We start from the raw sequence: 57426 nt of genomic DNA, 5'->3' as shown, positions 1-57426 counted from the left end.
AATATTGCCGCAGTTCTGGCCGTAGTCCACCACGGCTCTGTCCACGTTAACCTGCGCAAACAGGTAATCGACATCGGCGTCAGAGCGGTCAGAGGGGCGGATAATAGCCACTTTGCTGGTCAGCGGATCGGCGCCGCCAAGACCATCTATCTGGCGCGGATCGGGAGAACCCATCACCGCCAGCAGCACGCGGTCGCGCAGCTTTTCATTTTGCGGCAAATCATCCGCCAGAAAAAACGCGCCTTTCGAGGTTCCGCCGCGCATCAGCAGGCAGGGAATTCGGGTCTGCGGCATATCGGCTCCTCAGCGTTTTTCGGCTTGTTCTAATTCTTCAGTGGAATCGAAATATTTCAGCCCTTTTTCAGCCAGACGCGGACGCATATTGTAGATATCCAGCCCGAGTTCGCCGTCGGCCATTCTTGCGCGTTTACTCTCTTCCAGCGCTTCGCGCTCCCGGCTGGCCTGCACGACATGGGCGACTTCTTCACGGCGGACGACTGCCACGCCGTCATCATCGGCGACGACAGCATCGCCCGGATACACCAGCTGTCCGGCGCAGACCACTGGCACGTTCACCGAACCCAGCGTTTCCTTGATGGTGCCCTGTGCATGAACTGCCCGCGACCAGACGCGAAATCCCATATCACGCAGCGTTTTGGTGTCACGCACACCGAGATCTGCCACCAGCCCGACCACGCCACGCGCTTTCAGCGACGTGGCCAGCAGATCGCCAAAGAACCCGTCAGAGCAGGGCGATGTCGGCGCAACCACCAGAATGTCGCCCGGCTGACATTGTTCGACAGCCACATGGAACATCCAGTTATCGCCCGGTGCGGTGAGCACGGTGACAGCGCTGCCGGAAATCGCACAATCCTGCTGAATAGGGCGGATGCCCGCATCCAGCAGCCCCTTGCGGCCCTGCGCTTCATGCACGGTTGCGACACCGAAAGCCGCAAGTGCCGAAACGTCGCCTTTATTTGCCCGTGGAATATGGCGAACCACGACGCCTTTTTTACCGACCAGACTCATGCTAAATCCTCCGTCACGCGCGGGAAAATGCTCTGATAACCCTCGCCGTAAACGATGTTTTTGGTGCTGGTGATACCGACGTTGCGCTTGGCCTGCACGCCGCGCTGCTGGGCGACGCGGGTGTAGTATTCCCACAAGTGTTCCTGACCGGCCATGCACTGAATCGCCTGATATTTTTTGTCCCAGACGTCGGTGATATCGAGCAGTACGTCAGGTTTCCATTCACACTGTTCCGGCTGATGCGGCTCGAAACAGTAAACCGGCGGTGCGCCGACGATGGTTTCGCCGGGCTTATAACCTTCGGCCTGGGCGATAATTCGGGCTTCCTGCGCCAGATGTGTCGCCATCGGATGATCGTAGTTGTACGGGTCTTTCAGGGAATGGGTCAGGACGAAATGCGGCTGCACGCGGCGGTAAACATCGGCCAGACGGAACAGCGATTCTTTGTCAGCGCGCAGCGGGTAATCGCCCATATCAAAAAACTCGACGGTGGCGCCGAGGATTTCAGCCGCGGCCATCGCTTCTTCGCGTCGCGACGCTTTCACAATCTCTTCGTTCATATTGCCTTTGCGCCACAGTTTGGCGGATTCGCCTCGCTCGCCGAAAGACAGGCAAACGATGTGAACGGCGTAACCGGCCTGCGTATGTTTCGCGATGGCACCGCCTGCGCGCCAGACGAAATCGGCGGAGTGGGCGCTGACGACTAATGCACTTTTGCTTTCATCTTTTTTTGGCTGAGTCATGACTATGTCCTGGGTTTAGGGTGAGCTGATTGCCTGAGTTCCATGCTGTCAGTCCGTGCCTGCGGCGGGTAATTCATTTGATTGCAGGGGGTATGCGTTTTATTTATATTGCTGAGGGATGTCACGAAAAAAAGCCTGACGGGAGAAGGGGATGGCACAAGACGAGATGCTGAGTAACCTGATGCAAATACGCGCTTTTTGTCAGGTGGTCGATCAGGGAAGTGTATCGCGTGCAGCCGATGAGCTTTACCGCACGCAGTCGGCGGTGACGAGGGCGATCCGCGATCTGGAACAGGCTCTCGACGTGCCTTTGTTTGAACGTCATGCCAACGGAATGCTGCTCACCGATTTTGGTAAATGCGTGCTGCCGCGTGCGCGCCGGGCGATTGCCGAATTGCGGCTGATCCCGTCGCAGCTGGCGAAATTACACGGCAAAGCCGGGCAAACGCGCAGTGAAACCGAACCGCTGTATTTGTTTAATGTCCGGCGCCTGCAAATTTTCATTTCACTGTGTAAAACGCGGCATATGCAGACGGTCGCCACGCTGCTCGGGCTGAGCCAGCCTGCGGTCAGCGCGGCGTTGAAGGTGCTGGAAAACGGTGCAGGTCAGGCGCTTCTGGAACGCACGCCGCACGGTATGATGCCGTCGCTGGCCGGGCAGGATATCGTGCCGAATTTGCGCCGTGCGCTCAACGAACTGCGGCATATTCCCGCCGATATCGCCGCCCGTCGTGGCGTGCTGGAAGGCACGGTGCAGGTCGGCGCACTGCCGCTCGGGCGCACACGTTTGCTGCCACAAGCGATCATCGGGCTGACACAGCGTTACGGTGGCGTCAAGGTGATCACCAATGAAAGCGCGTTCAGCGCGCTGGCGTCCGAGCTGCGTTCGGGCGAAGTGGATTTTATCTTCGGCGCGCTGCGTTCGAGCGATTATGCAGCGGATATGGTGACGGAAACGCTGTTCACCGAAAGCATGGTCATTCTGGCGCGAAAAGGGCATCCGCTGCTCAGCGAACCGGTAACGCAGGAACATCTGCGTACCGCGCGCTGGGTCTTGCCGCGGGCAGAAACCCCGGCGCGGCGGTTACTGGATAACAGCTTTACCGCGATGGAAATCCCGCCGCCCGATCCGGTGGTGGAAAGCGGCGATCTGGGCATTGTGCGCGGCTTGCTGCTCGGTTCAGATATGCTGGCCGCCGTTTCCGCCCGCCAGCTGGAACACGAACTGGAAAGCGGCGAGCTGATAAAACTGCCGCTGGATCTGGCCGACACGCATCGCGCCATCGGCCTGACTTTCCGCGCAGGAAGCCTGCTTTCCCCCGCCGCACAAGCGCTGGTGAAGGAAATACGGCAGGTTTGCAGCTCATCACTCACCCAATAAACAGGCCATACTGTTGATCAAACGGGTAGAAAAGGATCCTTCAACGTTAGAAAGGCTCGCCAATCTGAACTGATTAAAAGTGCATGCAAGGGGAAGAGAACGTTTTCAAAGGATTGCAGATTTGCATAGCTTACGGCCGCTTTCAGAAAGCTTGCTGAATGAGTATTTCGAGACCGAAAGGCCCGAACACCGAAATGAAGGCACCGCGCAGTAAAAAGACGCGGAGAGTCAAAAGAGGCCCCGTCCTGGGTCTCTTTTGTCGATTTAGGCGCAAGGAGTTATGTGATCACAGTTACTGAAAACCGAAACTTTCCCGATCATCTGCCCGCCCTCACGGCGAGTGAAAAACCGTGCCCGTTCCGGTCTAAACGGAAATCTTCCTGACGGTTTGCCCGGATACAGTTTCCTGCCCGTTCGGTCCGTAGAATTTTTGTGTCTGGCTGGCGTTGAGAATAGCCAAAGCCTCGGTGTTGTAAGCAATTTGTTTGCCCAGCAACATGCCGTTGTGACGATTGATCTGACTCAGCTTGGTGGTCAGTTGCACCACCTCTTTCCACATCGCGGCGATTTCCGGCTGACGGGAGTAGGGGGCACTTTGTTTCAGACGTTCGTCATGCTGACGACGCTGTTTATCAAGATAGTCTACCGTAGCGAGCAATGAGCTCTTTTGCTCGGTGATATGCTGCAGGGCCGCTCCGTTCACGCGGCCTGAGCACAGTATCGTTTGTTCGTGATTAATCACTTGATCCAGCGCTTGCAACGTTTCAACCAAGGTAGTCATGGACTTGATAAAATTCTTCATCGGGCCTTATTACCTTCCAACTTTTTCGTCTCCGAGCCGGGTCTGCGGCTTAAAAACCTTTGAGATAATCCTGCGTGTCCTTCAACAGAGCATCAGCAATTTTGCCGGTATCCATGGTCAGTTTGCCATCACGGATAGCTTGTTTCAGTTCGTCGACACGTGCCGTATTGATGTCCTGTGCACTTGACTGAGTCAGAGACGTTTGCGCTGAGCTCAGGGTCACCGCCGTACCGCTGGTGGTGGTACCAGAAACAGTGTCTTCTTTGCGCGTATTCTGAACAGAAGCTTCAGAAGGATCACGCTGCTGGATCGAAGTTAAAGGTGAAACACCTTGAGTACGATCGATAGCCATATAAATATTCTCCGGTAAGGGTATTCAGGGCCTTTAATGTGACGCAAACCCTAAAAATGCCGTCGTGGGACGACTCTGATACGTTTGTTATCGACATGTGGCGAAATAACTTTAGCCTTAATTGCAGCTTTTTCTACAAATACGGTTGCAATTCAACCTAAATTGTCACTGTCACAGACCCATCTGAGCCCACTGTCCCGTTCACAATTACGCCTGACGGCATTCTTATCCGCACGGATTCATTTGCTGCTGCGTTGTTCATTGCCTTACCGGCGCTGGATACGTTAAAACCACTGCCTGTCGCCTGTACCTGCACTTCCTGACCCGCATGCACCATCCACGGACGGCGAAGCATCGACAACGTTAACGGCTGACCGATGTTGATATTGCGCAGCGTAACGCCGTTAATCGCCTGATTACTGTCAAGAATCGCTTTCGGCGGCAGGAGATCCAGACGCCCGTTCCTGGCTTCCAGATCCGTTTGCGCCAGATGCGCTCCCGCAGGCACATTTTTCGCCGCAACCCAGTAAGTTCCGCTCACCTGAACCTTGGTCTGCACATAAATTTTCTGCCCGTTACAGTTCACCGCCACCGAGACATTTCCCCAGGTGCGGCTGTTAGACGAAAGCATAAATTGTGGCGATAAACACTGCGGCTGACGCGCGGCGGGTGTCATCACCACCACTTTCACCTGCATTCCGCTGTCGGCATATTGCTGACGGAAGAACTGCTGGAGCTGCGAGGTCAGTAGTGTATCGCTATTGGCCGACGCAGGCACGCTTTTGGCCGGCGCATTTTGTGCAAAGCTGGTCCCGCCGGATGTCAGACCCAGAAGAATGCAGCCCAGCGTGATGCTTAAACGTCGGAGTTCCAGCCTGTTCATACGCGATTTACCTTTGTGCCCGATGTGTCGGCGAAAAGTCTACTGGGGACAAGTCTACCCTCAGTTTGCAATTCCTAAAGGGACAAATAGCGGACGATTTTGCGCTTATTCAGACGATAGGTTGTTGACACCCGCATTTATGCTGTCGACTCCAAAATCTCACTTTGCGGAGGGCGCATGCTCGACAAATTGAACGCCGCACTACAGTTCCAACAGGAAGCGCTCAACCTGCGCGCCCAGCGGCAAGAAATACTTTCAGCCAATATCGCCAACGCCGATACCCCGGGGTATCAGGCGCGCGATATCGATTTCGCCAGTCAGTTGCAGAAAGTGATGGAGCAGGGCCGCGCGAGTGAAAGCGGCATGTCTTTGTCACTGACGTCTGACCGCCACATCGCGGCGTCAAACGTTTCGCCCGCTGACATGGATTTGATGTACCGGATCCCTGATCAACCGTCGGCAGACGGTAACACGGTCGATATGGACCGTGAACGTACCAACTTTGCGGATAACAGCGTGCGCTATCAGACCGATTTGACCGTCCTTGGCGGCCAAATTAAAGGGATGATGTCGGTGCTGCAAGGATAAAACCTATGTCGATGCTCGGTATTTTTGATATCGCCGGTTCTGCGCTTGCCGCGCAGTCTCAGCGTCTGAACGTCAGCGCCAGTAACATGGCTAACGCCGACAGTGTGACCGGCCCGGATGGTCAGCCTTACAAGGCTAAACAGGTCGTGTTTCAGGTGAACGCGGCGCCGGGGCAGGAAACCGGCGGCGTGAAAGTGGCGCAGATCGTTGATGATCCGGCGCCGGTGCGCATGGTGTACGAGCCCGGTAATCCGATGGCGGATGCGAAAGGGTATGTGCAGATGCCAAACGTAGATGTGGTCAGCGAAATGGTCAACACCATCTCCGCTTCCCGCAGTTATCAGGCCAACGTCGAGGTGCTCAACACCACTAAGTCGTTGATGATGAAAACTCTCACTCTGGGGCAATAGCGGAGCGAAATATGTCTATAACGACGTCGATTAATGACACCACTGATAACACAACGATCACCAGTACCGGCTCCAGCACGTCCACAACCGGAACCAGCTCGGCCGATGATCTCTCCAGTAGTTTCCTGACCTTGCTGGTCGCTCAGCTGAAAAACCAGGATCCCACCAATCCGATGGATAACAGCCAGCTCACCAGCCAGCTGGCACAAATCAGCACCGTGAGCGGGATTGAAAAACTCAACACCACGCTGGGCGGCATCTCCGGGCAAATCTCCAGCGGCACTTCCGTTCAGGCCAGTTCCCTGATTGGCCACGGCGTGATGGTCTCCGGCAGCGCGATCCTGGTGGGCAAAGACACCGACGGCACGGTCAGTACCACACCCTTCGGCTTCGAGCTGGAAACCGCGGCAAGCAGCGTCACCGCCACCGTCAGCGATTCCACCGGCAAAGTGGTGAAAACCCTCAGCCTGGGGTCTCAGACAGCGGGCGTTCACAGCTACACCTGGGACGGCACGCAGGACGATGGCACTGCTGCACCGGATGGCAGCTACACCTTCAGCATCAATGCCCTGAACAACAGTCAGCAAATGGTGGCAACACCGCTGAACTATGCGCTGGTCAATGGTGTAACCAAAGATTCATCCGGGAATACCGCGTTGGATCTGGGCGTGCGCGGAACCGCAACTGTCGATTCTGTACGCCAGATTTTGTAAGAGAGTCACTCAGACCGCTCCCTCCCCTGCGAAGGGGAGGGTTGGGGTGGGGTCCGAATGGCAACGCAGTCGCTGCCTGCAAAGTCCCCTCCCAACCTCCCCCTTCTCAGGGGGAGGAGCTACAAACACTACACACAGTAAAATGGAGCTAACATGAGCTTTTCCCAAGCAGTCAGCGGCCTGAGCGCGGCATCGACCAACCTCGACGTGATTGGTAACAACATCGCCAACTCCGCCACCGTTGGTTTTAAGACAGCCACCGCCTCTTTTGCCGATATGTTTGCCGGTTCTCAGACCGGTATGGGCGTAAAAGTCGCCGCTGTCACACAGAACTTTAACGACGGTACCACCACCAACACCTCCCGCGGGCTGGATGTGGCACTGAGCGGTAACGGTTTCTTCCGTCTGACCGACAGCAGCGGTGCGGTTTACTACTCCCGCAATGGCCAGTTCTCCCTCGATGCGAACCGTAATCTGGTGAACATGCAGGGGCTGAGCGTGACCGGTTACCCGGCGACTGGTACACCGCCAACTATCGCCGCGGGCGCACAGCCTGTTGCACTGAGCGTCCCGACCACCATGATGAGCGCGAAAGCCACCACCGCAGCCACCATGGTGGCCAACCTGAACTCAACCGACACCGTGCCAACCACGGCAACGTTTAGCAGCAGCGATGACACCAGCTACAACTACGTCAACAGCATCACCACCTATGACTCACAGGGTAACGCGCACGATAACAACCTGTACTTCGTGAAAACCTCTGCGAACAACTGGGATGTGTACGCTCAGGACGGCAGCGTTTCAGGTTCAACGGCGGCCAAAATTGGTTCTCTTCAATACGACACCAGTGGCGCACTGGTCAGCACCACCGACGCAACAGGCGCTGCCAACGCGGGTCTGGCACTGACATTGCCGATGAACACCGCCACCAACGGTACGGTGACGCCGCAAACCGTGTCTCTGGATTTCACCGGCAGTATTCAGCAGAGCACCGGCAGCGACAGCATCGGTTCCCAGAATCAGGATGGTTATGCAGCAGGCCAGATGACCGGCTACACCATCAATGACGACGGCACCATTTCCGGGACTTACTCCAACAATAAAACCCAGTTACTGGGACAAATTGTGCTGAGTAACTTCTCCAACCCTGAAGGTCTGAAATCTGAAGGCGATAACGTGTGGACGGCGACCTCTTCTTCAGGTCAGGCCGTGACCGGTATCGCGGGTCAGGGCGGTTTGGCGTCCATGACCAGTGGCGCACTGGAATCTTCCAACGTCGATCTGAGTGCGGAGCTGGTCAACATGATCGTGGCTCAGCGTAACTATCAGTCGAATGCGCAGACCATCAAAACTCAGGACTCCATCCTGAACACGTTGGTTAACCTGCGCTAACGCGCGACTTAAAAACAGGGCAGCACTATGGATCGCGCTATCTACACCGCGAGCGGCGCAGCCAGCCAGACGCTGGTTCAGCAGTCGGTCACGTCAAGTAACCTGGCTAACGCTTCAACACCGGGCTTTCGCGCACAGCTTTTAGCCATGCGCGCCGTACCGGTGGATGGCGAAAGCCTGCAAACGCGTACGCTGGTCACGGCGTCCACACCGGGCGCAGACATGACTCAGGGGAAACTTAACTACACCGGTCGTCCGCTGGATGTGGCTTTACAGCAGGATGGTTTCCTGGCGGTGCAGATGCCTGATGGCACTGAAGCGTACACACGCAACGGTGACATGCAGGTCTCACCTACCAACCAGCTGACCATTCAGGGTCATCCGGTGATGGGGGATAACGGGCCAATCGAAGTTCCGCCGCAGTCTCAGCTCACGATTTCTGCGGACGGGACCATTGCTGTCCTGGAAGCCGGCGCTGATCCCAACACCATGGGGCAGCTCGGCAAACTGAAACTGGTGAAGGCGGCTGGCAATGAAGTGACCCGCGGAGACGACGGCATGTTCCGTCCGACCGCCGCGACGGCGCAAGCCCGGGGCGCGACATTGCAGGCCGATCCGACCATTCACGTGATGCCCGGAACACTCGAAGGCAGTAACGCGGATCCGGTTTCGACCATGGTTGACATGATAGCCAACGCACGCCGCTTTGAGATGCAGATGAAAGTCATCCACAGCGTCGATGAAAATGAACAGAGTGCCAACAATCTGCTGTCAATGAGCTGATGATGGCAGAGGAGTAATGACATGATCCCATCGCTATATATTGCGAAGACCGGGCTGGATGCCCAGCAGACCAACATGGATGTTATCGCCAACAACCTGGCGAACGTCAGCACCAACGGCTTCAAACGCCAGCGTGCGGTTTTCGAAGATTTGCTGTACCAGACAGTCCGTCAGCCAGGTGCACAGTCTTCTGAACAGACGAACCTGCCTTCCGGTTTGCAAATCGGTACCGGTGTTCGTCCGGTTTCGACCGAGCGCCTGTTTTCACAGGGCAACCTGTCGCAGACCAGCAACAGTAAAGACATCGCGATCAAAGGCGAAGGTTTCTTCCAGGTGCAGCTGCCCGATGGCACCACCGCCTATACCCGCGACGGTTCTTTCCAGGTTGATCAGAACGGCCAGCTGGTCACTTCCAGCGGCTACCAGATCATCCCTGCGATCACCATTCCGGCGAATGCCCTGAGCATGACCGTGGGTCGTGACGGTATCGTCAGCGTGACTGTGCAAGGGCAGACCGCCGCACAACAGGTCGGCCAGCTGACGCTGAGCACCTTCATCAACAACAGCGGCCTGGAATCTATGGGTGAAAACCTGTACCAGGAAACCCAAAGTTCTGGCGCACCAACAGACAGCACGCCGGGTCTGAACGGTGCGGGCCTGTTGTATCAGGGTTATGTCGAAACCTCTAACGTCAACGTGGCGGAAGAGCTGGTCAACATGATCCAGACGCAGCGTGCTTACGAAATCAACAGTAAAGCGGTGTCCACGTCGGACGAAATGCTGCAAAAACTTTCTCAGCTGTAAGTTTTTGTGGTGGTAAGAAAAATAAGAGGGCAGGGGCAAATTTGCTTCTGCCCTGAACCGGTTCAGATCCCTACCAGGTCGATTTTTTTAAGGCGATAACTGTGGTGACCAAAAAAATAACGTCGGTAATGACTTCTTATACAGACCGACCAGGCAAGCTGGTGCTGCCGCTGTTAGTCACGTTACTGGCGAATGGCTGTGCGTATATGCCCCATACTCCGCTGGTACCCGGCGCAACGTCCGCCGCGCCTGCACCTGCCGCACCGCCGGTTCCCAACGGTTCGATTTTCCAGTCCGTTCAGCCGATGAACTATGGTTATCAGCCTCTGTTTGAAGACCGCCGTCCACGTAACGTCGGTGACACTCTGACTATCGTCTTGCAGGAAAACGTGAGTGCGAGCAAAAGCTCCTCAGCGAACGCCAGCCGCAACGGGTCAACCACCTTTGGTGCCGCCACTGCGCCCCGCTATCTTGAAGGCCTGTTCGGCAATGCGCGCGCCGATGTCGATATGAGCGGTGCCAACACCTTCGCCGGGAAAGGCGGTGCGGCGGCCAACAACACCTTCAGCGGCACACTGACCGTGACGGTTGCGGAAGTGCTGGCTAACGGCAACCTGAAAGTTGTCGGTGAAAAACAAATCGAGATTAATCAGGGAACCGAATTTATCCGGTTCTCCGGTGTGGTCAACCCACGCACCATCAGCGGTGCCAACGCCGTTATCTCCACGCAGGTGGCTGATGCGCGCATCGAATACGTGGGCAACGGCTACATCAATGAAGCGCAGAACATGGGCTGGTTGCAGCGGTTCTTCCTAAACTTATCGCCGTTATAACGAGGCAATCATGCGAAAATTCCTTTCCGGTGTTATCTGTCTGGCGATGTCCGCCCTGGTGGTACTGCCCGCATCCGCCGACCGTATTCGTGATTTGACGACGGTACAAGGTGTGCGTGATAACGCCCTGATCGGCTACGGCTTAGTCGTTGGTCTCGACGGAACCGGTGACCAGACCACGCAGACGCCATTTACCACCCAGACGCTGACCAACATGTTGTCTCAGTTAGGGATCACCGTCCCGGCGGGCACCAACATGCAGTTGAAAAACGTGGCAGCCGTGATGGTTACCGCCAAAATGCCGCCATTCTCACGCGCCGGTCAGGCGATTGATGTCGTGGTTTCCTCAATGGGTAATGCCAAAAGCATCCGCGGCGGAACTTTGCTGATGACGCCAATGAAAGGGGTCGATAATCAGGTATACGCGCTGGCGCAGGGTAACGTGCTGGTCGGCGGTGCCGGGGCTTCTGCCGGCGGCAGCAGCGTAACGGTTAACCAGGTTTCCGGTGGCCGTATTACCGGCGGGGCGACCATTGAACGCGAACTGCCAAGCACCTTCGGCACCGAAGGCGTGATTAACCTTCAGCTTAATGATGAAGACTTCAATCTCGCGCAGCAGGTCAGCGACGCCATTAACCGTCAGGGAATGGGTTCTGCCTCGGCGCTGGATTCCCGCAATATTCAGGTCATCGTGCCGCGCGGCAATACCTCGCAGGTGCGCATTCTGGCGCAGATTCAGAACATCGAAGTCAACGTCGGGCCAATGGATGCGAAAGTGATCATCAACTCCCGTACCGGCTCGGTGGTGATGAACCGCGACGTGACGCTCGACAATTGCGCCGTGGCGCAGGGCAATCTGTCTGTGGTGGTCGATCGCCAGAACGACGTCAGCCAGCCGAATACGCCATTTGGCGGCGGCCAGACCGTCGTGACGCCAAATACCAATATTTCCGTCCGTCAGTCCGGGGGTTCTATTCAGCAGGTGCGGTCGAGCGCCAGTCTGAACAACGTGGTCCGCACACTTAACGCGTTAGGCGCGACGCCTATCGATCTGATGTCCATCCTGCAGGCGATGAAAACAGCCGGCTGCCTGCGTGCTGATTTGGAAATTATCTGATGAGCGATCTGATGTCGATGTCAGGGGCGTTTGACCCGCAGGGTGCGGCGTACGACACGAATTCCCTGAACAAACTGAAGCGGGACGTTTCGCAGGATCCGCAGGCCCACATCAAAGAAGTCGCTAAACAGTTCGAAGGCGTCTTCGTGCAGATGATGTTGAAAAGCATGCGTCAGGCGCTGCCGCAGGGCGGGATCCTCGATAACCAGTCCACCAAGCTTTATACATCGATGTACGATCAGCAAATTGCGCAGGACATGTCCGACAAAGGGTTGGGCATGGCCGACATGATGGTGGAACAGCTGACCGGCGGCTCAAAACAGCCGTCTGAACTGGCGGGCACAACGCCAATGGCGCTCGACGGCGAAGTGCTGAAAACCATGCCCATTCAGGCGATGGAACAGTATCTGCGCAAAGTCATTCCGACCGCGCCGGATCGCACCACCGGCGGCGCGCCACTGCCAACCGACAGCGGCCAGTTCGTCTCCAGCCTGAGTATTCCGGCGCAGGTGGCGAGTAAAGACAGCGGCATCTCCCATCAGCTGATTGTGGCGCAGGCCGCACTGGAATCCGGCTGGGGTCAGCGCGAAATTCCAACCGCCGACGGTAAGCGCAGCTACAACCTGTTCGGCATCAAAGCCGGCAGCAGCTGGGACGGCCCGACGACCAATATCACTACCACGGAATATGCCAACGGCGTGGCGAAAAAAGTTCAGGCCAGTTTCCGTGTTTACGGCTCTTACGTGGAAGCGATCAGCGACTACATCAAACTGCTCACCAACAACCCGCGCTACGCCCAGGTGGCGTCCGCGAATACGCCTGAACAGGCCGCGCATGCACTGCAACGCGCGGGCTATGCGACGGATCCGAATTATGCCGAAAAACTGGTGAGTGTGATCCAGAAAATCAAAGGTGCGGGCGAGCAGGCTGTGAAAGCTTACAGCCATGATTTAAAAGATATTTTTTAGTGCCGCAAAAGCGTGTTTTTTTTCTCAAGTTTTAGCCGTACAGGCCGATAACACGTTAAGAATGGGAAAAGGGGAAAGCCCCGTTTCAGTTCCCTTAATTACACGGTGGTAAAAAAGTCACCGGCAGCCAAAAGGTCACTCATGTCCAGTAGCTTAATTAATACCGCAATGAGCGGACTGAACGCAGCGCAGGCCGCGCTCAGTACCACCGGCAACAACATCGCGAACGTCAGCGTAGCCGGTTATAATCGCCAGACTGCCATCATCACTCAGAGCAACGGGACGTCGACGTCTGCCGGGTATATTGGCAATGGTGTGACGGTGACGGGCGTGAACCGTGAGTACAACTCTTTTGTCGTGAAGCAACTGCTGGGCGCGAGCGCGACAGGCAGTGCGCTGTCAACGCAGCTTGATCAGGCCAGCTCCATCGATGATTTGCTGGGTGACAGCTCGACCGGTATCGATGCCACCATGGCAACGTTCTTTACCGGCCTGCAAACGCTGACCAGCAACGCCAGCGACAGCTCGGCGCGTCAGGCCGTTTTGGGTGAAGCGCAGGGTTTAACCGCGCAGTTCAACAGTTCGGCGAAATACCTGAGCGACATGAATACCGCCGTTAACCAGCAAATTACGCAGAACGTTGATCAGATCAACACCTATGCGGCGCAGATTGCCAAGCTGAATAACCAGATTACCGCGACGCGCGGCAGCAGCGGGCAGGAACCTAACGCCTTGCTCGATCAGCGTGATCAACTGGTCAGTCAGCTTAATGACATTACCGGTGTGACCGTCACGCAGCAGGACGGTGATACGTACAACGTTTCCTTTGCTAACGGTACGCCGCTGGTGAGTGGCGGAACGTCGAAAACGGTTGTGGCAATACCGTCCAGCGCGGATCCGTCAAAACTGACGGTCGGCATGACCCAGCCTGATGGCACGGTTTCACAAATTCAGGAAAGCCGTCTGACTACCGGTTCACTCGGTGGCACACTGGCATTCCGCAAAGACAACCTGGAACCGGCGATCAACCAGCTGGGTCAGCTTGCGCTGTCCATGGCAGATGCCTTCAACAGCACCAACAAAGCCGGTTTTGATCTCAACGGTGACGCCGGTACAGATTTCTTCTCGTTCACCGGCGCAACTACGGTGGCGAATACCAAAAACACCGGCACTGCGGACGTGAGTGTGGCTTATAAAGACACCACCGCTGTGAAAGCCAGCGATTACACCATGGCTTACGACGGTACATCGTGGAACGTCACCCGCGTTTCCGATGGCGCAAAAATCACGCCAACGGCAGGCACCGACAGCAGCGGTAATCCGACGATGGACTTTGACGGCCTATCCGTTTCCGTCACCGGAACGCCAGCCACTAACGACAGCATCACCATCAAAACGGTGAGCAACGTTGCCGGCAGCATTAATGTCGCTATCAATGATTCTTCCCTGATTGCCGCCGCAGGCGCAGCAGACAGCGGCGTCAGCGATAACACCAACGCCCAAAAATTGCTGAACCTGCAAACCGCAAAACTGGTGGAAGGTAAATCTACCCTGACCGGCGCGTATGCCAGCCTGGTGAGTAATGTCGGTAACCAGGTTGCCACGCTGACCACCACCAGCACGGCGCAGGCCAATATCGTGACGCAACTGACCACGCAACAGCAGTCTATCTCCGGGGTTAACCTCGATGAAGAATACGGCGATCTGCAACGTTACCAGCAATATTATCTGGCGAACGCGCAGGTTGTGCAGACGGCTTCGACCATCTTTGACGCGATCATCAACATTCGCTGATCTTTGAACTGATAAGGAACTGATGCCATGCGCCTTAGTACCAACATGATTTACGACCAGAACATGAACGCGGTGTTAGAGGGTCAGAACCGTTTCCAGGCGACCGGTTTACAGCTGTCCACCGGCTCGAAAGTCAGCAAGCCTTCTGATGATCCGCTGGCCGCTTCGCAGGCCGTTCTGGTTCGTCAGGCACAGGCTGAAAACAGCCAGTTTTCCGTGGCGCGTACCTTTGCCAACCAGAGTATGAGTCAGGAAGAATCGACGTTAAGCAGCGTGACATCCACCATTCAGGATGCGCAGACGCTGATTGTCCAGGCCGGTGACGGTTCCCTGAGCGACGACGACCGTTCCTCTCTGGCGACCAAACTGGAAAGCCTGAAGTCACAGTTACTGAACCTGGCAAACAGCACCGACGGCAATGGCCGTTACATTTTTGCCGGTTACAAAAGTGATACGCCGCCGTACACGCAGGACGCGACAACGGGCGCTGTAACCTATTCCGGTGGCACAACGGCGCTGACCCAGCAGGTTGATGCCAGCCGTACCATGACCATCAGCCATACCGGTAATCAGGTTTTCGATACCCTGACTGGCGATGCGAAAGCGGAACCCGATGGCTCCGCCAGCGAATCCGATATTTTCAAAACCATCGACGGTGCGCTGACTGCGCTGAAAACACCTTCTGCGGATTACACTTCTGATACTGAATATTCAGATGCGATCGACAAAGCCAACCGCGGGCTGAGCAACTCACTCAACAACGTGCTGTCTGTGCGTTCAGAGTTGGGTACCCAGATGAGCGAACTGGATAACCTGGATACGCTCGGAGATAACCGCGAAGTGGCAAACTCGACCAAACTCAGTAATCTGGTCGATACCGAATGGACATCCGCAATTTCGACGTACACGCTGCAACAGGTCGCGCTTCAGGCCTCTTACAAAACCTACAGCGCCATGCAGGGGATGTCCCTGTTCCAGATGAATTCTTAATTCTTCCGGCGCGTCTTCTGACGCGCCCGCTTACTCTCTTCGTTATCGACTGCCGTCTGTGGCTAAAGCAGACACGCAGGCCCTTTTCTGATTGTACTTAAACCGGGTACCTTCAGCTTTGTATGTCACTTTTTCTAAGGTTGAAGTGACATACGCTTTTTCCTCTTCCTATTCCGAACTGGCTCAGCGCTGGAGCCTTCGCTCACCCGGGTCACATACTTATTGTATGCTCCCGGGGATTCGTTCAGTTGCCGCCTCGATCCAATCCGGACTATTTCGGAGAAAAGGTGATCAATGAAACGGCCTAATGACCCAATAAGGCGAGCAGGACGGGGAACAGGAACGGGGCGAGGAGGGAGGTGATAATCCCGCAAATGACCAGCGCCAGCGAACTGAACGCGCCTTCCTGATAATCCATTTCTGCGCAACGTGCGGTGCCGAGTGCGTGAGAGGCGGTGCCCATCGCCAGACCGCGTGAGGCTTTGGTGGTGATCTTCAGCACATTCAGAATGCTGTGACCAAAGACTGCGCCCAGGATCCCGACAAAAATAACGCACACGGCGCTGATGGCCGGAATTCCGTGAATGGATTGCGCGGTGGCCATCGCAATCGGCGTGGTGACGGATTTAGGCATGACAGACGCGGCAATTTCCGGCGTCGCCCCCATCCATAACGCAATTGCAGTACCGGTGGTCATCGCCACGATGCTGCCGATAAAACAGATGCTGATGATGGATTTCCACCGCGCGCGGATCTGGTGCAGTTGCTCATAAAGCGGAAACGCCAGCGCGACGACGGCGGGTTGCAGCAAATCGTTGAGAATTTTACTGCCGGCAAAATAGCGCGTGTAAGGGATATTCATGACCAGCAGCAGAGGGATGATAATCACCATCGACATCAGCAGCGGATTGAGTAACGGCATTTTGAGTTTGATTGCCAGCTTGCGTGCAGCGAAAAACACCAGCAGCGTCAGCGGAAGTGACCACAGAATATCAATCATTTTTCTTCTCCGCCTTGTCAGTCACCGCACCGCGATCGCCATGAATATAGTGGGAACAATAGGCGACGACCAGCAACACAATAATCGTACTCACCAGACAAGACACCACCAGCGGACCGAACTGTGTCCGCAGCTGTTCGTAGTAATTCATCACCCCGACGCCGATGGGCACGAACAGCAACGCCATATAACGGATGAGAACATTGCAGCCCGGTTTGACCCATTTAAACGGCAGAATTTGCGTGGAAAGCAGCCCGAAGAGGATCAGCATCCCGATGATGCTGCCGGGAATAGTGATCGGTAAAAGAGATGAAATCGCGTTCCCGGCGAACAGACAGAGGTATATCAGGATAAATGCCCGGATATAGTGAAAAGCCAGAGATAATGCGTTGTTCATAGTGATTTGCCCGCTTGAATGATGTATTCATCATACAATTAAGATGTGATCTGCGCCACATAACCAAGTATGAAATTTAGGAATGAAGTGTATTCGATTGCGGAGATCGCCGCATTGCGATTTTCAATTGCGGGCTGGTGCAAGTTTCGGTTTCTCAGTAGCAGTGATCACCGCACCAGGCGGTTTTAAAAGCAGTACGGCGCAAGTTTCGGTTTCTCAATAGCAGTGATCACTTAACGTGCTGCGCCGAAACCGACCAAAGAGCCCAGGACGGGGCCTCTTTGGAATCTCCACGTCTTTTACAACACGCGCAGCCGCTCGCAGTTAAAAAGCGCGGGTGTCCGGAGGGCGCGCGCGTTAACGCGCCCTTTGGGCCAGTTTGGGCGGCGAGAGCCAAGGTCTTGAAGTTTTTTTTAAACCATCCACCTTTAGCATCACAACCCGGGTGCTTTCCACATCGACGTCGTCAGTTGCCTGTCCACCAGCCTCAGCTGATCCGCGTACACTTCCTGCCAGTTGGCTTTCTGCACCCGATACTTCGCGTGATTCGCCACGTCCGGCTGATATTCCCGTTCCCAGCGCACCAGTGCTTCTCCGGTATCGGCCAGCGAGGCATAAACGCCTGCCGCGACACCGGCCGCAATCGCGCAGCCCAACGCGGTGGCTTCTTTCACGACCGGCACGCTGACCGGAACGCCGGTGACATCACTCAGAATCTGACACCACAGCTTTCCTTTCGAACCGCCGCCGGAGAACACCAGCGATTTTGCGCGCACGCCGGAAAAGCGGGCGATCATATCCAGATTACAGGCCGAGACGATGGCGGCATTTTCCTCGAGCGCGCGGAACAGCGTCGGTTTGTTGCACTTTTCCGGGTCGATGGACAGATTGATAAACGACGGCGCGGCGTGATACCAGTTTTTAAAATGCATTGCATCGGAGAAGACCGGCGTCACGCCCCACGAACCCACCGGCACGCGCGCGGCCATGTCTTCCAGCAGGCTGTAAGCATCTACGCCCAGCCGTCCGGCGAGGGTTTTCTCTTCGGTGCAGAATGCGTCGCGGAACCAACGCATCGTCAGGCCGGTAAAGAAACTGATGGATTCGGCCTGCGCCATGCCGGGAATGACGTGCGGATTGACGCGGATGTTCATCTCCGGATCGGTGACCGGCTCCGGTAAATTCACAATCTGCTGCCAGAAAGTACCGCCTAAAACGGCGGTCTGACCGGGGCGCACCAGCCCTAAACCGAGGGTGCCGAGCTGGGCATCGCCGCCGCCCATGCCGACGGGCGTGCCGGCTTTCAGGCCGCTGAGTTCCGCCGCGCTGGCGGTGACATAGCCCAGACGCGTGCCGGTTTCGGCGACGGGGGAAAGCATATCGGCGCGCAGCCCGGCCATGTCTAACAGCTCAGGCCGCCAGTTGCGGGTCGCCAGATCCAGCATGCCGGTGGTGCCGGCGTTAGACGGGTCAACTGCCAGCTCGCCGCTGAGCATACAGGCCAGCCAGTCGCTGATCATGGTGACGGTCGCGGCCTGACGGTAAATGTCTGGCCGATGGTGCGCCAGCCACAGCAGGCGTGGCATAGCGCTGAGCGCCAGCGTCTGGCCGGAGCATTCATACACTTCGCGTTCAAATTCGAAATCGTGGATTTCTTTCAGCTCGGAAACTTCACGGCTGGCGCGGGCATCAACGTTAGCGCAGGCCCAGATCGGTTCACCGGATTTATCGTAAAGCACAATCCCTTCGCGCATTGAACAGGCGGCGACGGCGCGGATGGCTGAGGCGGGGAGATGCGCTTCGTGCAGCGCCTGGCGGATACACTGGCAGGCGAGCTGCCAGTTTTTATGCAGATCAAACTCCATCGAACCGGGCACATCCGGCAGTGCCAGATGGATCCACTCGGCCTGTCCGGCGGCAATCTGTTCGCCTTCGAGATTGAAAATCACCGCACGGATACTGCCGGTACCGGCATCCAGCGCCATTAAATAGCTACGATCGTCGTCAGAGTTCAGGGTAGAGGTCATCGCTACGTTCTCTCGTGCCAGTTTATCGGGCACCGTTTACCTGACCGCCACACCCCTCACTCCCTGCGGGTCAGTCGAGCAACGCCAGCATGGCTCTTGCTGTGCTCTCTTCAGTAACCAGTGCGTTAATTCGTTTGCCTTTCAGCGCCGCGACGATGGCTTCGGCTTTCTCGACGCCGCCTGCCACCCCTAAAACAGTCGGAATACTTGCAAGATCCGCGGGCGCGACGGCGATCAGTTCATCGTGGATCGCCATGTTTTCCGCCAGCTCGCCGCTTCGCTGCATAAAGAAGCCGAGGATGTCGCCGACCGCGCCTTTGCGACCAAACAGCAACTGTTCGCCTTCGCTGATATAACCGGAGCGCAAGATCGTCGCTTCCTGTTTCTGGTTCAGCGAACCGATGCCGACCACCGCAATATCCGCCGCGCAGGCCGCCAGCATCACGTCATGAACATTGCGTTCCTGCCGGAAAATCGCCGCCACGCTGGCCGATGAGGCACGCAGTGGCGCGGGAATAATGCTGACACCGCAGGCCGCGTCGAGCTGCCCGATGCCGGTCATATACGGGCCGACACCGCCGGAAAGCGTGACCATCCTGATCTGCTGTGAGGCGATAAAGCCGCTCAGATGTTGCAGCGTACTCATGGCCGTTTCGCCAAATCCGACCGCCAGCAGTTGTTCAGGTTTCAGCAAAGTCATCAGCATATGCGCCGCGCCGACACCCAGACGGGCACTCAGCGAACCGTCGGCAAGCTGCGGCAGGACGCGGATCTGCTGTAAACCAAAACGTTCGAGCAGGGTGTTTTCCAGCGCCAGACACCCCTCAAAACGCGAGTTGATTTGCACGCGGATCACCCCGGATTGCCGGCCTTTTTCCAGCAGACGCGACACTTTCAGCCGCGTCAGGCCAAGTCGTTCACCAATCTCATTCTGGGTCAGACCGTCGTGGTAATAGAACCAGGCGGTGCGCGCCAGCAGTTCTTCTTCGCCCATGCTGAATTCCGGAAGGTTAGTCAGATCAGAAAGCGTTGTCTTATCATTCATAGTGAACACTTATCAAAATGTAGATCAATTGTTCGTCAACGAAATGTTGTTAACTGTGATGTGTTTGGCAAATTCCAAATGAATTCTGGTTGAATCATATCGCAGACTCTATGAGTTGAACAAACTGTGATCAGCGCAAAAGTTTTCCTCAGCGCGTCAGACTAGGTTTATGAACAATGTTAAATTATAAATACATTTGTTCATTAAATGTATCCGGCCTGAGGTTGATGTATGCAACACAGCGAGCATTCAGCACATTCCCCGATATCTGCCGCGCCACTGCTGGAAGTGAGCGGTGTCAGTAAAAGCTTTTCCGGCGTGGCGGTGCTGAAAGATATCGATTTCAGCCTGCAACGTGGAGAAGTGCATGCGCTGCTCGGCGGCAATGGCGCGGGGAAATCCACGCTGATGAAAATCATTGCCGGTGTTGAAACCGCAGACTGCGGCAGGATGCTGTTAAACGGTGAACCGCTGCTGGCACGCTCGCCTGCGAAAGCACATCAGGCCGGAATCTATCTGGTGCCGCAGGAACCGATGCTATTTCCCAGCCTGACCGTGCGCGAAAACATCCTCTTCCGTTTACCGGCGCATCAGAACAGCGAGATAAAGCTGCAACAAACCCTGACGGAACTGGGCTGCAATCTGCCGCTCGGCGCGCTGGCGGGCACATTAGAAGTCGCCGATCAGCAACTGGTGGAAATCCTGCGCGGGCTGATGCGCGACGCCCGTCTGCTGATCCTCGATGAACCGACCGCCTCGCTGACACCGGCGGAATCCGCCCGCTTATTCACTCAGGTTCGTCATCTGACGGCGGGCGGCGTGGGTGTGGTGTTTATCTCGCACAAACTGCCTGAGATCCGCGCCATCAGTGACCGTGTCAGCGTCATGCGCGACGGCAAAATTGCCCTGAGCGGTACGCTCACCGAATTGGATAACGACGCCTTAATTCGTGCCATTACACCCCACACGCAGGATGCCGCCTTACCGGCAGAACAAAAACTGTGGCTGGATTTACCCGGCACGCGTCGCCAGGCGTCAGCAGGAAACAGGGGGGTGAGCGAGCCGGTTTTAGAGGTGCTCAATCTCACCGGTGAAGGGTTTATCAATATTTCCTTTAGCGTCCGCGCCGGGGAAATCGTCGGGCTGGCAGGCGTTGTGGGGGCAGGGCGCACCGAACTGGCGGAAACGCTTTACGGCCTGCGTGATGCCCAAAGTGGTCAGGTTCTTCTGATGCAGCAAGACATCAGCGGGCTGAATACCGTACAACGCCTGAAAAAGGGGCTGGTTTATCTGCCGGAAGACCGGCAGGCGTCCGGCTTATACCTTGATGCGCCGCTGAGCTGGAACACCACGTCGCTGACGTTTAACCGGCAAAGCTGGTGGCTGAATATCAAACGTGAAGCGGCGGTACTGGAGCGTTATCACCGCGCGCTGGGCATCAGATATCGCGACGGCGCACAAACGGCGCGCACGCTCTCCGGCGGGAATCAGCAAAAACTGCTCATTGCCAAATGTCTGGAAGCGCAACCGGCGGTGCTGATTGTCGATGAACCGACGCGCGGCGTTGACGTTGCCGCCCGCGCCGACATCTATCAGCTGTTGCGAAACGTCGTGGAACAGAACGTCGCGGTCATTCTGATTTCATCGGATCTGGACGAAATAGAAGGGCTGGCCGACCGCGTTTTCGTCATGCATCAGGGCGAAATGAGTGGCGAATTGCAGGGCAGTGAAATCAACGTTAACAACATCATGCACATTGCCTTTGGTAATCATCCCCAGACGGCAGACACCGGAGGAACCTCATGCTGAAGCGGATCCAAAACAACCGTGAACTGACCGCGCTGATGGCGATTATTGCGCTGTTTGCGCTGCTCGGGGTGATGGACAACCAGTCGTTCAGCTTCCAGACGCTGAGCATGATTTTCGGCAGCGCGCAGATCCTGATGCTGCTGGCGATGGGCGCAACGCTGGTCATGCTGACGCGCAACATAGACGTCTCGGTAGGGTCAATCACCGGCCTTTGCGCGGTGACGCTCGGCGTTTTGCTTAACAGCGGCGTTGACCTGACGCTGGCTTGCCTGCTGACGCTCGGCACCGGTTTGCTGTCGGGATTGTTCAACGGCGTACTGGTCGCCTGGCTGCGCATCCCGGCGATTGTTGCCACGCTGGGGACGCTCGGTTTATACCGCGGCCTGATGTTGCTCATGACCGGCGGTAAATGGATTGAAGGCTTACCCGCCGGGCTGAAATCCCTGTCGGCCCCGGTGTTTCTTAACGTCTCCGCGCTCGGCTGGCTGGTGATTGTTCTGCTGGTGGCGATGTTCTGTGTACTCAGCCGGACGGCGTTTGGCCGCAGCTTTTACGCGGTGGGCGATAACTTACAGGGCGCACGACAGCTCGGCGTGGCGGTTAACCGGGTGCGCATTCTCGCGTTTGGCATCAACGGCGTGATGGCCGCCATCGCGGGGATTGTTTTCGCCTCGCAAATCGGTTTCGTGCCTAACCAGACCGGCAGCGGGCTGGAAATGAAAGCCATCGCGGCCTGCGTACTGGGCGGGATCAGCCTGCTCGGCGGTACCGGCTCTATTCTCGGTGCAGTGCTGGGCGCGTATTTCCTGACGCAAATCGACAGCGTTCTGGTGTTGCTGCGCCTGCCTGCCTGGTGGAACGATTTTATCGCCGGACTGGTATTGCTCGGCGTTCTGGTGCTCGACGGTCGGTTGCGGCAGGCCTTGCAGAAAAATCTGCGCCGCCAGAAATATGCCCGTTTTCTGGCAGCCAGCCCGCCGGTTCAAAAGAAATCTGCCGGATATAAAAGCCAGCAGCCGAAACATCTCACACGCCGGTTAAGCACCGGTAAAAAAGCGGGGTGATGTGATGAATTCCTTACGCAACTACGGCTGGGAAGCAGCATTACTGGTGCTGCTGATCCTTGAAATTGCGCTATTCGGCATCGCAAACCCGCGCATGCTGGATGCCAATACGCTGCTGTTCAGCACCAGCGACTTCATCACTATAGGCATTGTGGCGCTGCCGTTAACGCTGGTGATTGTCAGCGGTGGCATTGATATTTCGTTCGGTTCGACCATCGGATTGTGTGCCATCGCGCTGGGCGTGTTGTGTCAGGCGGGGATTCCGCTGGTGGTCGCTATCATTCTGACGCTCGCGCTCGGTCTGGCCTGCGGCCTGCTCAATGCGGCACTCATTCTTTATACCGGCGTCAATCCGCTGGTGATCACCCTCGGCACGCTATACCTGTTTGGCGGCAGCGCCTTACTGCTTTCCGGGCTGGCGGGCGCGACCGGTTTTGAAGGAATCGGTAACTTCCCCGATGCGTTTACAAATATTGCGAATCAGGTGATTTTCGGTCTGCCGATGCCACTGCTGATTTTCCTGCTCGCCACGCTGTTTTTCTGGCTGCTGATGCACCGCAGCCGCACCGGCCGCAACGTCTTTCTTATCGGCCAGAATGCCCGCGTGGCACGCTACGGCGCGCTGCCGGTCAGCCGCACGGCGTTTGCGTTATACGGCATGACCGGGCTGGCGTCGGCGGTGGCGGCGATCGTCATGACCTCCTATTTCGGTTCCGCGCGTTCTGATCTCGGCGTCTCCTTGCTGATGCCCGCGATCACCGCCGTGGTGTTAGGCGGAGCCAATATTTACGGCGGCTCAGGTTCCATTCTCGGCACGGCGCTGGCGACGCTGCTGATCGGGTACTTACAGCAGGGTTTGCAGATGATCGGCGTATCCAGCCAGGTGTCCAGCGCGCTTTCGGGTGCGCTGCTGATTCTGGTGGTGATTGGCCGTTCTGCCAGCCTCAACCGTGGTCTTATCCGCAGTGTTTTCCAGCGTTATCGCCAGCGCGGGTCTGCGTCTTCTCCTTCTTTATTCACCAAATGAACCGGGGTGCAAGATGAATACAAAAATGCTGAAAACCATGCTAATCGCCAGCGCCGTGAGCCTTGCGTGCCTGAGTGCGCAGGCCGCTGAACGTATCGCGTTTATCCCGAAACTGGTGGGTGTCGGCTATTTCACCAGCGGTGGCAACGGCGCAACGGCGGCGGGCAAAGCGCTGGGCGTGGATGTCACTTACGATGGCCCGACCGAACCGAGCGTGTCCGGTCAGGTGCAGATGATCAATAACTTCGTCAATCAGGGCTACAACGCCATTGTGGTGGCGGCGGTTTCTCCGGACGGCCTGTGCCCGGCGCTCAAACGCGCCATGCAGCGCGGCGTGAAAGTGCTGACTTGGGATTCCGACACCAAACCGGAGTGCCGCTCAATTTACATCAATCAGGGCACACCGCAGCAGCTCGGTTCCATGCTGGTCGATATGACCTCCAGCCAGGTCACCAAAGAAAAAGCCAAAGTGGCATTCTTCTACTCCAGCCCGACGGTCACCGACCAGAACCAGTGGGTGAAAGAGGCGAAAGCCAAAATCGCCAAAGAGCATCCGGGCTGGGAGGTGGTGACCACGCAGTATGGCTATAACGACGCCACCAAATCACTGCAAACCGCCGAAGGGATCCTCAAATCTTACAGCGATCTGGATGCCATTATCGCGCCGGATGCCAACGCATTACCGGCGGCCGCGCAGGCGGCAGAAAACCTTAAACGCACTAATGTGACCATTGTCGGCTTCAGCACACCAAACGTTATGCGCCCGTACGTTGAGCGCGGCACGGTGAAACAGTTCGGCCTGTGGGACGTGGTCAGTCAGGGCAAAATTTCGGTTTACGTCGCCGATCAGTTACTGAAAAAAGGCGAGCTTAACGTGGGTGACAAGCTGGATGTGCCGGGCGTCGGAGCGGTGGAAGTGGTGCCGAACAGCGTGCAGGGCTACCAGTATGAGGCCAAAGGCAACGGCATCGTGTTATTGCCTGAGCGCGTGGTCTTCACCAAAGACAACATTGCGAAATACGATTTCTGACGATAACGGTTTGCAGCTAAGGAGATACTGAAATGGCAGATTTGGACGATATCAGAGACGGTAAAAACTTCGGCATCGGTACGCCGCAGGATAACCATGCGTTTTTCCTCAAGGGCAGCGGACAGCTCGACTGGGGAATGCAGTCCCGGCTGGCGCGGATTTTTAATCCGGATTCCGGCCGGACCGTCATGCTGGCGTTTGATCACGGATATTTTCAGGGGCCGACCACCGGCCTCGAACGCATCGACATCAATATTGCGCCGCTGTTTCCGCATACCGATGTGCTGATGTGTACCCGCGGCGTGCTGCGCAGCGTGGTGCCCGCCGCCATCAATAAACCGATCGTGATGCGCGCCTCCGGCGGCAATTCGATCCTGACTGAGCTTTCCAACGAAACGGTGGCGGTCGCCATTGAAGACGCGCTGCGCCTGAACGTTGCCGCGATGGCCGCACAGGTTTACATCGGTAGCGAACACGAACATCAGTCGATCAAAAACATCATTCAGCTGGTGGATCAGGGGATGCGTTACGGCATGCCGACGATGGCGGTCACCGGCGTCGGTAAAGACATGGCGCGCGACCAGCGATATTTCTCTCTGGCAACGCGCATTGCGGCAGAAATGGGCGCGAACATCATCAAAACTTACTACGTGGACAGCGGTTTCGAGCGCATCGCCGCCGGTTGTCCGGTACCGATTGTAATTGCCGGAGGTAAGAAACTGCCGGAACGCGAGGCCCTGGAAATGTGTTATCAGGCCATCGATCAGGGCGCATCGGGTGTGGATATGGGCCGCAACATCTTCCAGTCTGAATCGCCGGTCGCCATGCTGCACGCGGTCAAAGCGGTGGTGCATGAAAACGCCAGCGTTGCGCATGCCTACGAACTGTTCCTGAGTGAAAAGGGGTAAATCATGGAAGTGACGCTGGTTGAGATTAATGTGAAACCGGACAAAATTGACGAATTCCTGGAAGTGTTTCACGCCAATCATCTGGGCGCGGTAAAAGAAGAGGGCAACCTGCGGTTTGACGTGTTGCAGGATGAACACGAACCGACAAAGTTCTTCATCTACGAAGCCTACCGGGATAATGAAGCGGTGCTGGCGCACAAGAAAACGCCACATTATCTGAAATGCGTGGAGGCGCTGGAGGGGATCATGTCGGAGCCGAGGAAGAAAACGGTGTTTAAAGGGATATATCCGTAAGTGCCGGTCAACACCTTGGGCTCGCCGGCCAAACTGGCCCAGAGGGCGCGTAAGCGCGCACCCTCTGGACTCCCGCGCTTTTTCACTGCGCGCTTCCGCTCGCTGGCTATTTTCCAGCGGCTCCGGCTATTGCCGCAAAATCCCGCCGCTGCGCGGTTCCTTCCAGTTGGATTACAAACCGCGCGAAAAAATACGCGGTTTTCCACCTCTGGTCGGTTTCGGCGCGAACCGCTGAGCGATCACAGCAATTGAAAAACAGAAATATTCTCGGTCAGCTACGAATTGCCACGATGGTCAATCTACCATCACATCAGCCCCTCAAGCCTCACATACAACTCCCTGAAGACTTCGCGTCGCGCGAGATAATCTGTGTGCTTAGCCATGTCCGGCTCATGAACCTGCTCCAGCGGCAGCGGTGGTAAAAACTCTGCCATCGGTTTACGGGCATTCACGGCGATCTGCGCCAGTCTCGCTGCCCCTAGTGCCGGGCCGACATCCCCGCCGGTGCGGTACTCCAGCGTTTCACCGCTGATGTCTGCCAGCATCTGCCGCCAGTAAGGGCTGCGCGCGCCGCCGCCAATCAGGATGATGCTGTGCGGTTTCAGGCCGGTGGCGTGAAGCACATCCATGCCGTCGGCCAGTGCAAAACCGACGCCTTCCAGTACGGCGCGGGCGATATCCGACTGGCCGTGCTCATGCGTCAGGCCAAACAGCGTGCCTTTGGCATTCGGGTTGTTGTGCGGTGTGCGTTCACCGGAAAGATACGGCAGGAACCAGACCGGGGAAGCTGCAGGGGGCGTTTTTTCGGCGAGGCTGATGAGTTCACCCACGGAGGCGGTGCCGGTGAGTTTTGCTGCCCAATCCAGGCAGGACGCGGCGCTGAGCATCACGGACATCAGGTGCCAGGTATCGGGCAGGGCATGGCAGAAACTGTGGACGGCCTGCTGCGGATTACTGAGAAAACCGTCGCTGACCGCGAAGTAAACGCCGGATGTGCCCAGCGATAACATGGCTTGCCCGGTTTTATAGAGGCCGACGCCCACCGCGCCCGCCGCATTATCGCCACCGCCCGCAATCACCGGTACGGAATCCATTTTCCAGCGTGACGCGAGTTCCGGTAACAAGTGGCCGGTGATCTGATTGCCTTCAAACAGCGCGGGCATATGATCACGTGTGAGGCCGGTGGCGGCCAGCAACGTTTCGCTCCAGTCGCGTTTTGCGACGTCCAGCCACATTGTGCCCGCCGCGTCTGACATATCGCTGGCGAAAACGCCGGTCATCAGCCAGCGCAGATAATCTTTGGGTAATAAAACCTTATCGATTTTCGCAAATAATTCAGGTTCATTCTCACGCAGCCAAAGCAGCTTCGGCGCGGTAAAACCCGGCATCATCAGGTTGCCGGTGATCTGGCGCGAATCGGGGACGTTTTTTTCCAGTGTTTCGCACTGGCTGGAGCTGCGGCCATCGTTCCATAAAATCGCCGGGCGTAAAACCTGCTGATGAGCATCAAGCACAGTGGCACCGTGCATCTGGCCGGTCAGCCCGAGGGCTTTGACGTCTTTGAGCGCGTGTGTTTTGGCAAGCGCAGTCACCGCTTTATCCGTTGCGGCCCACCAGTCGGCAGGATTTTGTTCAGACCATAACGGGTGCGGACGGGAAAGGGTTAACGCCTCACTGTGGCTGGCAACAACCTGACCTTCTTCGCTGAGTAAAATGGCTTTCACGCCAGAGGTGCCCAGATCCAGACCAAGATACATACATTTTCCTTTTTCCTGCTCCACGCAGGGCGGTGATGACAACATGGGCGCGCGGGAGAAGGTTGATGGGTTAACCCGTTTCCTGAACGTTCCACGCCCTGCAAACCTCGGGCAGCAGGGCGTTTTCCATCCTGGTAAATTAACCAAACAGATAACGGTTAACCAGATTTTCGAGACGTTCCTGCTGGCCGCTCTGATGCTGAGGCGCTAACGCATGTTGCTGCGCGTAGTGGCTCAGGGACTCCAGCGACATTTTACCTTGCAGGATCTGCTGACCGAACTCGGTGTTCCAGCCCGCGTAACGCTGTGCGACGTGTTTATCCAGCTCGCGGCTTTCAATCATGCGCGCGGCGACTTTAAGCGCCAGCGCCATGGTGTCCATGCCGCCGATATGACCGTAGAACAGGTCATATTTGTCGGTGCTCTGACGACGTACTTTGGAATCGAAGTTCAGGCCGCCGGTGGTGAAGCCGCCCGCTTTAATGATTTCATACATTACCAGCGCGTTTTCTTCGACGCTGTTCGGGAACTGGTCGGTATCCCAGCCGCACTGCGGGTCGCCGCGGTTGGCATCCACGGAACCGAAGATCCCCAGTGCAATCGCATTGGCAATTTCATGGTGGAAAGAGTGACCCGCCAGCGTGGCGTGGTTAGCTTCGATGTTCACTTTGATCTCTTTTTCCAGCCCAAATTGCTTCAGGAAACCGTATACAGAAGCCACGTCATAATCGTACTGATGTTTGGTCGGTTCCTGCGGTTTTGGTTCGATAAGCAACGTGCCCTGAAAACCGATTTTGTGCTTGTGTTCAACGACCATTTGCATGAAGCGGCCAAGCTGTTCGCGTTCCTGGCGCAGGTCAGTATTGAGCAGGGTTTCGTAACCTTCACGGCCACCCCACAACACGTAATTTTCGCCGCCCAGTTGTTGGGTGGCGTTCATCGCGTGAACCACCTGTGTGGCTGCCCAGCTGTAGATTTCCGGATTGGGATTGGTGGCCGCACCCGCGCCGTAGCGGGGATTGGTGAAGCAGTTAGCCGTGCCCCACAAAAGTTTTATGCCGCTGGATTCCTGTTTTTGCGCCAGAACGTCGGTCATGATAGCGAAGTTATTAATGTATTCTTTGACCGTTGCGCCTTCCGGCGAGACATCGACATCGTGGAAGCAGTAGTAAGGGACGTTCAGTTTTTTGAAGAATTCGAAAGCCACGTCGGCTTTGCGTTTTGCCAGTTCCAGCGCATCACCGGGTTGCTGCCACGGGCGGTCAAAAGCGCCCACGCCGAACATATCGTTACCATTCCAGCAGAATGTGTGCCAGTAACACGCCGCAAAACGCAGATGCTCAGCCATGGTTTTGCCGAGGATCACTTCTTCAGGGTTGTAATGACGGAATGCCAGCGGGTTAGTGCTGTTAGCACCTTCGTAGCGAACGGCGTCGAGCTTGTCGAAATATGCGTGCATTGAATAACTCCTTGAAAACGGGCCCAGCGGGACTGGGAGGCTGAGCTTCTATCTTCGGAGTTGACGGGGCTTCTCACAATTACGTTATTTCACACTCAAATTAATAGAATTATTAAGTGTGCGTCAGATCGCATAAATAAGCCGTTCTGTTTAGCGTTTTTATTCGTTCTCCATGATGCCTCGAGAATAATTGCACTTATGTTGTGTTTATTACAATCAAACCATGATCCCCATCATAATTCCGAGAATAAACAAAAAAACATAACGCAGTGATTAAAATCTGCAATTGCCGATTAATAACCCAGCGTCAACAATCTTTGGGTCATTTCTGTACGAGTTTCTCTGTATCTGCCGCTTCTTATTCTTATAAAAGGTCTGACATGATGAAAATGAATAAAATAATTCTTTCTGCCTGTGCCGCTTTAGTATTGTTCAGCCAGTCAGGGCTCGCGAAAGAAATTAAAATTGGTATGGCAATTGATGACTTACGTTTAGAGCGCTGGCAAAAAGACCGCGATATTTTCGTGGCTAAAGCCAAAACGCTGGGCGCGGATGTTTTTGTTCAGTCTGCCAATGGCAATGAAGAAACACAGATGGCGCAGATCGAGAATATGATTAACCGGGGCGTCGATGTGCTGGTCATCATTCCTTATAACGGTGAAGTGCTGAGCAACGTGATAGCCGAAGCCAGGCGTGAAGGCATCAAAGTGCTGGCCTATGACCGTATGATCAACAACGCCGATATCGATTTTTATATCTCGTTTGATAACGAAAAAGTGGGCGAGCTTCAGGCGCAAAGCCTGGTAGACCGCGTGCCGCAGGGTAATTACTTCCTGATGGGCGGCTCGCCAGTGGATAACAACGCCAAGCTGTTCCGCGCAGGGCAAATGAAAGTGCTGAATCCGTTAATCAAAGACGGAAAGATCAAAGTGGTCGGCGATCAGTGGGCCGACGGCTGGCTACCGGAGAATGCGCTGAAGATCATGGAAAACGCGCTGACGGCCAATAACAACAAGATTGATGCGGTTGTGGCGTCCAACGATGCCACGGCGGGCGGTGCGGTTCAGGCCTTATCCGCACAGGGTCTGGCGGGCAAAGTTGCCATTTCCGGGCAGGACGCGGATCTGGCCGCTATCAAACGTATCGAAGCTGGCACACAGACCATGACGGTGTATAAACCCATCACAAAACTGGCCAACGATGCGGCGGAAATTGCTGTTCAGTTAGGCAAGGGGGAAACACCAAAATCTAACGCCACGTTAAATAACGGGAAAAAAGAAGTCCCTTCTTATTTATTAACACCGATTCAGGTCGATAAAAATAATATCGAAAGTACCGTGGTGGCTGACGGATTCCATAAAAAATCCGACCTTTAATTTTTCAATATTTTCTATGAAAACAACACGTCTTTGCGGCGTGTTGTTTTTATCAGGATAAAATACTATGCCAGAGAAATATGAAAAATCAGCCCTGCTGGATATGCGCAATATCACCAAGAAATTTGGCGCGGTCAAAGCCGTAGATAATATCAGCCTGACGTTATCGGCCGGGGAAGTGTTATCACTGTGCGGAGAGAATGGATCCGGTAAATCCACATTAATGAAAGTGTTATGCGGTATTTATCCCGGCGGCACGTATGAAGGGGAAATTTATTTCGCAGGGGAACGTCTGACCGCAAAAGGGATACGCGATACCGAACAAAAAGGGATTGCGATTATTCATCAGGAGTTGGCGCTGGTGAAACAACTCAGCGTGCTGGAAAACATGTTTCTGGGTAACGAGTGGGGCCGTTACGGAATGCTTGATACTGACAATATGTATTTGCGCTGCCAGCGCATGCTGGCGCAGGTGAAGCTGGATATCGACCCGCATACGCCGGTGGGTGAACTCGGCCTGGGTCAGCGTCAACTGGTGGAAATCGCCAAAGCGCTGAACAAACAGGTGCGTTTGCTGGTGCTGGATGAACCGACCGCGTCGCTTACCGAAAGCGAAACGGCCGTGCTTCTCGATATTATCCGCGACCTGAGGCATCACGATATCGCCTGTATTTATATTTCGCACAAGCTCAATGAGGTCAAAGCCATTTCGGACAAGCTGTGTGTGATCCGCGACGGTCGGCACATTGCGACCTGTGAGGCTGCCAGCACGTCGGAAAAAGACATTATTTCGATGATGGTAGGGCGTGAGCTGACCGAGCTGTTTCCTCCCCGTGAACGCCAGATTGGCGAGGAAGTGCTCCGCATCGAAAATCTCACGGCCTGGCATCCGGTAAACCGCCACATCAAACGCGTCGATAACGCCGGATTTACCCTGCATAAAGGCGAGGTGCTGGGCGTGGCCGGGCTGGTCGGGGCCGGGAGAACAGAAACGATGGAGTGTTTATTCGGAGTGTATCCGGGACGCTGGAACGGGGATATCTGGCTTGGCGGAGAGAAGGTGGAAATCAGCGGTTGCCGTGACGCCATGCGCCGTGGCCTGGCGATGGTGCCGGAAGATCGCAAACGCGACGGCATTGTGCCGGTAATGGCGGTGGGCAGCAATATCACGCTGGCGGCATTAGACCAGTTCAGCGGCGGTGGTGTGCTGCGCGAAGCGCAGGAGCAGCACACCATCAGCGAATCGGTCAGACAGCTCAAGATTAAAACGTCCTCGCCTGAGCTGGCGATTGGTCGTCTCAGCGGCGGTAATCAGCAAAAAGCCATTCTTGCCCGTTGCCTGTTACTCAAACCCAAAATCTTAATTCTCGACGAGCCGACGCGCGGCATCGACGTCGGGGCGAAACATGAAATCTACAAACTGATCGCCCAGCTGGCGGCACAGGGGATGGCGATTATTGTCATTTCCTCCGAATTACCCGAAGTGCTGGGGCTCAGCGACCGCATAGTGGTTATGCATCTCGGGCAGGTAAAGGCCTGTCTGGATAACAATAATTTAAGTCAGGAACAGGTTATGGAAGCTGCCCTGAGGAGTGAAGCTCATGTCTAAATTTCCCCAACCGGGAAACCCATCCGCTGCGGCGGGCGAGGGTGAAAACGGCCGTGCATTGTCTGTACCGAAGCTGAAGAACATCAACCTTCAGGTTTTTGTCATGCTGGCGGCCATTGCAGTGATCATCGTTTTTTTCAGCCTGACAACTGATGGCGCGTATATCAGTGCGCGTAACATTTCCAACCTGCTGCGCCAGACCGCCATCACCGGCATTTTGGCTGTGGGCATGGTCTTTGTGATTATCTCTGCCGAAATCGATTTGTCCGTCGGTTCGATGATGGGCCTGCTCGGTGGCGCAGCGGCCATTTTTGACGTCTGGTTAGGCTGGCCGTTACCGGTGACTATTATCGTCACGCTGGCGCTGGGACTGCTACTGGGTGCATGGAACGGCTGGTGGGTGGCTTACCGCAAAGTGCCTTCGTTTATCGTAACCCTCGCCGGAATGCTGGCGTTTCGTGGCATTCTGATTGGGATCACCAGCGGGACGACGGTTGCACCGACCACGCCGGCGATGTCCTTAATCGGCCAGAGTTATCTGCCCGATTCCTTCGGCTTTGGCATCGGCGCAGTTGCTCTGGCGTTGTTTATCGGCTGGCAATGGCGCCGTCGTAACCAGCGTGCTGCGCTCGGCCTGCCGGTCACGGCGGCGAAAAGCCACGTCACCCGTCAGGCGCTGACTGCAATTATTGCGCTGGGCGCGATTTATCTGCTCAACGATTATCGCGGCGTACCGACGCCGGTGCTGATTCTGGTGGCGCTGATGCTCGGCGGAATGTTCATGGCATCGCGCACGTCCTTTGGCCGCCGTATTTATGCTATTGGCGGCAACATCGAAGCCGCCAGACTGTCGGGTGTTAACGTCGAGCGCAGTAAGCTGGCGGTATTTGCCATCAACGGCCTGATGGTGGCGATTGCCGGGTTAATTCTGAGCTCACGTCTGGGCGCAGGTTCGCCATCAGCAGGTAACATTGCTGAGCTTGATGCGATTGCGGCCTGTGTCATTGGCGGCACCAGCCTGGCCGGGGGTGTCGGCAGCGTAGCCGGTGCGGTGATGGGCGCGTTTATCATGGCGTCGCTCGATAACGGCATGAGCATGCTCGATGTCCCGACGTTCTGGCAGTACATCGTCAAAGGCGCGATTTTACTGCTGGCGGTGTGGATGGATTCTGCGACTAAGCGCCGCGCATAACACCGCCGGTAAATCGTACGTTTACGGACAGTCACTCACAAAACTCCGAGGAGCTTCACATATTATGATTGCCAACGCCACGCAGAACCGGCGTTGTGCTATTGACCACCAGACCCATGTAACCCGCCCTGTTCATGCGCGCATTTGAACAGGGCTTCAGCCTATTTGATCATCGGTGAGAAACAGGCATGTTTGAGAAACGCTATCGGATCACGCTGTTATTTAACGCGAACAAAGTTTACGACCGTCAGGTTGTGGAAGGCGTTGGCGAATATTTGCAGGCCTCGCAAAGCGACTGGGATATCTTCATTGAAGAGGATTTTCGCTGCCGTATCGACAACATTAAAGACTGGCTGGGCGACGGTGTCATCGCAGACTTTGATGACCGCGAAATTGAAACCCTGCTCGAAGATCTTAATGTGCCGATTGTCGGTGTCGGCGGGTCTTATCATCGGGAAGAAGATTACCCGCCGGTTCACTACATCGCGACCGATAACCACGCGCTGGTCGAAGCCGCGTTTATGCACCTGAAAGAGAAGGGCATCAACCGTTTTGCCTTTTACGGCTTGCCCGATGCGGGCGGAAAACGCTGGGCGCAGGAGCGCGAATTTGCTTTCAGGAAACTGGTGTCAGCCGAGCAGTATCAGGGCGTGGTGTATCAGGGAATGGAAACCGCACCGGAGAACTGGCAGCACGCGCAAAACCGGCTGGCGGACTGGATACAAACGCTGCCGCAGCAAACCGGCATTATCGCCGTCACCGACGCCCGCGCCCGGCATTTATTGCAGGTCTGTGAACATCTGAATATTCCCGTGCCTGAAAAGCTCAGCGTCATTGGAATCGATAACGAGGAATTAACCCGCTATCTTTCCCGCGTGGCGTTGTCTTCCGTGGTGCAGGGCACGCGGCAGATGGGCTATCGCGCGGCAAAACTTCTGCATCAGTTGCTGGATCAGCGCGACCTGCCGTTGCAGCGCATTCTGGTTCCTCCGGTCAAAGTCGTCGAACGTCGTTCAACGGATTTCCGCTCTTTGCGGGATCCGGCGGTGATTCAGGCGATGCATTACATCCGTTATCACGCTTGTAAAGGCATCAAAGTCGAGCAGGTTCTGGACGCTATCGGCATGTCACGATCTAACCTGGAGAAGCGTTTTAAAGATGAAACCGGGCAAACCATTCACGGCGTGATCCACGAAGAAAAGCTCGACCGCGCCCGTAACCTTCTGGCCGCCACGTCGATTTCCATCAATGAGATATCGCAAATGTGCGGGTATCCGTCACTGCAATATTTCTATTCAGTATTCAGGAAAGGCTATGAAATGACACCGAAAGAGTACCGCAGTATTCACGGCGAAAGCGTCTATCAGGACGTATAAATCAGAGTGCTAAAGCCAGAAAAAAGCCCCGCGCTGAACTTGCGACGGGGCTGTGTATTAAAGCTGATACGACGGTTTTTATAACGTCATTTATAAAACAATAACAAACTGATGACTGCCGTGTTCCGGCGTCACGCGTATTCCTTGCGCTGTCGCCGAAGTGGTCGCCAGACTGCATTTCGAGACGCTGTGAATATTGCGCAGGCACAACGTCCAGCCGGTGGCCTGGCCTTCCGTGGTCAGCGTCAGCGTATTACCGCTGCGGTGTGCGTTCAGCGTAAAGACCACATTCCCATGCAGGTCGGTCAGACGGCTCTCAGCAATTGCGCCATCTTCCAGCTCGAACAGATGGAATTCCGGACGCTCGCTGTAGTCGTAATCCGGTTTTTCACTGTTGCTGCCTGTCGCCAGTAACGTGTTCGGGCGGACGTACAGTGGCAGGCTGTCGAAGCCATGCTGCTGACGGTGCCAGCGTGAACCTTGTGCCACCTCGTTGCTGAGCAGGTGCGTCCAGCGGCCCTGAGGCAGATAAAAATCCACGTCGCCTTGTTCACTGAAGACTGGCGCGACCAGCAGGTTATCGCCGAGCATGTATTGCCGGTCGAGATAATCGCAGGCCGGATCTTCCGGGAATTCCAGCATCATGGCGCGCATGACCGGCGTTCCGCTTTTAGCGGCCTGCGCGGAGGCCGGATAAAGATACGGCATCAGGCGGCACTTCAGTTGCGTGAACTGGCGCACCACATCGCAGGCTTCGTCGTCATAAACCCAGGGTACACGATAGGATTTACTGCCATGCAGGCGGCTGTGGCTCGACAGCAGGCCGAAGGCGCACCAGCGTTTGTAGATATGCGCCGGTGCGGTGTTTTCGAAACCGCCGATGTCGTGGCTCCAGAACCCGAACCCGGACAACCCGATGGACAGGCCACCGCGCAGGCTTTCCGCCATGGATTCGTAAGTGGCGTAACAGTCGCCGCCCCAGTGAACCGGGAATTGCTGCGCGCCCACGGAGGCCGAACGGGCAAACAACACAGCTTCGGATGCGCCGAGTTTATCCTGCAACGTTTCGTACACCAGCTTGTTGTACACAAACGCGTAATGGTTGTGCATTTTCTGCGGGTCGCAGCCGTCGTGCCAGACCACATCTGTAGGAATGCGCTCGCCGAAGTCTGTCTTGAAGCAATCCACGCCCATATCCACCAGCCGTTTCAGGTGTCCGGCGTACCATTCGCAGGCCTGCGGATTGGTGAAATCGACAATGCCCATCCCGGCCTGCCATTTATCCCACTGCCATACGCGGCCGTCCGGACGTTTGAGCAGATACCCTTTCTCTTTGCCTTCATGGAACAGCGGAGATTTCTGCCCGATGTACGGGTTTATCCACACGCAGATTTTCAGACCGCGTGCTTTCAGGCGCTGCAACATGCCCTGCGGATCCGGGAAAGTTTGCGGATCCCATTCAAAATCGCACCACTGGAAAGCTTTCATCCAGAAGCAGTCGAAATGGAAAACGTGCAGCGGCAGATTGCGTTCGGCCATGCCGTCGATAAAGCTGTTGACCGTTGCTTCGTCGTAATTGGTGGTGAAGGATGTGGTCAGCCACAGGCCAAATGACCAGGCGGGCGGCAGCGCAGGGCGGCCGGTCAGGCGCGTATAACGGTCGAGTACTTTTTTCGGCGTCGGACCGTCGATGACGAAATATTCGAGGTATTCGCCTTCCACGCTGAACTGCACTTTCGACACTTTCTCGGAACCGACTTCAAACGACACGCATTCCGGATGGTTCACCAGCACACCGTAGCCGCGGTTTGTCAAATAGAACGGAATGTTTTTGTAGGATTGCTCGGTGCTGGTGCCGCCGTCGCGGTTCCAGGTTTCGACGGTTTGCCCGTTTTTAACCAGCGCGGTGAAGCGTTCTCCCAGCCCGTAAACCGTTTCGCCGACACCCAGATCCAACCGCTCCATCATGTAGGTTTTGTGCGATTTGTTGTCCTGCACGTAACCGTTGGATTTCGCTACGCTGCCGGTAATTCGGCGGCCATCGCGCAGGAAATCGAGCGTCCAGTTATCGCCTTTGGTCACGCGGACGCTCAGCGAACCGCTGTGCAATGCAGCGAATTCCGCATTGTCTTCAAAGCGCAGCTCCGGTGTGTCGGATTGGATTAGCGGATAATGCGGGCCCTTGTCCGTTTCGCCGTCAAAATGGGTAATGCGTACGCCAATCACACCGGTTTGCGGCGAGAAAAAACGCAGCGTAAACAGCGGGGAATCGAGCTGGCTGGCGCGCTCAGAGGCGTCTTTCGGCGCCGCGTAAATCACCATTTCGTTTCCGGCGCGCTGAACTTCGAATACCTGTAAAGGGTGCGTTAAAACTAAACCCTCTTGTATCAACCAGTTGCCGTCACTTATCTTCATTATGTCCTCCTTTTGCCCTTCATCCTTCGCACTGACTGTGCGTTGGCAGCTGTCGCCTTGATTCAGCACGAATGATTTGGGGCATATTCCGTTAAGTCCAAAAATGTCATTTCATAAATTCTTGCTGATTGCGGCGGATGCCTTGCGCAACTTCGTCAAGTATGCGGCGCAGCAGCGGCGTGCGCAGGATGTAATAACGCTTGCAGATGATCGCGCTCAGCAGGTAACAGGCGGCGGGCACCAGCGTGAACAGCGCGACGATGCAGGCCAGCGTGGTCGCGTTCTGCGTGGCAGCACCGGACTGATAACCGGCACCGGCCAGCATCCAGCCGATCATCGCGCCCGCCAATGCCAGACCGAGTTTGAGTACAAATAAGGTCCCCGCAAAGCTGATACCGGTCAGGCGTTTGCCGTCGTTCCATTCACCGTAATCCACGGTGTCGGACATCATGACCCACTGAATTGGCGTCACCAGCTGATGCAGTACGCCGATCACAAAGATGAACGCAAACATCGCGAGGCTGCCATGAACCGGCAGGAAGAACATAGCGACGCTGAGTACGGCAAGAATAGCGTTGGTCCACCAAAACACGCTCACTTTGCATTTCCAGTCGGTGAGCGGTTTGGCGAGTGCGCTGCCGAACAGATTGCCGACGGAATAGACGCCGAGGAACCAGACGAACAGCAGCGGATTGCCGAGAATATAGGTGACGTAATACATCATGGCGCCGCCGCGTACCGCCACGGCGATGATGTTAAGGATGGTCAGCAGCCCCACAATACGCCATTGATCGTTATGCCAGATGTCGCGCAAATCCTCGCGCATGGTGCCGGTCGGTTTGCCCGGATCGATACGCTCTTTGGTCGTGGCAAAACAGATTGCCAGCATGATGGCCGCGACAATCGCCAGTACGGCAATGCCGCCCTGATAACCCAGCGCCTGATTTTCGCCGCCAATGAGTTTTACCAGCGGCATCATCAGCACGGTGCTCAGCATGCCGCCCGCCGTCGCCAGCACGAAGCGGTAGGATTGCAGCGAAATACGCTGTGTCGGGTTCGAGGTAATCACACCGCCGAGTGCGCAATACGGAATGTTGACCACGGTATACATCAGCGTGAGCAGCGTGTAAGTGATGGCGGCGTAGATCATTTTGCCGGTCATGCTCAGTTCCGGCGTGGTGTAGGTGAAGACGCAGACGATGCCGAAAGGGATCGCGCCGAACAGGACGTAAGGGCGGAATTTGCCCCAACGCGTGCGGGTGCGGTCAGCCAGCAATCCCATGCAGGGGTCAGAGATAGCATCGAGTGCGCGGGCCAACAGGAACATGGTGCCGACGTATCCGGCGGGAATGCCGAAAATGTCGGTGTAGAAAAACATCATGTACAGCATGACATTATCAAAAATGATATGACTGGCGGCGTCGCCTAATCCATATCCAATCTTTTCCTTGACCGAAAGGATTTCTGTACTCATTGCTTCAATGTCCATATGAAAAGGGAGAGTACAGGTTTTAACGGTTGTAAGCGGTTGCGGCTATTGAGATTTTTAATTCTGAAATTATGTTTCTTTATTTCTGTGATCGCAGCGGGGAAACGGTAACGCAAAGAGTGGATAAGTGATGAAATAACCTCCCGTTTCCGGGAGGTCTGAGGCAATTACTTTTTGTATTTTGCTTCCAGCGTGGCAAACCATGGCGCGGTGAAATCTTCTGATTTCCCCCAGCCCGGAATGATTTTGCTCAGGCCGCTGACGTTCAGGCCATCCGGCTGGCTGACCAGCAGGGATTGCGGAATCGTCTGCGCCGGGAATTCATAAGTCTGCGGCGTTTTTTCACCAGCAATTTTCAGCGCCACAATACGCAGGTTTACTGCGCCGATCAGCTGCGTATCCACCGCCGCCGTGAACAACCAAGGGCTGCCTTTCTCGCGCATCAGTTGCAGATCCTGATTCGAGGCATCAATGCTGTAGAGTTTGATTTCAGTCCGGCCATTTTCTTTCAGCGCTTTGTAAGCCCCCTGGCTGAAGGCATCCCAGGAACCCCAGATGGCATCAATCTGGCCTTTCGGATACTTCGCCAGAATCGCCCCGACTTTGTTGGCGGTGTCGCCCTGAACGTCTGAAGAAACCGCGCCGATAGACTCAAGCTGGTGAATGCCCGGGTTCTCTTTCAGGATGGCTTCGTAAGTTTTCTGGCGGCGTTCCATTGGCGGGAACCCGGCCACCCACAGTTTGATGATGTTGGCTTTGCCGTTGAAATCTTTCACCAACTGGCCGACGGAGGCTTTCGCCAGAGACGCGTCGTCCTGACGGGTGACGGTGACGCCCGCAATAGTATCCGGGACTTCGGTATCAAACGCTGAAACCGCAATGCCCGCGGCGGCAATGCGTTTTGCCAGCGCTTCGGAATACGGTCCACGGCCCTGCGACAGGATTATTCCGTCGTATTTCTGGCTGATGGCCTGATTCACGAAATCCTGAAACTTGGCGTCGTCGCCGTTACTCAGGAATGTATCGACTTTAAAGCCCAGCGCATGGCCTTGCTTGATGGCTCCCGCGAGAAATTGCGTGGTGTTGTCATCGGAGCCGAGGTTACGGATAACGGCAATGCGCACCGGGCCGTTGTGTTGTGCAATCGCAGCCGGAACCGGTGCCAGCTGGGCATCAGCGGCAAACGCGGGCAGGGCGGAGAACAGGCTAAGCGCCAGCAGGGATGCGGATATTTTTTTCATTATTTAACAACTCCGTCGTCGGGTGCGATGTGTGTTTCACAGGTGTTTTTTGGCATAAAAATTCGGAACAAAAAGAACGGACCAAATTGAGGATGTTTGGAAGTCCGTCTGTCTGGACGTCCATTGTGACAACGCAGTCTACCGGTATGTTAAGAAGGAGGGAATGCTTTGTTGATAGTATATTTCCGGCTGGCGTTATTCCTGTTGGTTATAGAACGCTGAGTGGCGCTGAGCAAAATCAGGTACATGGCCTAAACTGAACATTCAACGCTGATCAACGTCTCCGGGAGAAGCCTGATGTCATATTCTTTCCGCGCTGCCGCTTTATTCATTTTCTCAACCTCACTTCTGGCGGAGAACGCATTTGCCGCACCGAAATCGCCGGTTCCCTTTGCGATTGCCCGCGCGGAGGTCACCGAAATGGCGAAAGGTCTGGATCACCCGTGGTCGCTGGCATTTCTGCCGCAGTCGCAAGGGGCGCTGATTACTGAGCGCAGCGGCCAGCTGCGTCTGTGGCAGCCAGACCAGGCACTTTCCGCGCCGCTCAAAGGCGTGCCGCGCGTGTGGGTCAGCGGGCAGGCGGGGCTGTGGGATGTGCGCCTGTCGCCGGATTTTGCGAACAACCGCCGGGTTTATCTCTCTTTCGCGCAGCCGGGTGAAAAGGGCGAGCCTCACGCGGCGCTCGGCTATGGCACGTTGTCGGCAGACAAGCAAAGTCTGACGGATTTTAAAGTGATTTTTGTGCAGCAACCGGCGCTGGAAAGCGGCATTAATCTGGGCGGGCGCATGGCTTTCGATGCGCAGGGCAATATTTTCCTGTCAGTCGGGGATAATAATCAGCGCCTCAACGCTCAGCACCTGAATCAGCTGCAAGGCAAGATTTTGCGTCTGACGCCGGAAGGTGGCATTCCGCAGGATAATCCGTTTGCAGGTGACAAAAACGCGAAGCCGGAGATCTGGACTTACGGCAACCGCAATCCGCAGGGGCTGGCGGTGAATCCGTGGAGCGGTGCGTTATGGGAAACGGAGCACGGGCCGCGCGGCGGGGACGAGGTGAACCTGCCGAAAGCGGGAAAAAATTACGGCTGGCCGCTGGCGACGTTTGGGATTAACTATTCCGGGCAGCCTATCCCGGAAGCGAAAGGCACCACGCTGGCGGGCGCTGAAGATCCGATTTATTACTGGGCAATTTCTCCGGCGCTGAGCGGCATGGCATTTTATAACGCGCAGAAATTCCCGCAGTGGAAAAACTCGCTGTTTGCGGGCGCGCTGGCCGGGAAATCGCTGATCCGTCTGACCGTAGACGGCGAAAAAATTACCCATGAAGAACGTCTGCTAAGCGACCGCAATGAGCGTATTCGCGAAGTACAGGTCGGGCCGGACGGTTTTGTTTATGTGCTGACGGATGAAAGTGACGGGAAACTGCTGAAGGTGTCGCCGGGCCAGTAACTGCCGGATGCTAAAAAAGGCGTGTCGTTGCGGCACGCCTTTTATGTTTAAGTCTACGTTAGAGGGATCATCACGCGTTTCTGGAAATCCGGGCGCTGGGTGATTTGCTTATACCAGCGCTCTACATTCGGATGGGCCTGACGTTCAATATTCAGCCCGTACCAGGCGTAGGCGTAGATCGCCAGCGGGATGTCCCCGAGCCCGAAATGTTCGCCAGATAACCATGCCTGCTGCGCCAGCACCTTGTCGACAATCGCCCAGTGTTTTTCAAATGCCTCCATGCCTGTCGCCACCAGATTCATATCACGCTCCGGTTCGGGAACGCGAACCAGCGTCAGAAAGACCTGACGGAAAGGAATAGTCAGGGTGTTTGCGGTCCAGTCCAGCCATTTATCCGCGCTTGCGCGAGCCCGCAGATCAGAAGGCCAGAATGCTTCATTACCTGCGCGTTCGGCGAGATAACGCAAAATGGCATTCGATTCCCATAAGACAAAATCATCATCCTGCAGGCAAGGCACCAGTCCGTTCGGATTGAGTGACAGATAAAGTGGCTCATGATTTTTACCATAAGCGCCCCCGGCGTTAATTTGCTGAAAAGGCAGTTTCAGTTCATCCAGTAACCACAGGACTTTTTTCACATTCGTTGAGTTATCGCGGCCCCACAGGGTGATCATTCAGAACTCCTCATTTGAAAAGGGTAAATAAACAGAACGTTAGCCAGCACAATGGCAATGACTATAGGGCAGGTGAAGGGGTTTTGCGAAGGGTTAAGCGTAACACTCAGCGACAGGTTTCCCCGCCGCTGAATGGGATTACGGAAAATCAGCGCTGTGTTTTCTGCGCTTTAAACAGTGCCCAGACGCTGAGCAGGGCGACCATCATCAGGTAGTAACCTGGCGCCAGGCTGCTGCCGGTGGCGGAAATCAGCAGCGTACAGATGAACGGCGCAAAGCCGCCGAACACGGTGACCGCCACGTTGTAGCTGATCGCCATGCCGCTGGCGCGGGTGGTGATCGGGAACAAATCCGCCATCATCGACGGCACTGTGGAGAAATACACCGATTTCAGCAACGCCAGCCAGCTTATCAGCAGCAGTAAGGACAGCGCCGATGTGTATTGCAGCATCAGCCAGAAGGCCGGATAAATGGTCAGCAACAGCAGGATAAGCGAGCCCCACATCAGCGGCAGACGACCGATTTTCTCCGCCCACAGCCCCATCACCGGCGTAACGACGGTCAGGATAATCCCCGCCGATAACGTGGCGCTAAAGCCCGCGGAAGCAGGCAAATGCAACGTTTTTGTAGCGTACGTCGGTACATAGTTCAGCATGTAGTTGATGGCAGTGGAAACCACCATCAGGCCGATAGCCGTAAAGAACAGGCCTTTTTGCGAGCGCACGATTTCTTTCAGCGGCGACGCGGTTTTCTCGGCTTTACTGAAGCTTTCCGATTCTTTGATATGGCGGCGGATATACAAACCGACCGGGCCAATCAGCAGACCGAAAATAAACGGAATGCGCCATCCCCAGTCCTGCAACTGCGTTTCACTCAGAATGGCAGACAACCCCAGGCCAAATGCAGAGGCCAGCAAGGTACTTGCACCTTGCGTGGCGAACTGCCAGCTGGCGATAAACGCTTTGCGTTCGGGGAAATGTTCAACCAGAAACGCCGTTGAGCTGCCGAACTCACCACCCGCCGAGAAGCCCTGAATCAGGCGTGCCGCGAGGATCAGCAGCGGAGCGGCCATGCCTATAGTGGCGTAGGACGGTGTGAGCACAATGATTAAGCCGCCAATCATCATCAGGCTGATGGACATCAGCAGCGACGCTTTACGTCCGTGTTTGTCGGCATACGCACCGAGAACGATTGCGCCGAGTGGCCGGATCAGGAATGAAACCCCGAAGCTGCCGAACGCCAGCAACAGTGAAACGGTCGGGTCGGACGTCGGGAAATAGGCATGCGCAATGTAGCTGGCGAAAAAGCCGTAAATGGCGATATCAAACCACTCCAGCGCGTTCCCGATACAGGTCGCAAAAAGGGTTTTCAACAGGCTCGGTTTCTCAGCCGTGGTGCTGACGGAAGCGGAACTGGCGCTTAACTGGCTCATTGCACACCTCCTGTATGGGCGTGGTGACGGGCCAGAACGGACGCACCGTTTTCACCGAGATCCCAAAGCAGATGGGTCATGATCGCCAGCCCTTCGCGCGCAACGGGGATCAGCATGTGTTCATTCACGCCGTGCTGACCGCAGGCCGGATAAGAGTGCGGCACCCATAACGTCGGTAAACCGAGAATATCGGCGAAGACATCGTTAGGCAGCGAACCGCCGAGATTCGGCAGCAATGCCGGCTTTTTACCGGTTGTTATTTGCATGATATTCAGCGCCCAGTCCACCAGAGGATCGGTCGGGTCGAAGCGGGTGGCCGGTGAGCCACGCATAAATTCCACCTCAACCTGCGGGAAACCGTGTGCATCCAGGTGCGCACGGACGTGCTCTGCAAGATTCTGCCAGTCGGTGCCGACGACAAAACGCAGCTGACACACCGCCGTCGCGGAGCCGGGAATGGCGTTCATCGGGCGCTGCGGATTGCCGGTCAGGAAGGACAGCACTTCCAGCGTATTCCACGCATAGAGACGCTCGGCAGGCGTGAGACCTTCCTCGCCCCAGTTCAGGTCAATCTTCGGATCGTTTTTGCCATCGCCGACGTCCACATCGCTGAGAATTTCGCGGATAGCGTCACTGACCGCAGGCGGTTTCAGCGCAGAAACCTGCAACTGGCCGTGCTGATTCACCAGACAGGCCAGCGCGTTTGCCAGCTGCGTCCCCGGATTGGTCAGCAGGCCGCCCCAGTTTCCGGAGTGATAGGCGTTGTCGCGGGCATTGATGGTGAGACGGAAATTCACCGCACCGCGTGAACCGAGGAACAGCGTCGGGCGCACGGCGCTCAGGCGCGGGCCGTCGGAGGCGAGGAAAATATCGGCGCTAAGCTGTTCCTGATATTCACGGCAAAGTTCGGCCAGCCCCGGTGAGCTGATTTCTTCACCCATTTCGAACAGCAGTTTGCAGTTAAAACCGAGGCTCCCGCTGCGGGCCTGGTAGATTTGTTCCAGCGCGGCAATGTTAATGCTGTGCTGGCCTTTGTTGTCGGCGCTGCCACGTCCGTACCAGCGGTCGCCGTCTTCTTTCAGTTCCCACGGCGATAAGTCGCTGCGCCAGTTTTCATCGTCGCCGAACACTACGTCGCCATGGCCGTAACTCAGGATTGTGGGCAACGCATCGTCTTCAATGCGGGTAGCGATCAAAAACGGTCGGTTAGCGGCATACGCATTTTCGACGCTCAGCAGGCTGAAACCCATCGCCGCGAGTGCCGGTTTAATCTCTTCATCGAGATAACGCGCCAGTTCGGCGTCCCGCTGATTACTCTGGCTTTCGGAGGCAATCGCCACCCTGCGCGCCAGCGTGCGCTGGTATTCACCCTGATCGAACCAGGCTAACGCCTGTTCAACGATATTTTCCGCTGTCATGAGGATCCTGCTTTTGTTGTGTTTGTGATTTTATTGTTGGTTTTTTATCAGTTTCACTCTAAGCGCTACGTCAGCGTTGCCACAATAATAATAATTGCAAGTTAGCGTTGCTTTTATTGTAATGCTCATCTGCACAGTTATGAGGCAATACGGTCATGCAAAGTACGGAGATTCGCTATTTTCTGGCGGTGGCCAATACCGGCTCCCTGAGCGCGGCGAGTAAGCAATTATTTGTGGCGGTATCGGCCATCAGCCGTCAGATCCAGCGTCTGGAAGAACGTATCGGCGCGCCGCTGTTTGAACGTCATGCGCGCGGGATGGTGCTCAACGATGCCGGGCAGATTCTGGAAAACCATGTGCGTAAAAGCATGATGGAAATGGAGCACGCGATTGCGGAAATTCAGGGGCTGAACGCCGTGAGGCGAACCGTGATCCGCATGGCCTGCACTGACGGGCTGGCGTTTGATTTACTGCCGCAGTTGTTCTCGCGGTTTCGCAAGATAAACCCGGGCGTGATGTTTTATCTCAACGTCGGCACGGCGGTGGAAGTGTCGGAAATGATCCACAACGGAGAAGTGGAACTCGCGTTACAGTTCAGTCTGGTGGCGGAGCGCGGCGTGGACATCATGGCGTCTTTCCCTGCGCCGGTACGCATGGTGATGCGCCCGGATCATCCGCTGGCCGATAAGGACGTGCTGCTGACAGATTTGCATCCGTACCCGCTGGCGATGAACGAGCAGGGCAGCACCATCCGCCAGCTGTTTGATTTGTCGTGCCGGATGAGCGGAATTTTTCTGGAACCCGCAGTGAGCTGTAACCGTTTTTCGACGCTTTACGATTTCATGGTGCAGACGCCGGGTGCGATTGTCGCGTGCAGCCACTTTTCCATTATGTATAAAGCCCGGCGCGATAATTTGCGGGTCAAACCGGTGAATATTGAACAGCTGAGCCAGCGGACGTTGCAGTTGCAATCACCTGCCGGTAAAAGGCGTTCGGCGGCGCTCGGTCAGTTTGTCGATTTTATCCGTGACGAACTGGTGCGGGAAAACGAGGCCTTTATCCGTGATTTCGATTTGAATACTGCCCAGTTATAAAAAGTCAGGCGTGAAAACGCGTCCACAGGCTAATCAGCAGCCACGCCGCCAGCGACCAGCAAACGACGGCGCAGAACAGGGCGTAAGGCAGTTTCATCGAGCCGATGAAAAAATAGAGTGAAATCAGGTACACCATATAAGGAATGACGGCCCACAAGCCGAAGACAATCGTGGTTCGCAGTGCCTCAATGCTGCGTTCCGTGCCCACGATGTAGTGAGCAATTAAGGCGAACGTAGGAAAGAGCGGGACCAGCCCGGCGATATAATAGTTTCGGGTTTTGGACAGCACCCCGATTAAAATCACGACCAGCGCTCCGATCAGCGCCTTAATTACCAGTCCCATTTCTGCCCCTGCGGCTCGTTCATCGTCGTTGTAGCGCCGTTGCGATTAAGACGTTTATTGTTATAGATATTTTATATGAATCTGCACCCCAAACTGACGTACATGAATGAATTGGTCAAGTGCTGACTGCTGTTTTTATCGCCGGTTGAATCAGCGCAAGCAGCGGAAAATTCTACTATTCTTAAGATCTTTACACTATTTAGGTTTATTCCAGACCCAGAACGCAGTAGGTTTTACGTCAGACAGAGTTGTACAATCTGTTTGAAAGATAAGATAAATTTCAGTTACCCGGACAAAAGCGCTGATACCTATGACAATTTCTTCCCAATTCAAACGGACTTTCATTTACGCGCTGGGCGGTGGAGTAATGCTGCTGGCGCTTCCTGCCGCTCAGGCGGACAACGGCCCCGTCGCACCACAGATTAATGCCAAATCCTGGGTGCTAATGGATTACAACAGCGGGAAGATCCTGACTGAATCGAATCCTGACGCGCGCCTCGACCCGGCCAGCCTGAGTAAAATCATGGTCAGCTACGTGGTCGGCCAGGCCATTAAATCCGGCAAAATCAAATCCGACGATTTGGTTTCTGTCGGTAACGATGCCTGGGCAACCGGCAATCCGGTGCTGCGCGGATCGTCCCTGATGTTCCTCAAACCCGGTGACCGCGTGCCGGTTTCCGAGCTGAATAAAGGGATCGTCATCCAGTCGGGTAACGACGCGAGTATCGCGCTGGCCGATTTTGTGGCGGGTAGCCAGGATTCCTTCGTGAATCTGATGAACCGCTACGGCGAACAGCTGAAACTGCAAAATACGCATTTTAAAACCGTTCACGGGCTGGATGCGGATGGGCAATACACGTCGGCAACGGATATGGCGCTGCTGTCGCAGGCGCTGATCCGCGATACGCCGGACGAATATGCGCTGCATAAAGAGAAAGAATTCACCTTCAACCACATTAAACAGATTAACCGCAACCGCCTGTTGTGGAGTTCGAATCTGAATGTGGACGGCATCAAAACCGGCTTCACGTCCGGCGCGGGGTATAACCTGGTCTCTTCCGCCAGCGACTCTACCGGTATGCGTTTGATTGCGGTAGTCATGGGCGCGCCGAGCGACCGTATCCGTTTCAGCGAGAGCGAAAGTCTGCTGACCTGGGGTTTCCGTTTCTTTGAAACGCTGACGCCAATTAAAGCCGGCGATGCATTCACCAGCCAGCGGGTCTGGTTTGGTGATGAAAAAATGGTTCCGCTGGGTGTGGCTGAAAATGCCTCACTGACGATGCCGAAAGGCCAGCTGAAAAACCTGAAAGCCAGCTTCACGCTGACCAATAAGCAGCTTGAAGCGCCGCTGGCGAAGAATCAGGTTGTGGGAACCGTGGATTTCAGCCTGGACGGCAAAGTTATTGAACAGCGTCCGCTGGTGGCGTTGCAGGAAGTGAAGGAATCGGGCTTCTTTGGCCGTATCTGGGACTTCGTGATGATGAAAATCAGCGGCCTTTTTGGCAGCATTTTCGGCAAGTAACTGCGGCTTATCCCCTGAAATCTGACACAAAAAAAGCGAGGCCAATAAAGCCTCGCTTTTTTATGCCTGAACGGCCGGAAAATCAGTTCTGCACCCAGCCTTTCCTGATCGGGAAGGCGAATCCAAAACGGTACACTTTGCACATCATCGCGTTAATCTGCTCACCAAACAGGTTCCACACCAGCTGCGCGAAAAGGCAACCGAGCATGCCAACCAGTAATCCGCCCAGCATATCCAGCGGCCAGTGAATGCCTAAATAAATACGTGACCAGGCGATGGCGATGGCTGTCACCATCAGCAGCGCGCCGGACCAGATGCGGTGCCAGAACAGGAATGACAGCGCGAAAGTGAAAATCGCCGTGCCGTGGTCGCTCGGGAAAGAATCATCCGGCGCGTGATGCAGGAAGTTATAACCAAAACCTTCAACGAAAGGGCGCGCGTGAGGGAAAAGCATCGAGAGCGTTTTGGCCGTCGTCATCGCAAAGAGCAGCGCAATGGTGGTTTTACTGACCAGTTCACGTTGCTGGCCGATCTGGTCGCGCTGACCCCAAAGCCAGAGCCCGACAATCAGAAGCGGGACGATGAGAATCAGGTCATTGGCCAGAAAAGCCGCCAGACTGATCAGCGCGTGCGGCGAAGCGGGCGTCGCGTTGATCCATAAAAACACCAGATGATTCAGCTGCTCCATAAAACTACCCTCGTATGTACAGGCCAGACAGGCCAAATAAACAGGCCAAAATAGTGATCACAAATTTCCGGTAACCCACTGACAACAGGCAAAAAACGTGGATGCCACGTTAGTTTGTGCTGCCTGTGAGGTAAAGAGGGTATCGTCTGAATATCCGCACTCGTTGAACGGCGGTATAGTTTCGTGATGAAATAGAGTGTAAAGAGAAGAACTTAAGGAAGCCTTAAGCAGGCGGGAGGACGAGCCTCCCGGCGCAATTGCCTGACTGAAAAAATGAAAGAAAAAGTGTCTGAGAAGACGATTAGCGAGGTTTTTGGACGGACATCAGGAACAGCATCGGACGTTCAGCCTCTTCGGCCAGCGCGGGTTGTGCGGCAATTTGTTCCGCTGACGGACCCCACTCATTAAGCCCGCGGATAACGAAACCCGCATCAGTGAGCAGGCGGATGTAGGTCCCCAGCGTGCGGTGCTGCTTGACCACGCCTTCGGCAAACCAGTTTGTGACACGCTTGCCTTCATGCTGATAACCATCGACCGGCCAGGTTTTTTGCCCGCTTTCATTGATCATCCACGCGGGGCTTGAAGGCGCGGTATAGATCGGGTGCTCAGCTGAGAAGACAAAACTGCCGCCCGGTTTGAGCGCGTGAAACACCGTTTGCACAAGCGCGGGCAGGGCGTCGATGTAATGAAGCGTGAGCGAGCTGTATGCCAGTTCAAAAGCGGCTTCCGGCAGTGTCAGGCTTTCAAGATCCTGACGGGCATAATGAATCGCATCGTCGCAAGTCATCGACCGGGCTTTTTCCAGCATTTTCTCTGAAACGTCGAGCCCTGAAACTTCTGCGGCACCGGCATCACGCGCAGCACGGCAGAACCAGCCGTAGCCACACCCCAGATCGATGATGCGTGCGCCCTGCATATCAGGCAGCATGGCTTTGAGTGAAGGCCATTCCGGCGCTCCTTCCAGCCCGAACTGCGATCGCCCGAGTTGCGCGTAGCCTTCAAAAAAGGCCGGATCATCGTAAATATTTTGCGTCATTTGAATGACTCCTATAAAAATAATCTTAATTGCCAATCCACTTTGGCCTGAACATTGTAGTAAAAATCAGACAGGAGAGCAGCAAAATGGACATTCGTCAGGCCACGCTGGCCGACCAGCGCGAACTGCAAACGCTGGGCCGTGAGACCTATCGCCACTATTTTGGCGACCTGTGGCAAAATAGTGACGAGCTGGAACAGTTTCTGGCCGATGACTTCAGTAACGAAGAAATGGAAAACACGCTTCAGAGCCCGGATCACCGCTGGCTGGTGTTACAGGAACAGGGCGACGCGGTCGGTTTTGCAAAAGTACATTTCAATCAGCCTCTTGAGGGCGCGGAAGGGCACGGGGCGAAGTTGTGTAAGTTGTATTTCAAACCCCAAAGCCGGGCACGCGGGCTGGGCGCGATGTTATTTGACGCCGTAGAAACCGCCGCCCGTGAAAACGGACAATCGTGCTTGTGGCTGACGGTTTTGCAAAGTAATCTCCCGGCTATCGGATTTTATCAGCGTCAGCGCATGCATCAGGTCGCTGAGACGGCCTATGTGACGGCAACGCAAACCACTCCATTGTGGATCATGAAAAAGGATATCAATGATTAAATTACGTCTAGGCGGTCTGTTTATCACGCTCGAAGCCGGGGAAGATATTCCCTATGCGCCGGAGTTTTGTGAGCATTACACCTACCTTATTCATCCGGCGGAAGACGGTTTTGAAATATTGCGTTATGACGCGTATTCCGGCTGGCATAAACGTCCTGATCAGATATTTGAAGACGGGCATCAGGCATTTGTATTTGCCTATCAGGCGTATGAAAAAGAGTGGAATCAGACTGACGGACGTTTAGGCGGTAAGGATCAGCGCCTCGAACGAATTATGTAAATTCCCGCACGGAATGGATGTTCAAAAAGCCACCGCTCTGGTGGTTTTTTATTAACCTGAAAGTGAAGCGTTTCGCTGGAATATACAAAACCTTACACAGAATATCTTTAATCTGCCGGCAAAAATTTCGCACTCACGTCGCCGGATGAGAATATTTTTACTACGATGCTGAATAGTTTCTGTAATTTACTATAATTTCACTTCGCTATTATCTTCACGTAATGGATTGTTTTTAAATGAATATGTCTCTTAGTGATGCGTGGCATTTATATAAACGATTTCCAAACGAAACTTATTTCAAATATTTACAGGTTGCAACCAAAGTTCTCATCGTTTAATTTTACGCACGTCAATTCCGGGCCATAAGAAGGGAAAATATAACTTCACGGTAACCGGATAATAACACTTGCCGGATGGCATTTTAGACGGCTTATAAATAATCAAGGATATTGATGATGAAATTACGCGTACTTTCTCTGGTCATTCCCGCTCTGATGATGGCTGGCACTGCCGGCGCTGCTGAAATCTATAATAAAGACGGCAACAAACTCGACCTGTTCGGTAAAGTGGACGGTCTGCATTATTTCTCCAAAGATAACAGCACCGATGGCGACCAGTCTTATATGCGTCTGGGTTTCCGTGGCGAAACACAGATTAATAACGAACTGACCGGTTACGGCGAGTGGGAATATCAGGCAGCCCTGAACTCTGCTGAAAGCGCTGATAATAACAACTTCACCCGTGTAGGTTTTGCAGGTCTGAAATTTGGCCAGTGGGGTTCACTGGACTACGGCCGCAACTACGGCGTGATGTATGACGTGGCAGCCTGGACCGACGTTCTGCCAGAATTCGGCGGCGATACTTACGGCGCAGACAACTTCATGTTCCAGCGTGCAAACGGCGTGCTGACTTACCGTAACAAAGACTTCTTCGGCGCAGTCGAAGGTCTGGATGTCGCGGTTCAGTATCAGGGCAAAAACGGCAGCGCTACCGAATCTAACAACGGTCGTGACGTATTAGCTCAGAACGGCGACGGTTACGGCATGTCCCTGTCTTATGACCTGGGCGAAGGTTTCAGCGCAGCAGCCGCAATGATGGCTTCTGACCGTACCAACGAGCAGAACGGCCGCAACAACCCGGCAATCATTGGTAACGGCGACAAGGCGACCGCGTACAGCGGCGGCCTGAAATACGATGCCAACAATATCTATCTGGCGGCGATGTACACCCAAAGCTACAACGCAAACCGCTTCGGTAAAGCAGGCAGCACCGCTTACGGTTATGCCGACAAAGCGCAAAACTTCGAAGCCGTGGCACAGTACCAGTTCGACTTCGGTCTGCGTCCGTCTGTTGCCTACGTGCAGTCTCACGCACGTAATATCCCGGGTTACAGCAACCAGAACCTGACCAAATATGTTGATGTTGGCGCGTCTTACTTCTTCAACAAAAACATGCTGACCTATGTGGATTACAAAATTAATCTGATGGATGACACCCGCCTGACCCGCGATGCTGGCATCAATACCGACGACGTTGTGGCCGTAGGCCTGGTTTATCAGTTCTGATAAGCCGACGCTGCCCTGAAAGTTAAGGGCATTTGCGTCTCTCGTGTCTGAATCTCCCGCTGCAAGGCGGGAGATGACTTTCCTCACAAAATCTTATTCCCCGTACTTTCCCCTGTGTTTTCGTTCAGGCATTATTCCGGCACGTGAAGTTCGTATCCGACGACTGAGAGCCGCCAATGACTGATCACGCCACACCCAATCTTCCTTCCAGGGATTTCACAGAGACTCAACGCTTTTACAGCAGCATAGGCTTTACTACCGGCTATATCGACGACAGCTGGCTCATCATGAGCCGCGGCGGTATTACGCTGGAATTCTTCCTGCACGTCGATCTCGACCCGCTCACCAGCTGGTTCAGCTGCTGCCTGCGCGTGGATGATGCCGATGCCATTTTTGATGAATTTATTGCTGCCGGAATAGGGCAGGACAGGAACATGCGGCCATGCATTCATCTGCCTGAAATGCAGCCGTGGGGATTAAAAATGGGTGCGCTGATTGATATCGACGGAACGTTGTTGCGGGTGATTGAGAATTAGCGAAACGGGTAACGCCAATGTTACGCCACCGGAAATCACTGCGGCGGCGTGACACTTTGTCAGCCCGCGGTGCGGGTGAATTGTTGCTCCATGACGCGGCTTCCCCACTGGTCGCCATCCCATTCTTTCGTCAGGGTAAAACCAAACGATTCATACAAACGGCGCGCGGCATCCAGCCCGCTGAAAGTCCAGAGCTGAGTGGCTGAGAATTTTTGCTGATCGCAGAAATTTACCGCTTCGCTGAGCAGTTTTCTGCCAATACCGCCTCCCCGGCAGCCATCATCAAGAATAAACCAGCGCAAATGTGCTTCGTTATTGCCTAAATCCTGCCCGTCGATGGCGACAGAACCGACTATTTTTCCGTTCTGAACCGCGAGCCAGATTCGGTTGTTTTCATGACCGAGGCGACCGGTGAATTCCGCTAACCCCGCCGCCACTTTGCTTTCAAAAAAACTGCCAAAGTTGGCATGACGCGAATAGAAACGGGCGTGCATCTCTGAAATACGCCCGATCATACCCGGCTGATAACCGGAGCTGATGATCACAGGATTTTGCGGATTTGCCTGTGAACCGTCACGGCATGATTTCAGTGCGCGGGCGTAGGCAGAAATCCCTTCAGCGACGGCTTTCTGCTTTGCAGTATCAAGATGAGCCAGCGCATCTGCGACGCGCATTTTGCCATACGCATTAATCTTCACGACGCTGGCTTTGCCCTGTTCGGTAAGCTGAAGGTGCTTCACCCGCGCGTCATCCACAGAAACTACCTCGGTGAGTTCACCGGCCTTGATAAGTTTGCCGAGCATCCGGCTTACGCTCGACTTCTCCAGCCCGAGTTCATTCACCAGCTGCGCCGCCGTCACCGCGCCCAGCCTTTCAGCTTCAAGCAACGTATGCACCGCCGACGCGGAATATTCCGTAGCGGCAAGCGTCGGGTTCATAAACCCCAGTTCACGAACCATCAGCCGTGAAGCGGTACGGATGTTTTCTATAAGAAGTGTGTTATCGGTCATGATAAAAGGCTTTTGATGATTTGGTTGTGTTATACAACCATTTTGGCGGGGAAGGTGTCAATGGGTTTACAAGGGGGGAACGGAGGTTTTACAAGCAGAAAAGAAAAAACCCGGCAATCTTGAACCTAAAAAGGCGGGATTGACGGGCTCTCCAAATTTGGGGACTTCAAAGAAAAGCAGTGGCACTAATTAAGACTTCGCTCCCCTTTAAAAGTTCGCGCCATGTGGCAAAAATATAAAAAAATTATTGATTTTTTTTTGCCACATTCGTGATCAACAACTTACGTCACGCTCCCGGCCAGATGATGACGATCAGTGTCCCCGCGAGTGTCAGTAATACGTTAGCAATGGCATAGGTTCCTGCATAACCCAGTGCCGGAATGTTGCTGCGGGCGGTGTCGCTGATGATTTCCATCGCCGGTGCGCAGGTTCGTGCGCCCATGATGGCGCCGAACAGTAATGCCCGGTTCATCCTCAGTACGTAGGCACCGAAGATGAAGCAAATCACCACCGGCACAAGGCTGACAATCAGGCCGGACAGCAACATTTGTCCGCCGACGGCGCCAAGCCCGTTGTTGATCCCCGCACCAGCGCTGAGGCCGACACCCGCCATAAATACCATCAGACCGAACTCTTTGACCATATTCAGCGCACCCTGCGGAATGTAGCCGAAAGTAGGGTGGTTTGCGCGCAGAAAGCCGAGCATGATACCGGCGAACAGCAGGCCCGCGGCGTTACCAATCCCGAAGCTGAAGCTTTTGAACTGGAAGGTGATCAGCCCGATCATCAGGCCGACAATGAAGAAGGCGCAGAAGGCGAGTAAATCGGTGAGCTGGCTGTGAACGGAGATAAAGCCGATGCGCTCTGCCACGCTTTTCACACGACGCGCGTCGCCGCTGACCTGCAACACATCGCCTTTGTTGAGCACGATGCTGTCGTCGATCGGCATTTCAATCTGGCTGCGGATCACGCGGTTAAGGAAACAACCCTGATCGGTCAGATTGAGCTGGCTCAGACGTTTGCCGACGGCGTGATTGTTTTTCACCACCACTTCTTCCGTCACGATGCGCATATCGAGCAGGTCACGGTCGAAAACTTCTTTCCCGTTACGGAAACTCGGATCAAGGCGTGAGTGCGCGTCCGGATAGCCGACCAGCGAAATTTCATCGCCGACCTGCAACACGGCGTCACCGTCCGGCGTCGCGAGAATTCCATTACGGCGGATACGTTCGATATAACAACCCGTCTGGCGATAAATCCCCAGTTCACGCAGGTTTTTGCCATCAGCCCAGGCGACCAGTTCCTGCCCGACACGGTAGGCGCGGATCACCGGAAGATAAACTTTTCGCTTACTGTCTGTGTCCAGACCGCGTTCGCGGGCGATTTGCTGCGCACTGGTTGGCAGATCCTGATGTTGCAGTTTTGGTAAATAGCGTGCGCCGAAAATCAGGCTGACCAGCCCGATAAGATACGTCAATGCGTAGCCGAGGCTCAGATTATCCAGCGCGGGGCTGAGCGTATTACTGCCCGCGAGGGTATTGCGCAGCGTGTCTCCCGCGCCCACCAGAACCGGCGTGGAGGTCATGGAACCGGCGAGCATACCGGCGGTGAGACCGATGTCCCACCCGAATGCCTTGCCAAGACCGAGCGCAAGAAGCATCGCGCTGCCGACCATGACCAGCGCCAGCATCAGATAATTTTTGCCATCCCGGAAGAAAATTGAAAAAAAGTTGGGTCCGGCTTCGACGCCCACGCAAAAAATAAACAGCATAAAACCGAGGTTGAGCGCTTCCGTATTAATGCTGAAATGTTGCTGGCCTAAAAGCAGGGAAACCACTAATACGCCAATAGAATTTCCGAGCTGAACGGAGCCCAGGCGAATTTTTCCCAGGCACAAGCCCAGTGCCAAAACCACAAATAATAACAGGATGTAATTCCCGTTTAACAAACTAGCGACGTTTATATTCACAAGGATAACTTATTGTTTACCAACAAATTCTTGATATAGGAGAATGTAAAGGATAAATTCAGATCCAGAAAATTCCTACTTTTTTAAACACCTTTGGTTTCTCAAATCGTGAATTAGAAAAGCAGGTTTCGGGCGTCATTTTAGTCATAGAACGTCTCTTCAGCCAGAGAAAAGCCCGTATAAATCAACTGAACGCTTTTTTTGTGTTTCGCGGGATTGCGGAACGCGTCAGGGAAGTGAGCCGGCAAGGCTCTGTCAGGTAAAAATGAACGCATTGCATGCAGTGCAGACGGCCTGTGAATCTCGCCAACTTTAAGGAGGAAGTCAGATGGCATTTTGGCGAAAGTTAATAGCCCCGCTATTTTGTTGCATTATTTTTATAGTTATTTTTATTTCGTTAAAAAATAGCTGGATAGTTGTTAGAGATATAACACCTGGTCCGGAATATGGTCTGTTATTATTTTTATTGCCGGGTTTGCTGACCGGGCTGATATATCGCGATTCGCCGATATTTTCATCTTTGATAGGTGCGCTGATTTCTGTGCCGGTTTGTACCGCGCTGCGTATGGTATTTTATCCGCGCGTGCGTCCGCTGGTGCAGGAAGTGGCTTACGCAACCAGCGCGATTTTCTGGTGTGTGCTGGGCGCGATGCTGATTCAGCTGCTCTTTACCGCGTATAAACAGTTCAGACAGCACCGGTAAACATTTTCCGATGTCATAAAAAAAGGCGCTCAATGAGCGCCTTTTTGCTGAGTTCAGAACCACTCAGTTGCTGAACAGAGCCAGATGTTCTTTGGCATAGGCTTCAAAATCAGTGCAGCCGCCGATGTGTTTCTGATCGAGGAAAATCTGTGGAACAGTTTCAACAGGTTTACCCACTGTTTTTTCCAGGTCAGCTTTGGTGATGCCTTCCGCATGGATATCGATGTAGCGGAAATTGAAATCATCACGTTCTTCAGTCAGTTTTTCAGCCAACTCTTTAGCACGTACACAATAAGGACAGCCAGGACGCCCGAAAATTACTGCAAACATGGAGACTCCTTTGTTAATACCAGCGAGATAAATGAAAAGGGAGTGACTATTTTTGTTATGCACGTCACCTTTTTGATGTAGCTACTATGCCTGTTGCAAGCCACAAAAAAAAGCAGGAATTACCTGTCGGTCTGATACCTTCTGCCTATCCAAATGATGAATCAGGGATTTTTCGGGTGCGCACATTGTTACAGCATTTGATGTCACAAGCCTTGCAAACAGGGCGCGCAGCATGAATGATTGCAACATCTGTTTTCGCTTTTTCATCCGTTCAGGAATTTTTTAATGACGCCGACTATCGATCTTCTGCGCTCACACCGTTCCATCCGTTCTTTTACCGGCCAGCCGGTATCCGATGAACAGCGTGAGGCGATCATTGCTGCCGCGCAATCTGCCTCAACTTCCAGCTTTTTGCAATGTTCATCGATTATCCGCGTTACCGATCCGGCGCTGCGCGAAACGTTGGTGCAGTACACCGGCGGGCAGCAATACGTGGCCAGCGCCGCTGAATTTTGGGTTTTCTGTGCCGATTTCAACCGCAACTTGCAGATTAACCCTGAGGCCGAACTGGGGCTGGCGGAACAATTGCTGCTCGGTTGCGTGGATACCGCGCTGATGGCGCAAAATGCCATGACCGCCGCCGAATCACTCGGGTTGGGCGGCGTATTTATCGGT

Annotated in this window: 55 protein-coding genes (2 of these 55 running past the window's edge); 31 read left to right on the top strand and 24 right to left on the bottom strand. The window is 54.9% G+C overall.

What is annotated here, in order from left to right:
* The 3 genes in view from GW579_RS05400 to galB are tightly spaced (at most 9 nt apart) and all read right to left on the bottom strand, a layout consistent with a single transcriptional unit that may run on beyond the window.
* On the bottom strand, nt 1-294 hold the start of the coding sequence (locus GW579_RS05400) for a 4-oxalomesaconate tautomerase (protein ID WP_165057944.1). Its footprint begins 819 nt before the window's first position; 294 of the gene's 1113 nt are visible here — the first part of the coding sequence; the start codon lies at nt 292-294; its stop codon lies off the left edge, out of view.
* 9 nt (nt 295-303) lie between these two features.
* Complete coding sequence (locus GW579_RS05395; RefSeq protein ID WP_165057942.1) at nt 304-1029, bottom strand: 4-carboxy-4-hydroxy-2-oxoadipate aldolase/oxaloacetate decarboxylase; 726 nt, start codon at nt 1027-1029, stop codon at nt 304-306.
* Complete coding sequence (gene galB / locus GW579_RS05390; protein WP_165057940.1) at nt 1026-1772, bottom strand: 4-oxalmesaconate hydratase; 747 nt, start codon at nt 1770-1772, stop codon at nt 1026-1028. Before galB ends, GW579_RS05395 begins: the two co-directional genes overlap by 4 nt.
* 151 nt (nt 1773-1923) lie before the next feature.
* Here galB and GW579_RS05385 point away from each other — a divergent pair, with 151 nt between their 5' ends.
* A complete protein-coding gene (locus GW579_RS05385) occupies nt 1924-3153 on the top strand; it encodes a LysR family transcriptional regulator (protein ID WP_165057938.1) in 1230 nt (409 codons plus the stop codon).
* A 364-nt stretch (nt 3154-3517) separates the two neighbouring features.
* Here the strand turns inward: GW579_RS05385 and GW579_RS05380 are convergent, their stop codons facing one another.
* The 3 genes from GW579_RS05380 to flgA form a co-directional block, all read right to left on the bottom strand.
* Nucleotides 3518-3955, bottom strand: a complete 438-nt coding sequence (locus GW579_RS05380; protein ID WP_152326910.1) for a flagella synthesis protein FlgN — start codon at nt 3953-3955, stop codon at nt 3518-3520.
* A gap of 49 nt (nt 3956-4004) precedes the next feature.
* Nucleotides 4005-4307: a flagellar biosynthesis anti-sigma factor FlgM gene (gene flgM, locus GW579_RS05375; protein ID WP_152326911.1), complete on the bottom strand. Its 303-nt coding sequence runs from the start codon at nt 4305-4307 to the stop codon at nt 4005-4007.
* 157 nt (nt 4308-4464) lie between these two features.
* Complete coding sequence (gene flgA / locus GW579_RS05370) at nt 4465-5190, bottom strand: flagellar basal body P-ring formation chaperone FlgA (RefSeq protein ID WP_165057936.1); 726 nt, start codon at nt 5188-5190, stop codon at nt 4465-4467.
* A gap of 177 nt (nt 5191-5367) precedes the next feature.
* Here flgA and flgB point away from each other — a divergent pair, with 177 nt between their 5' ends.
* The 11 genes from flgB (at nt 5368) to flgL (ending at nt 15585) form a co-directional block, all read left to right on the top strand.
* On the top strand, nt 5368-5778 hold the full coding sequence (gene flgB, locus GW579_RS05365) for a flagellar basal body rod protein FlgB (protein ID WP_104922288.1): 411 nt from the start codon (nt 5368-5370) through the stop codon (nt 5776-5778).
* A 5-nt stretch (nt 5779-5783) separates the two neighbouring features.
* Entirely contained in the window at nt 5784-6188 is a 405-nt protein-coding gene (gene flgC / locus GW579_RS05360; RefSeq protein WP_152326913.1) for a flagellar basal body rod protein FlgC, read from the top strand.
* An 11-nt stretch (nt 6189-6199) separates the two neighbouring features.
* Nucleotides 6200-6901 (top strand): flagellar hook assembly protein FlgD, encoded by a 702-nt coding sequence (flgD, locus tag GW579_RS05355; protein WP_152326914.1) that lies wholly within the window; start codon nt 6200-6202, stop codon nt 6899-6901.
* A gap of 153 nt (nt 6902-7054) precedes the next feature.
* The gene (gene flgE / locus GW579_RS05350; protein WP_165057934.1) at nt 7055-8296 is read left to right on the top strand and encodes a flagellar hook protein FlgE; all 1242 of its coding nucleotides are present in this window, start codon (nt 7055-7057) and stop codon (nt 8294-8296) included.
* A gap of 27 nt (nt 8297-8323) precedes the next feature.
* Entirely contained in the window at nt 8324-9079 is a 756-nt protein-coding gene (locus GW579_RS05345; RefSeq protein WP_152326916.1) for a flagellar basal body rod protein FlgF, read from the top strand.
* Between the two features lie 21 nt (nt 9080-9100).
* Nucleotides 9101-9883: a flagellar basal-body rod protein FlgG gene (flgG, locus tag GW579_RS05340; protein WP_152326917.1), complete on the top strand. Its 783-nt coding sequence runs from the start codon at nt 9101-9103 to the stop codon at nt 9881-9883.
* Between the two features lie 128 nt (nt 9884-10011).
* Complete coding sequence (locus tag GW579_RS05335) at nt 10012-10716, top strand: flagellar basal body L-ring protein FlgH (RefSeq protein ID WP_152326918.1); 705 nt, start codon at nt 10012-10014, stop codon at nt 10714-10716.
* Between the two features lie 10 nt (nt 10717-10726).
* Nucleotides 10727-11833 carry a flagellar basal body P-ring protein FlgI gene (locus GW579_RS05330; RefSeq protein WP_152326919.1) on the top strand — a complete coding sequence of 369 codons (1107 nt, stop codon included), beginning with the start codon at nt 10727-10729 and terminating at the stop codon, nt 11831-11833.
* A complete protein-coding gene (gene flgJ / locus GW579_RS05325) occupies nt 11833-12801 on the top strand; it encodes a flagellar assembly peptidoglycan hydrolase FlgJ (RefSeq protein ID WP_165057931.1) in 969 nt (322 codons plus the stop codon). Before GW579_RS05330 ends, flgJ begins: the two co-directional genes overlap by 1 nt.
* A gap of 141 nt (nt 12802-12942) precedes the next feature.
* Nucleotides 12943-14595, top strand: a complete 1653-nt coding sequence (flgK, locus tag GW579_RS05320; RefSeq protein WP_165057929.1) for a flagellar hook-associated protein FlgK — start codon at nt 12943-12945, stop codon at nt 14593-14595.
* 27 nt (nt 14596-14622) lie between these two features.
* Entirely contained in the window at nt 14623-15585 is a 963-nt protein-coding gene (gene flgL / locus GW579_RS05315) for a flagellar hook-associated protein FlgL (RefSeq protein WP_165057927.1), read from the top strand.
* Between the two features lie 304 nt (nt 15586-15889).
* Here the strand turns inward: flgL and GW579_RS05310 are convergent, their stop codons facing one another.
* From GW579_RS05310 to lsrR, 4 genes are all read right to left on the bottom strand, one after another.
* Complete coding sequence (locus GW579_RS05310; protein ID WP_165057925.1) at nt 15890-16585, bottom strand: CidB/LrgB family autolysis modulator; 696 nt, start codon at nt 16583-16585, stop codon at nt 15890-15892.
* Nucleotides 16578-16982, bottom strand: a complete 405-nt coding sequence (locus GW579_RS05305) for a CidA/LrgA family protein (protein WP_152326924.1) — start codon at nt 16980-16982, stop codon at nt 16578-16580. Before GW579_RS05305 ends, GW579_RS05310 begins: the two co-directional genes overlap by 8 nt.
* A 434-nt stretch (nt 16983-17416) precedes the next feature.
* On the bottom strand, nt 17417-19009 hold the full coding sequence (gene lsrK / locus GW579_RS05300; RefSeq protein ID WP_165058729.1) for an autoinducer-2 kinase: 1593 nt from the start codon (nt 19007-19009) through the stop codon (nt 17417-17419).
* A gap of 70 nt (nt 19010-19079) precedes the next feature.
* A complete protein-coding gene (gene lsrR / locus GW579_RS05295; RefSeq protein ID WP_152326925.1) occupies nt 19080-20054 on the bottom strand; it encodes a transcriptional regulator LsrR in 975 nt (324 codons plus the stop codon).
* Nucleotides 20055-20285: 231 nt separating this feature from the next.
* Here lsrR and lsrA point away from each other — a divergent pair, with 231 nt between their 5' ends.
* The 6 genes from lsrA to lsrG are packed head-to-tail and all read left to right on the top strand — an operon-like array spanning nt 20286 to nt 26186.
* Nucleotides 20286-21863, top strand: a complete 1578-nt coding sequence (gene lsrA / locus GW579_RS05290; RefSeq protein WP_165057923.1) for an autoinducer 2 ABC transporter ATP-binding protein LsrA — start codon at nt 20286-20288, stop codon at nt 21861-21863.
* Nucleotides 21857-22927 (top strand): autoinducer 2 ABC transporter permease LsrC, encoded by a 1071-nt coding sequence (gene lsrC / locus GW579_RS05285; protein WP_165057921.1) that lies wholly within the window; start codon nt 21857-21859, stop codon nt 22925-22927. The genes lsrA and lsrC overlap by 7 nt, the downstream gene beginning before the upstream one ends.
* Nucleotides 22928-22931: 4 nt before the next feature.
* Entirely contained in the window at nt 22932-23954 is a 1023-nt protein-coding gene (gene lsrD, locus GW579_RS05280) for an autoinducer 2 ABC transporter permease LsrD (RefSeq protein ID WP_165057920.1), read from the top strand.
* Nucleotides 23955-23979: 25 nt separating this feature from the next.
* Nucleotides 23980-24984 carry an autoinducer 2 ABC transporter substrate-binding protein LsrB gene (gene lsrB, locus GW579_RS05275; protein WP_374101295.1) on the top strand — a complete coding sequence of 335 codons (1005 nt, stop codon included), beginning with the start codon at nt 23980-23982 and terminating at the stop codon, nt 24982-24984.
* A gap of 32 nt (nt 24985-25016) precedes the next feature.
* Complete coding sequence (gene lsrF, locus GW579_RS05270; protein ID WP_152326930.1) at nt 25017-25892, top strand: 3-hydroxy-5-phosphonooxypentane-2,4-dione thiolase; 876 nt, start codon at nt 25017-25019, stop codon at nt 25890-25892.
* 3 nt (nt 25893-25895) lie between these two features.
* The gene (gene lsrG, locus GW579_RS05265) at nt 25896-26186 is read left to right on the top strand and encodes a (4S)-4-hydroxy-5-phosphonooxypentane-2,3-dione isomerase (RefSeq protein ID WP_152326931.1); all 291 of its coding nucleotides are present in this window, start codon (nt 25896-25898) and stop codon (nt 26184-26186) included.
* Between the two features lie 305 nt (nt 26187-26491).
* Here the strand turns inward: lsrG and xylB are convergent, their stop codons facing one another.
* On the bottom strand, nt 26492-27943 hold the full coding sequence (gene xylB / locus GW579_RS05260; RefSeq protein WP_165057918.1) for a xylulokinase: 1452 nt from the start codon (nt 27941-27943) through the stop codon (nt 26492-26494).
* Nucleotides 27944-28082: 139 nt separating this feature from the next.
* Entirely contained in the window at nt 28083-29402 is a 1320-nt protein-coding gene (xylA, locus tag GW579_RS05255) for a xylose isomerase (RefSeq protein WP_165057916.1), read from the bottom strand.
* A 383-nt stretch (nt 29403-29785) separates the two neighbouring features.
* Between xylA and xylF the strand changes: the two genes are divergently transcribed.
* The 4 genes from xylF (at nt 29786) to xylR (ending at nt 34955) form a co-directional block, all read left to right on the top strand.
* Nucleotides 29786-30778, top strand: coding sequence for a D-xylose ABC transporter substrate-binding protein (gene xylF / locus GW579_RS05250; RefSeq protein ID WP_152327189.1), 993 nt, complete (start codon nt 29786-29788; stop codon nt 30776-30778).
* A gap of 67 nt (nt 30779-30845) precedes the next feature.
* Nucleotides 30846-32387 (top strand): xylose ABC transporter ATP-binding protein, encoded by a 1542-nt coding sequence (locus tag GW579_RS05245; protein ID WP_165057914.1) that lies wholly within the window; start codon nt 30846-30848, stop codon nt 32385-32387.
* Nucleotides 32380-33579: a xylose ABC transporter permease XylH gene (gene xylH, locus GW579_RS05240; RefSeq protein WP_229893360.1), complete on the top strand. Its 1200-nt coding sequence runs from the start codon at nt 32380-32382 to the stop codon at nt 33577-33579. The genes GW579_RS05245 and xylH overlap by 8 nt, the downstream gene beginning before the upstream one ends.
* A gap of 188 nt (nt 33580-33767) precedes the next feature.
* A complete protein-coding gene (gene xylR / locus GW579_RS05235; RefSeq protein WP_152326936.1) occupies nt 33768-34955 on the top strand; it encodes a D-xylose utilization transcriptional activator XylR in 1188 nt (395 codons plus the stop codon).
* 90 nt (nt 34956-35045) lie between these two features.
* Here the strand turns inward: xylR and yicI are convergent, their stop codons facing one another.
* The 3 genes from yicI to GW579_RS05220 all read right to left on the bottom strand — a co-directional run bounded on the left by yicI (nt 35046) and on the right by GW579_RS05220 (nt 40100).
* Nucleotides 35046-37370 (bottom strand): alpha-xylosidase, encoded by a 2325-nt coding sequence (yicI, locus tag GW579_RS05230; RefSeq protein WP_165057912.1) that lies wholly within the window; start codon nt 37368-37370, stop codon nt 35046-35048.
* Nucleotides 37371-37476: 106 nt separating this feature from the next.
* Complete coding sequence (locus GW579_RS05225) at nt 37477-38844, bottom strand: glycoside-pentoside-hexuronide family transporter (protein WP_152326938.1); 1368 nt, start codon at nt 38842-38844, stop codon at nt 37477-37479.
* Between the two features lie 182 nt (nt 38845-39026).
* Entirely contained in the window at nt 39027-40100 is a 1074-nt protein-coding gene (locus GW579_RS05220) for a sugar ABC transporter substrate-binding protein (protein WP_165057910.1), read from the bottom strand.
* Between the two features lie 297 nt (nt 40101-40397).
* Here GW579_RS05220 and GW579_RS05215 point away from each other — a divergent pair, with 297 nt between their 5' ends.
* Nucleotides 40398-41549: a PQQ-dependent sugar dehydrogenase gene (locus GW579_RS05215; protein WP_165057908.1), complete on the top strand. Its 1152-nt coding sequence runs from the start codon at nt 40398-40400 to the stop codon at nt 41547-41549.
* 53 nt (nt 41550-41602) lie between these two features.
* Here the strand turns inward: GW579_RS05215 and GW579_RS05210 are convergent, their stop codons facing one another.
* The 3 genes from GW579_RS05210 to GW579_RS05200 form a co-directional block, all read right to left on the bottom strand.
* Nucleotides 41603-42223 carry a glutathione S-transferase family protein gene (locus GW579_RS05210; RefSeq protein ID WP_152326941.1) on the bottom strand — a complete coding sequence of 207 codons (621 nt, stop codon included), beginning with the start codon at nt 42221-42223 and terminating at the stop codon, nt 41603-41605.
* A 148-nt stretch (nt 42224-42371) separates the two neighbouring features.
* Nucleotides 42372-43655 (bottom strand): MFS transporter, encoded by a 1284-nt coding sequence (locus tag GW579_RS05205; protein ID WP_152326942.1) that lies wholly within the window; start codon nt 43653-43655, stop codon nt 42372-42374.
* On the bottom strand, nt 43652-45073 hold the full coding sequence (locus GW579_RS05200; RefSeq protein WP_165057906.1) for a M20 family metallopeptidase: 1422 nt from the start codon (nt 45071-45073) through the stop codon (nt 43652-43654). Before GW579_RS05200 ends, GW579_RS05205 begins: the two co-directional genes overlap by 4 nt.
* Nucleotides 45074-45228: 155 nt before the next feature.
* On the opposite strand from GW579_RS05200, the gene GW579_RS05195 reads away from it, so the two are divergent.
* Nucleotides 45229-46167 carry a LysR family transcriptional regulator gene (locus GW579_RS05195; RefSeq protein ID WP_152326944.1) on the top strand — a complete coding sequence of 313 codons (939 nt, stop codon included), beginning with the start codon at nt 45229-45231 and terminating at the stop codon, nt 46165-46167.
* Nucleotides 46168-46171: 4 nt separating this feature from the next.
* Here GW579_RS05195 and GW579_RS05190 read toward each other — a convergent pair whose 3' ends face one another.
* On the bottom strand, nt 46172-46510 hold the full coding sequence (locus GW579_RS05190) for a GlpM family protein (protein WP_165057904.1): 339 nt from the start codon (nt 46508-46510) through the stop codon (nt 46172-46174).
* A 310-nt stretch (nt 46511-46820) separates the two neighbouring features.
* Between GW579_RS05190 and GW579_RS05185 the strand changes: the two genes are divergently transcribed.
* The gene (locus GW579_RS05185) at nt 46821-48032 is read left to right on the top strand and encodes a serine hydrolase (RefSeq protein WP_165057902.1); all 1212 of its coding nucleotides are present in this window, start codon (nt 46821-46823) and stop codon (nt 48030-48032) included.
* 82 nt (nt 48033-48114) lie between these two features.
* Here the strand turns inward: GW579_RS05185 and ybjG are convergent, their stop codons facing one another.
* Together ybjG and GW579_RS05175 are read right to left on the bottom strand one after the other, a co-directional pair.
* Entirely contained in the window at nt 48115-48720 is a 606-nt protein-coding gene (ybjG, locus tag GW579_RS05180) for an undecaprenyl-diphosphate phosphatase (protein WP_152326947.1), read from the bottom strand.
* A 301-nt stretch (nt 48721-49021) separates the two neighbouring features.
* Nucleotides 49022-49756 carry a class I SAM-dependent methyltransferase gene (locus tag GW579_RS05175; RefSeq protein ID WP_165057901.1) on the bottom strand — a complete coding sequence of 245 codons (735 nt, stop codon included), beginning with the start codon at nt 49754-49756 and terminating at the stop codon, nt 49022-49024.
* An 86-nt stretch (nt 49757-49842) separates the two neighbouring features.
* On the opposite strand from GW579_RS05175, the gene GW579_RS05170 reads away from it, so the two are divergent.
* The 4 genes from GW579_RS05170 (at nt 49843) to GW579_RS05155 (ending at nt 52739) form a co-directional block, all read left to right on the top strand.
* On the top strand, nt 49843-50358 hold the full coding sequence (locus GW579_RS05170; RefSeq protein ID WP_165057899.1) for a GNAT family N-acetyltransferase: 516 nt from the start codon (nt 49843-49845) through the stop codon (nt 50356-50358).
* Entirely contained in the window at nt 50351-50638 is a 288-nt protein-coding gene (locus GW579_RS05165) for a hypothetical protein (RefSeq protein ID WP_152326950.1), read from the top strand. Before GW579_RS05170 ends, GW579_RS05165 begins: the two co-directional genes overlap by 8 nt.
* Before the next feature lie 455 nt (nt 50639-51093).
* Nucleotides 51094-52203 (top strand): porin OmpC, encoded by a 1110-nt coding sequence (gene ompC / locus GW579_RS05160; protein ID WP_152327190.1) that lies wholly within the window; start codon nt 51094-51096, stop codon nt 52201-52203.
* Between the two features lie 176 nt (nt 52204-52379).
* Nucleotides 52380-52739 (top strand): bleomycin resistance protein, encoded by a 360-nt coding sequence (locus tag GW579_RS05155; RefSeq protein ID WP_152326951.1) that lies wholly within the window; start codon nt 52380-52382, stop codon nt 52737-52739.
* 59 nt (nt 52740-52798) lie between these two features.
* Here the strand turns inward: GW579_RS05155 and GW579_RS05150 are convergent, their stop codons facing one another.
* Both GW579_RS05150 and GW579_RS05145 read right to left on the bottom strand, forming a co-directional pair.
* A complete protein-coding gene (locus tag GW579_RS05150; RefSeq protein ID WP_165057897.1) occupies nt 52799-53749 on the bottom strand; it encodes a bifunctional helix-turn-helix transcriptional regulator/GNAT family N-acetyltransferase in 951 nt (316 codons plus the stop codon).
* Nucleotides 53750-54035: 286 nt separating this feature from the next.
* Complete coding sequence (locus tag GW579_RS05145) at nt 54036-55718, bottom strand: aspartate:alanine antiporter (RefSeq protein WP_152326953.1); 1683 nt, start codon at nt 55716-55718, stop codon at nt 54036-54038.
* 328 nt (nt 55719-56046) lie between these two features.
* On the opposite strand from GW579_RS05145, the gene ybjM reads away from it, so the two are divergent.
* Entirely contained in the window at nt 56047-56421 is a 375-nt protein-coding gene (gene ybjM, locus GW579_RS05140) for an inner membrane protein YbjM (protein WP_152326954.1), read from the top strand.
* Between the two features lie 63 nt (nt 56422-56484).
* Here ybjM and GW579_RS05135 read toward each other — a convergent pair whose 3' ends face one another.
* Entirely contained in the window at nt 56485-56751 is a 267-nt protein-coding gene (locus GW579_RS05135) for a GrxA family glutaredoxin (RefSeq protein WP_013575818.1), read from the bottom strand.
* Nucleotides 56752-57036: 285 nt separating this feature from the next.
* On the opposite strand from GW579_RS05135, the gene nfsA reads away from it, so the two are divergent.
* On the top strand, nt 57037-57426 hold the 5' portion of the coding sequence (gene nfsA / locus GW579_RS05130) for an oxygen-insensitive NADPH nitroreductase (protein ID WP_165057895.1). Its footprint extends 333 nt past the window's final position; only the first 390 of its 723 coding nucleotides appear in the window; the start codon lies at nt 57037-57039; the stop codon falls past the right edge of the window.

Source organism: Rahnella contaminans (assembly GCF_011065485.1).
In the GTDB taxonomy this organism is placed as follows: Bacteria; Pseudomonadota; Gammaproteobacteria; order Enterobacterales; family Enterobacteriaceae; genus Rahnella; species Rahnella contaminans.
The sequence above is the reverse complement of the archived record's forward strand: the minus strand, read 5'-3'. Positions and strand labels throughout refer to the sequence as shown.

Coding starts and splice junctions, on each gene's coding strand:
- GW579_RS05305 (WP_152326924.1), bottom strand. CDS start 16,982: ATGAACAACGCATTATCTCTGGCTTTTCACTATATCCGGGCATTTATC.
- GW579_RS05345 (WP_152326916.1), top strand. CDS start 8,324: ATGGATCGCGCTATCTACACCGCGAGCGGCGCAGCCAGCCAGACGCTG.
- GW579_RS05205 (WP_152326942.1), bottom strand. CDS start 43,655: ATGAGCCAGTTAAGCGCCAGTTCCGCTTCCGTCAGCACCACGGCTGAG.
- xylB (WP_165057918.1), bottom strand. CDS start 27,943: ATGTATCTTGGTCTGGATCTGGGCACCTCTGGCGTGAAAGCCATTTTA.
- lsrG (WP_152326931.1), top strand. CDS start 25,896: ATGGAAGTGACGCTGGTTGAGATTAATGTGAAACCGGACAAAATTGAC.
- ybjM (WP_152326954.1), top strand. CDS start 56,047: ATGGCATTTTGGCGAAAGTTAATAGCCCCGCTATTTTGTTGCATTATT.
- flgG (WP_152326917.1), top strand. CDS start 9,101: ATGATCCCATCGCTATATATTGCGAAGACCGGGCTGGATGCCCAGCAG.
- lsrF (WP_152326930.1), top strand. CDS start 25,017: ATGGCAGATTTGGACGATATCAGAGACGGTAAAAACTTCGGCATCGGT.
- lsrB (WP_374101295.1), top strand. CDS start 23,980: ATGCTGAAAACCATGCTAATCGCCAGCGCCGTGAGCCTTGCGTGCCTG.
- GW579_RS05200 (WP_165057906.1), bottom strand. CDS start 45,073: ATGACAGCGGAAAATATCGTTGAACAGGCGTTAGCCTGGTTCGATCAG.
- lsrD (WP_165057920.1), top strand. CDS start 22,932: ATGAATTCCTTACGCAACTACGGCTGGGAAGCAGCATTACTGGTGCTG.
- ybjG (WP_152326947.1), bottom strand. CDS start 48,720: ATGGAGCAGCTGAATCATCTGGTGTTTTTATGGATCAACGCGACGCCC.
- flgE (WP_165057934.1), top strand. CDS start 7,055: ATGAGCTTTTCCCAAGCAGTCAGCGGCCTGAGCGCGGCATCGACCAAC.
- xylR (WP_152326936.1), top strand. CDS start 33,768: ATGTTTGAGAAACGCTATCGGATCACGCTGTTATTTAACGCGAACAAA.
- xylF (WP_152327189.1), top strand. CDS start 29,786: ATGAAAATGAATAAAATAATTCTTTCTGCCTGTGCCGCTTTAGTATTG.
- flgD (WP_152326914.1), top strand. CDS start 6,200: ATGTCTATAACGACGTCGATTAATGACACCACTGATAACACAACGATC.
- flgJ (WP_165057931.1), top strand. CDS start 11,833: ATGAGCGATCTGATGTCGATGTCAGGGGCGTTTGACCCGCAGGGTGCG.
- GW579_RS05310 (WP_165057925.1), bottom strand. CDS start 16,585: ATGATTGATATTCTGTGGTCACTTCCGCTGACGCTGCTGGTGTTTTTC.
- GW579_RS05380 (WP_152326910.1), bottom strand. CDS start 3,955: ATGAAGAATTTTATCAAGTCCATGACTACCTTGGTTGAAACGTTGCAA.
- GW579_RS05150 (WP_165057897.1), bottom strand. CDS start 53,749: ATGACCGATAACACACTTCTTATAGAAAACATCCGTACCGCTTCACGG.
- lsrC (WP_165057921.1), top strand. CDS start 21,857: ATGCTGAAGCGGATCCAAAACAACCGTGAACTGACCGCGCTGATGGCG.
- GW579_RS05165 (WP_152326950.1), top strand. CDS start 50,351: ATGATTAAATTACGTCTAGGCGGTCTGTTTATCACGCTCGAAGCCGGG.
- GW579_RS05395 (WP_165057942.1), bottom strand. CDS start 1,029: ATGAGTCTGGTCGGTAAAAAAGGCGTCGTGGTTCGCCATATTCCACGG.
- ompC (WP_152327190.1), top strand. CDS start 51,094: ATGAAATTACGCGTACTTTCTCTGGTCATTCCCGCTCTGATGATGGCT.
- flgC (WP_152326913.1), top strand. CDS start 5,784: ATGTCGATGCTCGGTATTTTTGATATCGCCGGTTCTGCGCTTGCCGCG.
- GW579_RS05225 (WP_152326938.1), bottom strand. CDS start 38,844: ATGAGTACAGAAATCCTTTCGGTCAAGGAAAAGATTGGATATGGATTA.
- flgK (WP_165057929.1), top strand. CDS start 12,943: ATGTCCAGTAGCTTAATTAATACCGCAATGAGCGGACTGAACGCAGCG.
- GW579_RS05215 (WP_165057908.1), top strand. CDS start 40,398: ATGTCATATTCTTTCCGCGCTGCCGCTTTATTCATTTTCTCAACCTCA.
- galB (WP_165057940.1), bottom strand. CDS start 1,772: ATGACTCAGCCAAAAAAAGATGAAAGCAAAAGTGCATTAGTCGTCAGC.
- xylH (WP_229893360.1), top strand. CDS start 32,380: ATGTCTAAATTTCCCCAACCGGGAAACCCATCCGCTGCGGCGGGCGAG.
- GW579_RS05330 (WP_152326919.1), top strand. CDS start 10,727: ATGCGAAAATTCCTTTCCGGTGTTATCTGTCTGGCGATGTCCGCCCTG.
- GW579_RS05385 (WP_165057938.1), top strand. CDS start 1,924: ATGGCACAAGACGAGATGCTGAGTAACCTGATGCAAATACGCGCTTTT.
- GW579_RS05170 (WP_165057899.1), top strand. CDS start 49,843: ATGGACATTCGTCAGGCCACGCTGGCCGACCAGCGCGAACTGCAAACG.
- flgL (WP_165057927.1), top strand. CDS start 14,623: ATGCGCCTTAGTACCAACATGATTTACGACCAGAACATGAACGCGGTG.
- GW579_RS05335 (WP_152326918.1), top strand. CDS start 10,012: ATGACTTCTTATACAGACCGACCAGGCAAGCTGGTGCTGCCGCTGTTA.
- yicI (WP_165057912.1), bottom strand. CDS start 37,370: ATGAAGATAAGTGACGGCAACTGGTTGATACAAGAGGGTTTAGTTTTA.
- flgA (WP_165057936.1), bottom strand. CDS start 5,190: ATGAACAGGCTGGAACTCCGACGTTTAAGCATCACGCTGGGCTGCATT.
- GW579_RS05220 (WP_165057910.1), bottom strand. CDS start 40,100: ATGAAAAAAATATCCGCATCCCTGCTGGCGCTTAGCCTGTTCTCCGCC.
- flgM (WP_152326911.1), bottom strand. CDS start 4,307: ATGGCTATCGATCGTACTCAAGGTGTTTCACCTTTAACTTCGATCCAG.
- GW579_RS05175 (WP_165057901.1), bottom strand. CDS start 49,756: ATGACGCAAAATATTTACGATGATCCGGCCTTTTTTGAAGGCTACGCG.
- xylA (WP_165057916.1), bottom strand. CDS start 29,402: ATGCACGCATATTTCGACAAGCTCGACGCCGTTCGCTACGAAGGTGCT.
- lsrK (WP_165058729.1), bottom strand. CDS start 19,009: ATGACCTCTACCCTGAACTCTGACGACGATCGTAGCTATTTAATGGCG.
- GW579_RS05195 (WP_152326944.1), top strand. CDS start 45,229: ATGCAAAGTACGGAGATTCGCTATTTTCTGGCGGTGGCCAATACCGGC.
- lsrA (WP_165057923.1), top strand. CDS start 20,286: ATGCAACACAGCGAGCATTCAGCACATTCCCCGATATCTGCCGCGCCA.
- GW579_RS05210 (WP_152326941.1), bottom strand. CDS start 42,223: ATGATCACCCTGTGGGGCCGCGATAACTCAACGAATGTGAAAAAAGTC.
- lsrR (WP_152326925.1), bottom strand. CDS start 20,054: ATGAATGATAAGACAACGCTTTCTGATCTGACTAACCTTCCGGAATTC.
- flgB (WP_104922288.1), top strand. CDS start 5,368: ATGCTCGACAAATTGAACGCCGCACTACAGTTCCAACAGGAAGCGCTC.
- GW579_RS05155 (WP_152326951.1), top strand. CDS start 52,380: ATGACTGATCACGCCACACCCAATCTTCCTTCCAGGGATTTCACAGAG.
- GW579_RS05185 (WP_165057902.1), top strand. CDS start 46,821: ATGACAATTTCTTCCCAATTCAAACGGACTTTCATTTACGCGCTGGGC.
- GW579_RS05245 (WP_165057914.1), top strand. CDS start 30,846: ATGCCAGAGAAATATGAAAAATCAGCCCTGCTGGATATGCGCAATATC.
- GW579_RS05135 (WP_013575818.1), bottom strand. CDS start 56,751: ATGTTTGCAGTAATTTTCGGGCGTCCTGGCTGTCCTTATTGTGTACGT.
- GW579_RS05190 (WP_165057904.1), bottom strand. CDS start 46,510: ATGGGACTGGTAATTAAGGCGCTGATCGGAGCGCTGGTCGTGATTTTA.